This window comes from Kitasatospora sp. NPDC048296 (assembly GCF_043201815.1).
Classification (GTDB): domain Bacteria; phylum Actinomycetota; class Actinomycetes; order Streptomycetales; family Streptomycetaceae; genus Kitasatospora.
Genome location: NZ_JBICZB010000063.1, coordinates 1 through 40,458, shown reverse-complemented (window position 1 = coordinate 40,458; position 40,458 = coordinate 1). Strand labels below are relative to the sequence as shown.

The 40,458-nt window shown below is 73.4% G+C and carries 32 protein-coding genes, 2 pseudogenes and 1 riboswitch (1 of these 35 only partly in view); of the genes and pseudogenes, 14 read left to right on the top strand and 20 right to left on the bottom strand.

The features are described 5' to 3' along the window. On the top strand, nt 1-767 hold the 3' portion of the coding sequence (locus tag ACGF12_RS29370; protein ID WP_393036455.1) for an IS200/IS605 family accessory protein TnpB-related protein. Its footprint begins 1,000 nt before the window's first position; the window shows 767 of its 1,767 coding nt (coding positions 1,001-1,767); its start codon lies off the left edge, out of view; its stop codon occupies nt 765-767. On the opposite strand, the gene ACGF12_RS29365 is transcribed toward ACGF12_RS29370, so the two are convergent. From ACGF12_RS29365 to ACGF12_RS29325, 9 genes are all read right to left on the bottom strand, one after another. Further along, entirely contained in the window at nt 764-946 is a 183-nt protein-coding gene (locus ACGF12_RS29365) for a hypothetical protein (protein WP_393036424.1), read from the bottom strand. The genes ACGF12_RS29370 and ACGF12_RS29365 overlap by 4 nt on opposite strands. A 29-nt stretch (nt 947-975) precedes the next feature. Further along, nucleotides 976-2,397 (bottom strand): nitrate/sulfonate/bicarbonate ABC transporter ATP-binding protein, encoded by a 1,422-nt coding sequence (locus tag ACGF12_RS29360; RefSeq protein WP_393036421.1) that lies wholly within the window; start codon nt 2,395-2,397, stop codon nt 976-978. Nucleotides 2,398-2,408: 11 nt separating this feature from the next. Then, nucleotides 2,409-4,169: an ABC transporter permease gene (locus ACGF12_RS29355; protein ID WP_393036418.1), complete on the bottom strand. Its 1,761-nt coding sequence runs from the start codon at nt 4,167-4,169 to the stop codon at nt 2,409-2,411. A gap of 82 nt (nt 4,170-4,251) precedes the next feature. Next, the gene (locus ACGF12_RS29350; RefSeq protein ID WP_393036416.1) at nt 4,252-4,620 is read right to left on the bottom strand and encodes a glyoxalase; all 369 of its coding nucleotides are present in this window, start codon (nt 4,618-4,620) and stop codon (nt 4,252-4,254) included. After that, entirely contained in the window at nt 4,617-5,108 is a 492-nt protein-coding gene (locus ACGF12_RS29345; RefSeq protein ID WP_393036413.1) for a hypothetical protein, read from the bottom strand. Before ACGF12_RS29345 ends, ACGF12_RS29350 begins: the two co-directional genes overlap by 4 nt. Before the next feature lie 73 nt (nt 5,109-5,181). Further along, nucleotides 5,182-5,622 carry a winged helix-turn-helix domain-containing protein gene (locus ACGF12_RS29340; protein WP_393036410.1) on the bottom strand — a complete coding sequence of 147 codons (441 nt, stop codon included), beginning with the start codon at nt 5,620-5,622 and terminating at the stop codon, nt 5,182-5,184. Nucleotides 5,623-5,669: 47 nt separating this feature from the next. Next, nucleotides 5,670-5,918: a hypothetical protein gene (locus ACGF12_RS29335; protein ID WP_393036407.1), complete on the bottom strand. Its 249-nt coding sequence runs from the start codon at nt 5,916-5,918 to the stop codon at nt 5,670-5,672. 73 nt (nt 5,919-5,991) lie between these two features. Next, nucleotides 5,992-6,279, bottom strand: a complete 288-nt coding sequence (locus ACGF12_RS29330; RefSeq protein WP_393036405.1) for a hypothetical protein — start codon at nt 6,277-6,279, stop codon at nt 5,992-5,994. A 101-nt stretch (nt 6,280-6,380) separates the two neighbouring features. Beyond that, entirely contained in the window at nt 6,381-8,030 is a 1,650-nt protein-coding gene (locus tag ACGF12_RS29325; RefSeq protein WP_393036402.1) for an NRAMP family divalent metal transporter, read from the bottom strand. Between the two features lie 346 nt (nt 8,031-8,376). After that, nucleotides 8,377-8,554, bottom strand: a riboswitch (M-box (ykoK) riboswitch). Nucleotides 8,555-8,737: 183 nt separating this feature from the next. On the opposite strand from ACGF12_RS29325, the gene ACGF12_RS29320 reads away from it, so the two are divergent. After that, nucleotides 8,738-10,039, top strand: a complete 1,302-nt coding sequence (locus ACGF12_RS29320) for a YhgE/Pip domain-containing protein (RefSeq protein WP_393036399.1) — start codon at nt 8,738-8,740, stop codon at nt 10,037-10,039. On the opposite strand, the gene ACGF12_RS29315 is transcribed toward ACGF12_RS29320, so the two are convergent. The 5 genes and pseudogenes from ACGF12_RS29315 to ACGF12_RS29295 all read right to left on the bottom strand — a co-directional run bounded on the left by ACGF12_RS29315 (nt 10,024) and on the right by ACGF12_RS29295 (nt 16,281). Beyond that, the gene (locus tag ACGF12_RS29315) at nt 10,024-12,354 is read right to left on the bottom strand and encodes an FdhF/YdeP family oxidoreductase (RefSeq protein WP_393036396.1); all 2,331 of its coding nucleotides are present in this window, start codon (nt 12,352-12,354) and stop codon (nt 10,024-10,026) included. The two genes, ACGF12_RS29320 and ACGF12_RS29315, sit on opposite strands and share 16 nt — an antisense overlap. 87 nt (nt 12,355-12,441) lie before the next feature. After that, a complete protein-coding gene (locus ACGF12_RS29310) occupies nt 12,442-13,359 on the bottom strand; it encodes a LysR family transcriptional regulator (RefSeq protein ID WP_393036393.1) in 918 nt (305 codons plus the stop codon). 156 nt (nt 13,360-13,515) lie between these two features. Next, nucleotides 13,516-14,334: pseudogene (fdhD, locus tag ACGF12_RS29305) on the bottom strand (formate dehydrogenase accessory sulfurtransferase FdhD); the annotation flags it as partial. Next, nucleotides 14,322-15,623, bottom strand: a complete 1,302-nt coding sequence (locus ACGF12_RS29300) for an MFS transporter (protein WP_393036390.1) — start codon at nt 15,621-15,623, stop codon at nt 14,322-14,324. The pseudogene fdhD and the gene ACGF12_RS29300, both read right to left, overlap by 13 nt. Nucleotides 15,624-15,813: 190 nt before the next feature. Then, entirely contained in the window at nt 15,814-16,281 is a 468-nt protein-coding gene (locus tag ACGF12_RS29295; protein ID WP_393036387.1) for a GreA/GreB family elongation factor, read from the bottom strand. Nucleotides 16,282-16,579: 298 nt separating this feature from the next. Here ACGF12_RS29295 and ACGF12_RS29290 point away from each other — a divergent pair, with 298 nt between their 5' ends. Beyond that, nucleotides 16,580-18,022 carry a glyceraldehyde-3-phosphate dehydrogenase gene (locus tag ACGF12_RS29290; protein WP_387631437.1) on the top strand — a complete coding sequence of 481 codons (1,443 nt, stop codon included), beginning with the start codon at nt 16,580-16,582 and terminating at the stop codon, nt 18,020-18,022. A gap of 120 nt (nt 18,023-18,142) precedes the next feature. Beyond that, complete coding sequence (locus ACGF12_RS29285; protein ID WP_393036383.1) at nt 18,143-18,631, top strand: hypothetical protein; 489 nt, start codon at nt 18,143-18,145, stop codon at nt 18,629-18,631. On the opposite strand, the gene ACGF12_RS29280 is transcribed toward ACGF12_RS29285, so the two are convergent. Then, entirely contained in the window at nt 18,617-19,528 is a 912-nt protein-coding gene (locus ACGF12_RS29280) for an alpha/beta fold hydrolase (RefSeq protein WP_393036380.1), read from the bottom strand. The two genes, ACGF12_RS29285 and ACGF12_RS29280, sit on opposite strands and share 15 nt — an antisense overlap. A gap of 88 nt (nt 19,529-19,616) precedes the next feature. After that, on the bottom strand, nt 19,617-20,126 hold the full coding sequence (locus ACGF12_RS29275; protein WP_393036378.1) for an RNA polymerase sigma factor: 510 nt from the start codon (nt 20,124-20,126) through the stop codon (nt 19,617-19,619). Nucleotides 20,127-20,816: 690 nt separating this feature from the next. Between ACGF12_RS29275 and ACGF12_RS29270 the strand changes: the two genes are divergently transcribed. The 4 genes from ACGF12_RS29270 (at nt 20,817) to ACGF12_RS29255 (ending at nt 27,428) form a co-directional block, all read left to right on the top strand. Next, a complete protein-coding gene (locus ACGF12_RS29270) occupies nt 20,817-21,365 on the top strand; it encodes a hypothetical protein (protein WP_393036376.1) in 549 nt (182 codons plus the stop codon). A 162-nt stretch (nt 21,366-21,527) separates the two neighbouring features. Then, the gene (locus ACGF12_RS29265; RefSeq protein ID WP_393036373.1) at nt 21,528-22,577 is read left to right on the top strand and encodes a hypothetical protein; all 1,050 of its coding nucleotides are present in this window, start codon (nt 21,528-21,530) and stop codon (nt 22,575-22,577) included. Between the two features lie 76 nt (nt 22,578-22,653). Beyond that, the gene (locus ACGF12_RS29260; protein ID WP_393036370.1) at nt 22,654-24,522 is read left to right on the top strand and encodes an HSP90 family protein; all 1,869 of its coding nucleotides are present in this window, start codon (nt 22,654-22,656) and stop codon (nt 24,520-24,522) included. Further along, the gene (locus tag ACGF12_RS29255) at nt 24,522-27,428 is read left to right on the top strand and encodes a hypothetical protein (protein ID WP_393036367.1); all 2,907 of its coding nucleotides are present in this window, start codon (nt 24,522-24,524) and stop codon (nt 27,426-27,428) included. The genes ACGF12_RS29260 and ACGF12_RS29255 overlap by 1 nt, the downstream gene beginning before the upstream one ends. Before the next feature lie 55 nt (nt 27,429-27,483). On the opposite strand, the gene ACGF12_RS29250 is transcribed toward ACGF12_RS29255, so the two are convergent. Beyond that, nucleotides 27,484-28,692 carry a carbohydrate-binding protein gene (locus ACGF12_RS29250; protein WP_393036452.1) on the bottom strand — a complete coding sequence of 403 codons (1,209 nt, stop codon included), beginning with the start codon at nt 28,690-28,692 and terminating at the stop codon, nt 27,484-27,486. A 533-nt stretch (nt 28,693-29,225) separates the two neighbouring features. Next, nucleotides 29,226-30,122: a LysR family transcriptional regulator gene (locus ACGF12_RS29245; protein WP_393036364.1), complete on the bottom strand. Its 897-nt coding sequence runs from the start codon at nt 30,120-30,122 to the stop codon at nt 29,226-29,228. Nucleotides 30,123-30,229: 107 nt separating this feature from the next. On the opposite strand from ACGF12_RS29245, the gene ACGF12_RS29240 reads away from it, so the two are divergent. After that, a complete protein-coding gene (locus ACGF12_RS29240; RefSeq protein ID WP_393036360.1) occupies nt 30,230-31,150 on the top strand; it encodes a DMT family transporter in 921 nt (306 codons plus the stop codon). Between the two features lie 26 nt (nt 31,151-31,176). Here the strand turns inward: ACGF12_RS29240 and ACGF12_RS29235 are convergent, their stop codons facing one another. Next, nucleotides 31,177-32,433: an RNA-guided endonuclease InsQ/TnpB family protein gene (locus tag ACGF12_RS29235; protein ID WP_393036357.1), complete on the bottom strand. Its 1,257-nt coding sequence runs from the start codon at nt 32,431-32,433 to the stop codon at nt 31,177-31,179. 161 nt (nt 32,434-32,594) lie between these two features. On the opposite strand from ACGF12_RS29235, the pseudogene ACGF12_RS29230 reads away from it, so the two are divergent. Next, a pseudogene (locus ACGF12_RS29230) lies at nt 32,595-32,882 on the top strand (sensor domain-containing protein); the annotation flags it as partial. Nucleotides 32,883-33,137: 255 nt separating this feature from the next. On the opposite strand, the gene ACGF12_RS29225 reads toward ACGF12_RS29230, so the two are convergent. Beyond that, on the bottom strand, nt 33,138-34,298 hold the full coding sequence (locus ACGF12_RS29225; protein WP_393036354.1) for a glycosyltransferase family 4 protein: 1,161 nt from the start codon (nt 34,296-34,298) through the stop codon (nt 33,138-33,140). A 402-nt stretch (nt 34,299-34,700) separates the two neighbouring features. On the opposite strand from ACGF12_RS29225, the gene ACGF12_RS29220 reads away from it, so the two are divergent. The 4 genes from ACGF12_RS29220 (at nt 34,701) to ACGF12_RS29205 (ending at nt 39,880) form a co-directional block, all read left to right on the top strand. Further along, the gene (locus tag ACGF12_RS29220) at nt 34,701-35,642 is read left to right on the top strand and encodes a GNAT family N-acetyltransferase (RefSeq protein ID WP_393036449.1); all 942 of its coding nucleotides are present in this window, start codon (nt 34,701-34,703) and stop codon (nt 35,640-35,642) included. Continuing rightward, on the top strand, nt 35,635-36,423 hold the full coding sequence (locus ACGF12_RS29215; RefSeq protein ID WP_393036352.1) for an aminotransferase class IV: 789 nt from the start codon (nt 35,635-35,637) through the stop codon (nt 36,421-36,423). The genes ACGF12_RS29220 and ACGF12_RS29215 overlap by 8 nt, the downstream gene beginning before the upstream one ends. 110 nt (nt 36,424-36,533) lie before the next feature. Further along, on the top strand, nt 36,534-37,331 hold the full coding sequence (locus tag ACGF12_RS29210; RefSeq protein ID WP_393036349.1) for an ABC transporter ATP-binding protein: 798 nt from the start codon (nt 36,534-36,536) through the stop codon (nt 37,329-37,331). After that, entirely contained in the window at nt 37,328-39,880 is a 2,553-nt protein-coding gene (locus ACGF12_RS29205) for an FtsX-like permease family protein (protein WP_393036347.1), read from the top strand. The genes ACGF12_RS29210 and ACGF12_RS29205 overlap by 4 nt, the downstream gene beginning before the upstream one ends. Nucleotides 39,881-40,458 lie beyond the last annotated feature (578 nt).

Genomic DNA, 40,458 nt, shown 5'->3' with positions numbered 1-40,458 from the left:
GGCAGCGCAATGATGTGCCGGTCGGGCCGCTGGAAACCCGGCGGTGCGGCGTGGTGGTCGGCGTGGACATGAACGCCGACCACCTCGCCGCCTGGCGCCTCGACACCCACGGCAACCCCACTGGTCAGCCCCGCCGCTTCGACTACGACCTGTCCGGGACCGCCGATCACCGCGACGCACAGGTCCGGCACGCGATCACCCGCCTGCTCCACTGGGCGAACGACACCGGCGTCAAGGCGATCGCGATCGAGGACCTGGACTTCACCGACTCCAGGACCCGCGAGAAGCACGGCCGCAAACGCCGCTTCCGCCAGCTCGTCAACGGCATGCCCACCGCCAAGCTACGCGCCCGGCTCCTCGCGATGACCGCCGAAGCCGGGATCTCGGTCATCGCGGTCGATCCCGCTTACACCAGCATGTGGGGCGCGCAGCACTGGCAAGCCCCGCTCTCCACACCCCGACGCCCCGCGAGCCGCCACCAGGCGGCGAGCGTGGTGATCGGCAGGCGCGCCCTCGGACACCGGATCAGGCGACGGACGGCACCGCCCCGTGCACACCAGAGCGATGTGCACGGGCATCGGACCGCCCAGGCCCGACCCGGTGACCGGGGGCGTGAGGGAAACCGCCCCCGCGTACCCGGACCACGGACACGATCCGGCGGTGCTGAACGCGGCAGGAACGCGGTGGACCAGAACGCCCAACACCGTTCGGGGCGTTCGGCTGAGCAAGGGTTCTGGCGACAGGACTCACTCCCGCTCAGTCTTTAGGAACGGTAGCGCTCGTTCCTGCGGCCCTCCTCGATCGCCTGCGCCATGAACCGCTCGTTGCCCGGCGTCCCGGAGCCCGCCGCCGACCCCGCCGCCGACCCCGCCGCGGACCCCGGCGCCGCGTACGGCACCAACCCCGCCGCACCGACCGAGCCGAGGAACCCACGCCTGTTCAACATCCCGTGCCCTCTGTCCAGTTGCCGTGCCGTTACGGCAGCATTGTCCCCGGGCAGGCCTCCTCCAGCCGGTACTCCCGCCGGGCCGCGTCGTAACCGAACAGGCCCGCGTAGCGGCCCCAGTCCGTCGCCGTCTCCAGCTGCCGGTCGACCTGCTCGCTGGTGTAGTGGTGGGCGAGCAGATCACGGAAGAAACCGGCCCGGACCGTGGCGCCCGCTTCACCGCGGAGGCTGTTGGTGATCAGCCTGACCAGCGGTACCTCCACCGCCGCCGCGGCGAAGAGGGCGCGGGAGTCCTGGACGTCGGCGTGGGCGAAGGCGGTGCCGTCCTCGGTGAGGAGCAGGTCGTCGCCGTGGATCTCGGCGAAGCCGAGCAGGTCGAGGGCGTCGACCTGGGGGAGCATGTCGTCGATGTCGAGGCCGAGTTCGTCGGCGAGGTCGGCGAGGTCGCAGCGGCCGTCGCGGTGGGCGATCATCTCGGCGAGGCCGGAGAGGCCGTCGACGCTGGCGGTGGGCAGCGGGGTGGTGGCGAGGGTCCGGCGGTCGGGGCGATCCGCGTCGGGGCGGCCCGGGTCGGGGCGGCCGGGCGGGCGGGTCTCCTTGGGGCGGCCGGTCATGATCCGGTAGACCCGGTCGACCAGTTCGTCGAAGGCGGCGCAGTCGCGGTCGCGCGGGCGGTCGAGGTCGACCTCGACGGTTTCGCGGATGGTGCCGTACGGGCGGGAGCCGAGGACGACGACGCGGTCCGCCATCAGGACCGCCTCCTCGATGTTGTGGGTGACCAGGACGACGGCGCGGGTGGGGAACTGGCCGGAGTCCCACAGCTCCATCAGTTCGCCACGCAGGTTCTCGGCGGTGAGCACGTCGAGCGCGGAGAACGGCTCGTCCATCATCAGCACGTCCGGCTCGACCACCAACGCCCGGGCGAAGCCGACCCGTTGGCGCATGCCGCCGGAGAGCTCCTTGGGGTAGGCGGACTCGAAGCCGGCCAGGCCGATCAGGTCGATGGCCTGGTCGGCGGCCCGGGCGCGTTCGCGGGGCGGCACCCCGCGGGCCTCCAGACCGAGTTCGACGTTCTGTCGGACGGTCAGCCAGGGCAGCAGGGCGAAGGTCTGGAAGACCAGCGCGGTGCCGGGGTTGGCGCCGGTGAGCGGGGTGCCGCGGTAGCGGACGGTGCCGGAGCTGGGCGGCAGGAGGCCGGCCAGGCAGCGCAGCAGGGTGGACTTGCCGGAGCCGGAGCGGCCGAGCAGGGCGACGATCTCGCCGGACCGGACGGTGAGGTCGATCCCGGAGAGTACCGGCAGTTCGCCGTCGGCCCCGGCGTAGGCCTTGGTGAGGCCGACGGTCTCCAGCAGGATCCCGTCGTCGACCGGCGTCGCCGGCGGGCCCGGGGAGTGCGGCGGAACCGGGACCACGGGGGCGACGGCGGCGCGACGGAGGAACGGCAAGCGCATCGGACGGAACCTCACTGGAGCGAGTAGCGGCGCTCGGCCAGCCGGTACAGCCGGCGCCAGAGCAGGCGGTTGAGGGCGACGACGTACAGGCTCATCACCGCCACCCCGGCGAGCAGGTGCGGGTGGTCGCCGCGTTCGGTGGCCCGGGCGATGTACGCGCCGAGGCCGGTGGCGGTCAGGGTGGTGCCGCCGAAGGTGACCACCTCGGAGACGATGGCGGCGTTCCACGCCCCGCCGGAGGCGGTGATGCCGCCGGTGACGTACGCCGGGAAGATCCCGGGGATGATCAGCCGCCGCCAGCGCTGCCAGCCGCGCACGCCGAGGTCGTCCATGGCCTCGCGCAGGTCGCTGGGGATGGCCATGGCGCCGGCGATGGCGTTGAACAGGATGTACCACTGGGCGCCGAGGGCCATCAGCAGGATGCCGCCGAGGTCGATCGACAGGCCGGTGCGCAGCAGCAGCCAGACCACCAGCGGGAAGAGGAAGTTGGCCGGGAAGCTGGCGAGGATCTGGACCAGCGGCTGGGCGATCCGGGTCAGCCGGGGCGAGAAGCCGATCCTCACCCCGACCGGCACCCAGACCACGGTGGCCACCGCGACCAGCACGACCACCCGGGCCAGGGTGGCCAGGCCGAGCAGCAGCGGCTCGCCGAAGACACCGAGGCCGGTGCGGTGGGCGAGGTAGCGGCCGAGGTCGACCAGGCCCCAGAGCACGATGCCGCCGGCGACCAGGGCGAAGGTGACGTCCCCGGCCCGCTGCCAGGCCGGGTGGACGGCGAGCGGGCGGTCGTCGGTGCCGAACACCCGCCCGGCCCGGTTCAGCGCCCGTCCGAGGGGGCGCAGCGCCCGGCCGAGCAGGGCGGGCAGGTGGGAGCGGCGCAGCAGGTCGAGGACCGTGGAGCGCTGCACCTCGGTGGCCTCGGACTGCTCGTTGCGGAAGCGCTCGGCCCAGGCGGTGAGCGGCCGCCAGAACAGGAAGTTGACGCCGACGACGAGGACGACCATGGTGGCGATCGCCCAGCCGACGCTGCCGAGGTCCCCGGCGGCGATGGCGGCGCCGGCGTAGGAGCCGACCCCGGGCAGCGCGTACCGCTGGTTGTCGACGGTGATCGCCTCGGAGGCGACCAGGAAGAACCAGCCGCCGCCGAAGCTGAGCATGCCGTTCCAGACCAGGACGATCATCCCCGAGGGCAGTTCCACCTTCCAGAACCGCGTCCACCGGCTGCACCGGAACGACCGCGACAGTTCGTCGAGTTCGCGGGGCAGCGAGACCAGTGAGTGGTAGAAGCCGAAGGTCATGTTCCACGCCTGGGACGTGAAGATGGCGAACACGGCGGCGCACTCCAGGCCCAGCATCGAGCCGGGGAACAGGGCGAGGAAGCCGGTCACCGCGACGGTGAGGAAGGCCAGCACCGGCACCGACTGGAGGATGTCCAGCGCCGGGATCAGCACCCGTTCCAGTCGGCGGCTGCGGGCGGCGGCGTAGGCGTAGCCGAAGGTGAAGACGACCGAGAGGGCGAGCGCGGCGAACATCCGCAGCAGTGAGCGCGCGGCGTAGTACGGCAGGTGGGACGGGTCGGTGGAGACGGTGGCGTCCCGGGCGGTGGCGAATCGCACCGTGGTCCCCTGCCCCACCCGCAGTGCCAGGTAGAGCAGGACCAGCACGGCGGCCGCCACGACCGCGTCCACCCAGACGGTCCGGGCCCGGCGGCGCAACGCCCGGGGCGGCAGCGGGCCCCGGGACAGGCCCGGGGCGGACTTCAGCAAGGACATGACGGACCTCCGGCGCACAAACCCGGGCAGTCTGCTCCCTGCCGACGTCCGTGTGCAAATGGACCGGTGCCGGACCGGCCGGTCAGGCCGCCGCCTCGACGAACTCCAGCAGGTTGCCGACCGGGTCGGTGGTGTAGAAGCGGCGCCGGGGCGGCAGGCTCTCGTCCCAGACCACCTGGGCGCCGAGTTCGGCCAGCCGTCCGGCGAACTCGTCGATCTCGCAGACCGCCATCCCGGGGTGGGCCTTGGTGCTGGGACGGAAGCGCTCCTCGATGCCGAGGTAGAGCCGCACCCGGCCGCCGTCGGCGGCGAACCAGCACCCGCCGCGCCCGGTGAGCGGCTGGGGCTTGGGGATCTCGGCCATCTGCAGGACGTCGCCGTAGAAGGCGCGCAGCAGGGCCTCGCTGCCGGGTGGGGCGGAGAGCTGGACGTGGTCGAGGGCCGTGATCACTGGCGCCTCCTGTCGGACGGTGCGGTCAGGGTGGACGTGGCGTGCTGCCGGGCGGCGGCGACCAGCAGCCGGGCGGTCGGGGTGGGCAGGTCCAGGTGGCGGGCGATCCACTGGGGGTCGTGCCCGTGGGTGGCGAACACCCAGGCGGTGTACAGCCGGTTCAGGCCGGGGGCGCCGGGGCCGAGCAGCAGCGGGCGGACCTGCTCCATCGGGAAGCCCTCCAGCGAGCGGGCGCTGAACCACTGGGTGTCGTCCTCGCCGGCGGCGGCCCGGTCCGCGAGCGGGCGGCCCGCCTGCCGCCGGCTCTGGGCCAGCAGTAGGGCGAGCAGCAGCCCGGCCGTCGCGGCGCCGATGAGCACGCCGGACAGGAAGGGCCGCAGCGGGGCCGGGGCGAGGGCGAGGGCGACGGTCTGGAGGCCGAGCAGGAGGAGGACGCCGCACAGGGCGGTCCCTCTGCCGGTCCGTGCGAACAGGGCGGTTCCGGTCATTGCGGTGTCCTCCTCCGGTGGTGCGGTGGGTACGGCTGCCGGTTCGGGCGGCTTCGAACGACCTCAAGCGGTTTCAGGCGGCGCGGACCAGCCGGGGGTCGTACTTGTAGCCGATCTGCCGGACGGTGGCGATCGCCTCCCGGTGGCCGGGGCCGAGCTTGCGGCGGATCCGGGCTATGTGGGTGGCGATGGTGCGGGTGTCGCCGGTGTCCGGCCGGCCCCAGACCGTCTCCATCAGCTGGCGGCGGGAGTGCACCCGCAGCGGGTTGCCGACCAGGTGCGCGAGCAGTTCGAACTCCAGGTACGGCAGGTCGAGCTGCTGGCCGTCGACGGTGACGGTGCGCTGATCGGGGTCGACCACCAGTCCGGGGTCCGGGCTGATGACGGGACGCGTGGCGGCCGGGACGGCCGGTGCGGTTGGTGCGGGGCGCAGGTGCCGCACTGTGGCCGGGACGGCGGGGGCGGCGGCGTGGTCCGAGAAGATGGCTTCGAGCCTGGGGTAGCGCACGGCCATGGCGGATGCTCCTTCGTCGGGTCGAAACGAGTCGGGGGAGTGGTGGGTCAGAGGCCCGGGTGCCAGGAGGCTTCCAGCCGGACCGTCCCGTCCGGGGCGGTGACGGTCCGCCAGCGGGACCGCATCGGCAACGGGCGGCCGCTCGGCACGGTCGCGGCCGGCCCGGCGACGGCCTGCAGGACGGGGTTGTCCAGCGGGCTCGCTGCCAGGCGTCGGCCCACCGCGGCGAGGGCGGCGCGCAGTCGGCCGGGGTCGGTGGACGGAAGGGCGGGCTGGAACGCGGCAACGATGGACATGGCAGGTCACCTCCGTGACGGGACAATGAAAAAATGAGCAAGTGCGCTGATGTGCGCAGAAATTGATGAAGCTTCAGGCGGCGGTCGCGACGGCGGCCCGGTGATGGGCGGCGGCGTGGGCGAGGCGGTGCGCGGCGGCCGGCGGGAGGTCCGCGAAGGCGGCGAGCCAGTCCGGGCGGTGCCCCTGGCGGGCCAGCAGGTAGGCCAGGTGGACGCGCGGCTCGTACGCGGAGGCCGGGCTGTTGGGCGTGCCCGAACGGGGGCAGGCGCCGGGGTCGTCGAGGCGGTAGGCGCGCTCGACGCCGTCGTGCAGGGCGAGTCGGATGCTCGGGCAGTGGTGGAACAGGGGGTTGGTGCGCATGGCCGTGCTCCCTTCCTTCCCCCGGGCGCGGGGTGGTTGAGGGTTCCGGGGCGGGCCGGGGGCGGCGGCGGTCGTTCGGGGCGCCGCCCCCGGCGTCCGGGTCAGTGGCTCAGGGCGGTCTGGACGATCTTGATGATGACCATGACCATCGCGATCAGCAGGTAGGTGCGCAGGGCGCCCATGCCGATCTTGCGGGCGGTGGACATGACCGGCCGCTCCAGCGTCTCCAGCGGGGGCATCCGCCAGTTCTCCCGGTCCGTGCGGTCGATCGGGTCCTCCTTGGTGCCCCGGCGGCCGAAGGTGAAGAAGTACCCGGCGACGAGTACACCCGCCACACCGCAGCCGGCCATGATCCACAGGAGCGCGTCCGAGCTGATGTCCGGCCAGACCACGGAGGCGGTCAGGATCAGGGACAGCATGACCAGGATGCCGACCACGGCGGAGGTGAAGGCGTTGGTCTTGGGACCGTTGCGCCAGGGGCCGAGCACGGCCTTGTCGTTGCAGAGAAGCAGCAGGAAGACCGTGGCGGAGGGCAGCAGCACGCCGGCCAGCACCTGCACGAACTGGGTCATCAGGCCCTGGGCGTAGTCGGTGGACAGCAGGGTGATCGCGGCGGCCACCACGACCACGCCGGCGTAGATGCCGTAGAAGCCCTTGGCGCCCTTGACCCCGCGGTGCAGCGAGTGCTTGATGCCGAAGACATCGCCGATGGCGTAGGCGGTGGACAGGGACACCGCGAAGGCGCCGATGATCGAGGCGTCCAGCAGCGCGATGGCGAACAGCACGCCCACCAGGTGTCCGGCCTTGTCCTCCAGGCCCTTGGCCACGGCGGCCGCGTCGGTGAACTGGCCGACGCCGTCGGTGCCGTCGAAGGCGGCGGCGCAGAAGCCCATCATGGCGGCGGCGCCGATGATCACGATCGCGATGCCGATCCACAGGTCGGCCTTCTCGTACTTCATGAAACGCGGGGTGATGCGCTTGTCGATGACGTACGACTGCTGGAAGAACAGCTGCCACGGGGCGACGGTGGTGCCGACGATGGAGACGATCAGCAGCATGACGGTCGCGAGCTCGCCCGAACCGCCCGGCATCTGCGGCACCACGAAGTCGTGGGCCATCTGCGAGGTCTTCGGGTGGACCATGAAGTAGATCGGCACCAGCAGCAGCGAGCCGATGCACAGCGTGATGGCGACGCGCTCGAAGCGCTGGAAGGAGCCGGTGAAGGCCGAGGCGATGATGACCGCCGCCGCCAGGATGACCGAGGCGACCTTGGGCAGGCCCAGGTACCCGGCCGCCAGCGTGACGCCGATGAACTCCGTGACCAGCGTGAGGGCGTTGAGCAGGAAGAGGTCGATGACGCTGAATGCGCCCCAGAACTTGCCGAAGCGCTCCAGGATGAGGCGGGCGTGGCCGACGCCGGTGACGGCGCCCAGGCGCAGCACCATCTCCTGGTTGACGTAGAGCACCGGGATCAGCAGGGCCAGCGTCCACAGCAGCTGGGTGCCGTAGTTCTGGCCGGCCTGGCCGTAGGTGGAGAAGGCGCCGGCGTCGTTGTCGCCGACCATCACGATCAGGCCGGGGCCGACGATCGCGAGCAGGGTCTTGAGTCTCGCTGAGAGCCCCTGGCGTGGTGCGTCGTCATCGAGCCTGATGGTGCCGAGCGCACCCTTGATGTCGCCGACGTGGGCGTCGTCCAGTACCGCCGAACGCTGCGGCGGGACCTTCGAGTCGAGTGTGGTGTTGGTGGTCATGACGTTCCTCCCGTGAACCCCTGGCAGGTGGGGTGGTTGGGGGCGCGCAGCAGCAATTCCCCCTGCGTGTGGGCACGGCGCATCGGCGCGCGGCGGTGCGGCCCGTACGGGGACGTACGGGCACGGCGGAGCCGCGTGCGCGGTGCTCAGTGCTGATGCGTCGTCAGATCTACGCGCAGGGAAGGTTGTTACCGCGTGCCGGAGGTGTGCGAGGACAAGCGGGGGCAGGGGCAACTGTGGCCCGGACTACTGCAATCCATGTCTCTCGCCTCCTCCCGGCCGACGCACCCCGTGGTGCGTGTCATCGACGCGGCAAGGAGTTCGCCCGCGTGCGGAAGCGACCGCCGGCTCACCCCAACTCGTCAGAGCTTTGGCACTCCACGGCGTGTCCAACCCCCTTGGGTCGGAAGCCACTTCGGATCAACCCTTAGGTCGGGAAGATCTGTCCTAACCCTGGGCGTCTCTCGACGTCGTCGGATCAGTGGCCTGTGTCCGTGAAGAAGCCTCACCGAACGAGGTGCCTTCTTCAAACCTCCAGAAGCATAGACCGGCCGGAGGGCGATACTTGCGCACTTGGTAGAACCTTTACCTTTGTGGAGGGGCGCCACCCGCCCGGGTGGCGCGGGTTTGACCACCCTGCCGCCACGGAACGACTTCCCGCCGTACCCGCAGCGGCACCAGGCAGTGCCCACGACCCGAGGGGTGGCATGGCGACCACAGGCTCCCAGGGGGCTCCCCGGCAGGCGAGGGCGCTGGCGCTCGCCCGGCGCCCGAAGCTGTGGCTCTTCCCGAGCGTCCTGTGCGGCCTGCTGGCCGTGGTGCTCTCACTGCTCTACATGGGCGGCATCGTCAACCCGAACGGGAACCTGCACCGGCTGCCGATCGCCCTGGTGAACGCCGATCAGGGCGCGCCGCCGCCCGGCCGCCCGGTGAACCTCGGAACCGAGCTGACCCGGGCGGTGGTGGCCGGAACCCCCGACGACACCGTCGACTGGCGGCAGACCGACGACGCCGGCGTCCGCGACCTGCTCGCCTCCGGGAAGGTCTACGGCGCGCTGCTCGTGCCGGAGGACTTCACTGCGACCGTCACCAAGCTGGCCACCGGCGGCGCCACCGAACGGCCCACCCTGACCGTCCTCACCAACCCCGGCCTCGGCAGCCTGGGCGCCTCGATGGCCGCGCAGATCGTCCAGACCGCTGTCCACCAGGCCTCGGTCACGACCGGCAAACAGCTGCTGGCCGCCCTACCGGCCTCGACCGCCCGGGGCCCGGACACCGGCGCCACCGCCCGGCTGCTGCTCGCCGACCCGATCGCCGTCACCACCCAGGTCGGCCACCCGATCGGCGGCCACAGCGGCCTCGGCCTGAGCGCCTTCTACTACGCCCTGCTGGCCGTGCTGACCGGCTTCATCGGCGGCAACATCATCCACAACGGCGTCGACGGCGCGCTCGGCTACAGCGACAGCGAGATCGGCCCCTGGCACACCCGCCGTCCGACCGTCCCGATCAACCGCACCCAGACCCTGCTGCTCAAGATGGTCATGACGGCCGGGATCATGCTGCCCACCACCTCCCTGGTGCTGCTCTGCACGGTCGGCATCCTCGGTATGGACGCCCCGCACCAGGCGATGCTCTGGCTGTTCGGCTACTGCGCGAGCGTGGCCGTCGGCCTCGGGGTGCAGTCGATCAACGCCGCGTTCGGCGGGATCGGGCAGCTGGTGTCCATGTTCGTCTTCATCGCGCTGGCCCTGCCCTCCTCCGGGGCGACCGTCCCGCTCCAGGCCGTGCCCGGGTTCTACCGCTTCCTCGGCATCTTCGAGCCGATGCGCCAGCTGAGCGCGGGCATCCGGGCGATCCTCTACTTCGACGCCCGGGGAGACGCCGGGCTGGCCCGCGGCTGGATCATGATCGCCGTCGGCCTGGTGCTCGCACTGGCCTTCGGCTTCGCGATGACCCGCTACTACGACCGCAAGGGCCTGCACCGCTGGACGCCTCAGCCCTCGGACTGACTCCTCGCCACCGTCACCTTCAGGTGCTTCATGATCGGCTGGTCGCTCTGGGTGCTGTGGTCGCCGATCGCGCACAGCACGTTCAGCTCCGGCATGTACCCGGCCGCGCAGCCGCGCGGGATGTCGTACGGGACCGCCAGGTAGCCGTACACCGATCGGGTGCTGCCGTCCCGGGCGGTGCTGGTGACGTCCACCCGGTCGAACTCGGCGAGGCCGCGCTCGCGCATGTCGTCCTTGTTCATGAAGACCAGCGTGCGCAGGTTCCGCACGCCCCGGTAGCGGTCGTCGTCCGAGTAGATGGTGGTGTTCCACTGGTTGTGCGAGCGCATGGTGCCCAGCGCCAGGGTGCCCGGTCCGGGGACCACGTCCGGCAGGCCGGCGGTGGAGAACTCGGCCTTGCCGGAGGGGGTGAGGAAGACCAGCTCGCGGGCCGGCTGCTTGATCCGGAAGCCCAGCGGCAGCCGTACCCGGCGGTTGAAGTCCTCGAAGCCGTCCAGGACTTCGGCCATGGTGTCGCGGATCCGGTCGTAGTCCTCGATGTACCACTCCCACGGGGTGGGGCTGTCCGGCAGCGCCGCGCGGGCCATCCCGGCCACGATCGCCGGCTCGGAGAGCAGGTGCGGTGAGGCCGGGCGCTTCATGCCGACCGACAGGTGCACCATGCTCATCGAGTCCTCGACCGAGGTGGACTGCACCCCGGCGCGCTGGTGGTCCTTCTCGGTCCGGCCCAGGCACGGCAGGATCAGCGCCCGCCGGCCGTGCACCAGGTGGCTGCGGTTGAGCTTGGTGCTCACCTGGATGGTCAACTCGCAGCGGCCGAGCGCCTCGTAGGTGTAGAGGGTGTCCGGTGCGGCGAGCGCGAAGTTGCCGCCCATGCCGACGAAGACCGTCACCTCGCCGCGCTGCATCGCCTCGATGGTGCCGACGGTGTCCAGGCCGTGGGCGCGCGGCGGCTCGATCCGGCAGACCTCGGCGAGCCGGTCCAGGAACGCGTCGGCCGGCCGGTGATCGATCCCGCAGGTGCGGTTGCCCTGCACGTTGCTGTGCCCGCGCACCGGCGAGGGCCCGGCCCCCTCGCGGCCCAGATTGCCGCGCAGCAGCAGGAGGTTGATGATCTCCCGCGCGGTGTCCACGCCGTGCTCGTGCTGGGTGACGCCCAGGCACCAGGTGAAGATCGAGCGGTCGGCCTCGCGGTAGACCCGGGCCGCCTTGAGGACGGCGGCCCGGCCCAGCCCGCTCTGGCGCTCGATCTCCTCCCACGGCGTGCTCGCGCAGAGGTCGCGGTAGGCCTCGAAGCCGGCCGTGTGGCGGTCGATGAACAGCCGGTCCAGCGCCTTGTCGTCGGTCGCGGACTGCTCCAGGATCGCCTTCGCCATGCCGCGCAGCAGCGCCATGTCGCCGCCGATCCGCGGCTGGAGGTTCAGGGTGCTGGTGCGGGTGGCCTTGTTCAGCGCCATGTCGGTGAAGTCGTGCGGGATGATCGTGCGGGTCGCCGCCGCCTCGATCAGCGGGTTGACGTGCACGATCCGCGCGCCGCGCCGGTACGCCTCGGCAAGGGCGGTGAGCATCCGGGGCGCATTGGAGGCCGCGTTGACGCCCATGATGAACAGTGCGTCGGCGACCTCCCAGTCCTTGAGGTCGACCGTCCCCTTCCCGGTGCCCAGCGCCGCCTCCAGGGCCCGTCCGCTGGCCTCGTGGCACATGTTGGAGCAGTCGGGCAGGTTGTTGGTGCCCAGCTCGCGGGCCATCAGCTGGTAGAGGAAGGTCGCCTCGTTGCCGAGCCGGCCGGAGGTGTAGAAGGCGGCCCGGTTCGGGTCGTCCAGCCCGCGCAGGGTGCTGCCGACCAGCTCGAAGGCGTCCTTCCAACTGATCGGGACGTAGTGGTCGGTGTCCGGGTCGTAGACCATCGGCTCGGTGAGGCGGCCCTGGTCCTCCAGTGCGAAGTCGCTCCACCCGGACAGCTCGGTCACCGAGTGGGACGCGAAGAACTCCCGGCCGACCCGCTTGCGGGTCATCTCCCAGGTGACGTGCTTGATGCCGTTCTCGCAGATGTCCAGGTGCAGGCCCTTGGTGTCGTCCGGCCAGGCGCATCCGGGGCAGTCGAAGCCGGTGTTCTCGTGGTTCATCCGCATGACCGCCCGCGGCCCGTCGACGTACGCGCCCTCGCGCAGCAGGAAGCGGGTGACGCTCTTCGCCGCGCCCCAGCCGGCGGCCGGGTGGTGGTACGGCGCGAACTGCGGCGGGCCGGCGGGGGAGGGGCCCACGGGCTCCTGCTCCTGCGGGCCGGCGTTGACGGCGTCGTCGGAGGTGGTCACGGTGCTCGCCTTCCGTCGCACGGGGTCGGACACCCGGGCGTTGGGGTCGAGGCTATGTCGGTCGACCGGGCCCCGCGCGTCGAGCCGCTACGCCCCCGGCAGGCTGCCCAGGACGGCGGCGACATCCGTCCGCCGGGCCACCTCCAGCAGGACGCGGGCCATCACCGAACCCGGCTCCCGGGCGGCGAGCACCAACCCGATCGGCGCGCTGTGCACCGGCTCCACCAGCGGAACGGCCTGCATCCCCGGCGGGACACCGAACACGTGCAGCCAGGCGTACGGCACCACGCTGGCCCAGTGGCCGGTGCGCACGTGCGCGAACAGCGAGGCCACCGAGTCGGTCTCCACCCGGGGCGTCGGCTCCAGCCCGAGGCCCGTGAACACCTCGTCCAGCACCCGGCGGCCCTGCATGCCCGGGTGCAGCAGGCACAGCGGCAGCCGGGAGGCCTCCGCCCAGGTGGCGCGCGGATGCCGGGCCGGCCCGTCCGCCAGGCTGGTCAGCAGGACGTACCGCTCCTCGTACAGCGGCAGGGCGCGCAGGTCCGCGGAGCCAGGCCCGGGCAGGTAGGTGATGCCCGCGTCGATCTCGAAGTTCCGTACCTGGCGCAGCAGTTCCTCGGAGCGCAGGTCGGTGGACAGCTCCACGGCCACCAGCGGGTGGGCGGCGCAGAGCGGCCCGGTGAGCAGCGAGACGGCGCCCGAGGCGGTCGGCGCGGCGCCGATCCGCAGCCGTCCGCTCAGCCCGGTGCGCAGCGCGTCCACCTCGTCCCGCAGGGCGTCCCGGTCGGCCAGGATGCGCTGCGCCCACAGCACGATCCGTTCGCCCTCGGGGGTGAGGCCCTCGTACGCCCGGCCGCGCCGCACCAGCAGCACCTTCAGCTCGTCCTCCAGCTTGCGGACGGCCTCGGACAGGGCCGGCTGGGAGACGTGGCAGGCCTGGGCGGCACGGGCGAAGTGGCGCTCGCGGGCGAGGGCGACCAGGTACTCGAGCTGGCGGAAGAGCATCTACTCGGCCACCGGGACGGGGTCGGTGCGGCCGGTACCGCTGTGCGCGGGGCCGAGGCGGGCAGGGTCGAGTCGAACCAGGTCGACGGGGGCAGGGTCGACGGGGGCAGGGTCGAGGCGGGCCGGGTCGGGTCGGTCGGTGTCGGGTCGGTCGGTGTCGATGCGGTCCGCGCGGGTGTAGACGTTCATCGAGTCGCCACGCAGGAAGCCGACCAGGGTCAGCCCGCTCTCCTCGGCCAGGTCCACCGCCAGCGAGGAGGGCGCGGAGACGGCGGCGAGCATCGGGACGCCCGCCATCACGGCCTTCTGCACCAGCTCGAAGGAGGCCCGGCCGCTGACCATCAGCACCGTGCCGCGCGCCGGGAGCAGGCCCTCGCGCAGGGCGTGGCCGACCACCTTGTCCACCGCGTTGTGCCGGCCCACGTCCTCGCGCAGGCAGAGCAGCCGCCCCTCGGCGTCGAACAGGCCGGCCGCGTGCAGGCCGCCGGTGCTGTCGAAGACCTTCTGGGCGGCCCGCAGCCGCTCGGGCAGTGCCGACAGCAGCGCTGGGGTCACGCGCAGCCCGTCCTCGGCGACGCTCCACGGCGCGGTGGTGCGCACCGCGTCCAGGCTGGCCTTGCCGCACAGGCCGCAGGAGGAGGTGGTGTAGAAGTTGCGCTCCAGCGAGGCGTCCGGGGCGGGCACGCCGTGGGCGAGCACGACGTCCACCACGTTGTAGGTGTTGCCGCCGTCGGCGGTGGCCCCCGCGCAGTAGCGGATCCCGGTCAGGTGGTCGGCGGCGTGCAGCACGCCCTCGCCGACCAGGAAACCGGCCGCCAGGTCGAAGTCGCTGCCCGGGGTGCGCATGGTCACCGTCAGCGGGCGCCCGCCGACCCGGATCTCCATCGGCTCCTCGGCGGCCAGGGTGTCGGGGCGGTGCGAGGGCACGCCCTGGCGCAGTCGCAGCACCCTGCGCGGTACGGTCACTCGGCCCATCGTCGTCGGCTCCTCGGTGGTGTCGGTCCGGACTGTACGGATGCATCCTCGCTCTTTCCGCGGCCCGCGGGGGCCGGGTGGCGGTGCTCCGGTCCGGGCAGGTGGCGGCGGCTGTGCGCGGCGGTCACCGCCAGGCAGAGCAGGCCCACGGCCGCCATGCCCGCCAGCAGCGCCGGATAGGAGGCGTGGCCGGAGGTCCCGGCGAGCAGCAGCGGGGTGAGGAAGCCGCTGGAGGTGGTGCTCTGGTAGAGCGAGGCGGAGGTCGGGCCGCCGGGGCGCGCGGTCCTTCCCGGGGTGAGCCGTTCCACCTCGTGCAGCCCCGCGCCGAGCGTCAGCCCGTACCCGGTACCGAGCACCACGGCGGCGGCCACCACCAGGCCCACCGAGTCGTGGGCGGCGGCGAGCGCGCCGAGCAGCAGCCCGGCGATCACGGTGGCCATCGCGGTGAGGGTGGCCCGGGCGCTGTCCGCGTCGTCCAGCCGGGCGGCGAAGGGCTGGGCGACCACGCCCGCGGTCAGGGTCAGCGCCGCGACCAGGCCGCTGAACAGAGGCGCGTAGCCGGGCACCCGGTCGGCGACCAGCGGCGGCAGGACCACGTACGCCACGGTGGCGGCGCCGAGGACGGCGGGGCTCGCGGGGAGCACGACGTAGCGGAACCGGGGGTGGCGGACGGCCGCCGTGTGGTGCTGGGGCGCGCAGCGGCCGGGGGCGGTCTCCGGGAGCCGGCGGGTGGCCCGCAGCACCAGCAGACAGCCCAGCGCGTGCGCCAGGCCCGGCAGCGCCATCGGTCCGGGCAGCCACTCGGCGATCACCCCGGAGACCAGCGCGCCCGCCGCGAAGCCCGTGCCGGTGGCGTACATCGCGCGACGGGCCCCGTCCTCGGGCGGGACCTCGGGCCCGGAGAGCTCCCGCAGCCAGGTCGTCCCGGCCAGGAACACCAGCCCGGCCGCGAAGCCGGTGCCCAGCCGGGCCGCGTACACCGACGGCTCGTCCCCCAGCGCCAGCAGGACGCTGGCGGCGGCGGACAGGCCCAGCGCGCCGCGCACCGTCTGCCGCCGGCCGTACCGGTCGGCGGCGGGGCCGCCCAGCAGCAGGCCGGGCACCAGGCCGAGCAGGTAGACCGAGAACATCGCCGCCAACGACAGCGCCGACCAGTCGGTGCGCGCCCGGTACACGGTGGCGAGGGCGGTGAACTGGTTCGCACCCCAGGCGGCGACGGCCACGGCGGCGGCCGCCGGGAGCCAGTGGCGGGTGGGGTGCGGCGCGGGCATGTCGTTGCTGCTGCCCATGCTCCGTACTGCCCCTTTTCCGACTTTCCGGTCATTCCCGGACTCCGCCGGTCCAGTGTGTGGTCCGTCGTCGAGAGGCGTCAAAGACGCAGTTCCTGTGAGCCGATAAGCCACGCCTATCAGCGGCGGATCGCACCGGCACCTCGGCTCGCGGACGCCTTCGGCCGCGCGACCGGCAACCCCGCCCGGGCTACGCCGCGTTGCCGACCGCCAGCACGACCGCGCTCGCCGCGCCGCCCGGCGTCTCGTAGCTCACCGTCTCCCCGGCGTGGCGGCCCAGCAGCGCCTTCCCGAGCGGGCTGTCGTACGTCACGAGGGTCAACTCCCGCTCCTCGGCCAGCTCCGAGATCTCGACGGTCTCCTCCTGGCCGTCCTCGAACCGCACCTTGACGGTCGAGCCCACCCCGATCACGTCCGTGGACGGCGCCCCGGCCACCTCGGCCTCCCGCAGCCGCCCCTCCAACTCGGCGATCCGCCGGTCCAGTCGGGTCACGTCGGAGGCCCGCTGCAGTTCGTCCGCCGCATCCGCGGGATCACCCACCGGATCGTCCCCCCGCAGCGTCGCGGCCACCTCCCCCCGCTCCGCCCGCAGCTGCGCCAACTCCTCCTGCACTGCACGCAGGCCCTCGGCACTGATCGGTTCCGGCCCACCGCTCATGGCAAGCTCCCGGGTCTGTCACGGAACACTCGAACATCGGCCGCCTCCCATTACCCCACCTCACCGCACCCCCGGCAAATCCTCGGCCGGGGCGGGCCGCGCGAGCGGGAGTCGCCCGGCCAACTCCCCGGCGGCAGGGGGGAGCTGGGGGTGGCGGTGATCACCTTCGGCGGTGGGGGCGTGGGGGAAAGCGCAGGTGGGAGGGGGGTGTGAGGTGGTCGGAGGAGGGACCGGCCGCTGGGGCGGGAGCGGGCGAAGCTACCATGAAGGCAATACCCTCAGCTCGAAAGATGGACTTGTGACTGTCAACGACGACGTGTTCACGGACTGGAAGAACCGCGAGGAGATCGCGGAGTCGATGATCCCGATCATCGGGCGACTGCACCGGGAGAAGGACGTCACCGTCCTGCTCCACAGCCGGTCCCTGGTGAACAAGTCGGTGGTCAGCATCCTCAAGACGCACCGCTTCGCCCGGCAGATCGCCGGCGAGGAGCTCTCGGTCACCGAGACCATGCCGTTCCTGCAGGCGCTGACCACCCTGGACCTCGGCCCCTCGCAGATCGACCTCGGGATGCTCGCCTCGACCTACCGGGCGGACGACCGCGGCCTGTCGGTGGAGGAGTTCACCGCCCAGGCCGTCGCCGGTGCCACCGGTGAGAACAAGCTGGAGCGCCGGTCCGCGCAGGACGTCGTGCTGTACGGGTTCGGCCGCATCGGCCGCCTGGTCGCCCGCCTGCTGATCGAGAAGGCCTCCGGCAACGGCCTGCGCCTGAAGGCCATCGTCGTGCGCAACGGCGGCGGCGACGACCTGGTCAAGCGCGCCTCGCTGCTGCGCCGGGACTCGATCCACGGCCAGTTCCAGGGCACGATCACCGTCGACGAGGCGAACAACAAGATCGTCGTCAACGGCAACGAGATCACGGTGATCTACTCCAACGACCCGAGCGAGGTCGACTACACGGAGTATGGGATCAAGGACGCGATCCTGATCGACAACACCGGCAAGTGGCGTGACCGCGAGGGCCTGTCCAAGCACCTGCGCCCCGGCATCGCCAAGGTCGTGCTGACCGCCCCGGGCAAGGGTGACGTGCCGAACATCGTGCACGGCGTCAACCACGACATGATCAAGCCGGACGAGCAGATCATCTCCTGCGCCTCCTGCACCACCAACGCCATCGTCCCGCCGCTGAAGGCGATGGAGGACGAGTACGGCGTGGTCCGCGGCCACGTGGAGACCGTCCACTCGTTCACCAACGACCAGAACCTGCTGGACAACTACCACAAGGCCGACCGCCGTGGCCGCTCGGCGCCGCTGAACATGGTGATCACCGAGACCGGTGCCGCCTCGGCCGTCGCCAAGGCCCTGCCGGACCTCAAGGCGAAGATCACCGGCAGCTCGATCCGCGTGCCGGTGCCGGACGTGTCCATCGCGATCCTGAACCTGCAGCTGAAGCGTGAGACCAACCGCGAGGAGGTCCTCGACTACCTGCGGGAGATCTCGCTGACCTCGCCGCTGAAGCGCCAGATCGACTTCACCGACTCGCCCGACGCGGTCTCCAGCGACTTCATCGGCTCGCGCCACGCCTCGATCGTGGACGCCGGCGCGACCAAGGTCGAGGGCGACAATGCGATCCTGTACCTGTGGTACGACAACGAGTTCGGTTACTCGTGCCAGGTCGTGCGGGTCGTGCAGTACATCTCGGGTGTCGAGTACCCGACCTTCCCGGCTCCGGCGGTCTGATCCACCGGTTGGGATGTTGTCGGTTGGTTTCGACGGGGCGGTGACCGGTTGGTCGCCGCCCCGTCGGCGTTCCCGGGCCGGTACCTTGCTGGGGTGTCGGGCGACGGGAAGGGCGGGGCGATGGCGGATGAGTGGCCCACGGTCGAGTTGGACCCGGTGCGGCGGCTGCGGGTGATGGCGGCGGCCGGGGCCGGGCGTCCGCTGTACGCCGAACGGTGCCTCGCGGCGGGCTTCGACCAGGTGTGGCGGGTCGCGAGCGACCTGTCCGGTGAACTGCCCGGTCTGATCAGCGGGTTGCGCTCCTTCGAGGTCGGGCCCGCAAAAGCGGGAGAACGACTGGAGGGGCTCGCGGTGAGCGTCGTCGGTCACCGCGAGCGGTTCGAGATCGTGCTGCGCAGCGGCTGGTGCCTGATGCAGAGCCGGGTGCTGCTGGGCGGGATGGCGGCCGTACCGGACGGGGACGGGACCCGCTTCGCCCTGCTCGCCAGCCTGCGGGTGCCGGGTGCCGGGCCGGTGCAGCAGCTCCTCGGTGGGCTCACCGAGCGGCGCGGTGAGGTGCTGCTGGACCGGCTGGAGCGGCGGATCGTCGAGCGGTCACGGACGGAATAGCTTGCGCACGGCGTCGGCCACCTCCTCGGGCGCCTCGTGCGGGAGGAAGTGGCCGCAGCCGGGCAGGACTTCGGCGTGCAGGTCGTCGGCGGGGGCGCCGGCCGGGGAGAGCAGGGAGGGGCGGATCACCGGGTCCTGCTCGCCGCCGAGCAGCACGGTGGGGACGGTCAGTCGGCGCTTGTTGAACCGGCCGGACGCCAGACGCGGGATGTCCCGGACGACGAAGGCCCAGTGCAGGAGCTCGGCGGCGCGGGCTGCTGCGGGGGTGCTGCCGGTGCTCACGTACTCGGCCAACTCTTCGGCGGGCCAGGGGTGTTGGGCGGTGGTGGCGCGCCGCAGCAGGTGGGCGAGCAGGGTGGAGCGGTGGCGGATGATGCGGCGGCCGATGCCCGGGTACTCCAGCAGGGCGGTGTACCAGAAGCGCCAGGCGGTGCCGAGCAGGGCGCGTTGGCGCGGCCAGGGGTGGGTCATGTTGAGCGCGAGGAAGCCGGTGAACCGCTCCGGCGCGCGCAGGGCCAGCTCGAAGCCGGTCCAGGCACCCCAGTCGTGGCCGACCAGGCCCACCCGGTCCGTTCCCAGCCGGTCGAGGGCGGCGAGGGTCAGGCGGGCGCGGTCGTCGGTGGTGTAGCCGTGGCGGGGCGCCTCGGACCGGCCGAAGCCGGGCAGATCCAGGCAGAGCAGCCGGAACTCGCCGCTGAGCAGGGGGATCACACGGTGCCAGGCGTACCAGTGTTGGGGGAAGCCGTGCAGGAGCAGCAGCGGGGTGCCGCCTTCGTCGCCGGCCTCGGCGAGGTGGAGGCGGACGCCGTCGGCGTCGAGGTGGCGGTGGCGTACGCCGGGCAGGTGGGGCAGGTGGGGCAGGTGGGGCAGGTCGGGTAGCGGGTGGGGGGTGGTCATCGGGGTCTCCCTCCTTGGGGGTGGTCTCAGGAGAGGAGAGGGCTCGGGAGGGCGTTGCAATCCCCGGGGTCGGCGGGCTTTTTCGGGATCAGCGGTGTTCGGCGCCCCAGGCGGTGCGGAAGCCGTGGCGGGCGCGGAAGAGTCGCGAACGAACCGTCCCGAGGGGGAGGTCGAGGATCTCGGAGACGGATCTCTCGTCCAAGCCCTCGATGTGTCGGAGTGTCAGGATGGCGCGGTGGCCGGGTGGTAGGCGTTCCAGGACGTCCTGGATGTCGGCGGCCAACTCCGGGTCGTGGTCGTCGGGTTGGTCGGTGGGGGCTTCGGGGCGGGGGGACCGGCGGGTGGCGAGGCGGACGGCCTCGCGGGCCGCGATCGTCCGGGCCCAGCCGAACAGGGCCTCGGGTGCCTTGAGTTGGCGAAGGCTGCGGACGATCGCGATCATCGCCTCCTGGGCGGCGTCGGGGGCGTCCTGGAGGGCGATCGGGGCGCAGACCCGGCCGACGTACGGCATCAGCAGGGAGAGGAGCTCGTCGAGGGCGAGGGCGTCGCCTTGCTGTGCTGCCCGGACGAGAGTGGTGAGGTTTTCGTGGTGCTGCATCTCGCCCCCCGTCGGCGCTTTGGGACCAGCCTGGACGGTACCGGATGGGGGGTGTCTTTTGTGGGGGGTGGGCTCTCGGGAGGGTGGGTGCGGGGCGGTTCCGGGGGGGGCCGCTCCGGGGGCTGGATGATTTTCAGACTGCCGACTCTGTTGGTGGGGGTTGGCCGCCGTTGGCAGTCTGAAAATCACCCGTCACGCCCCTCTCCAACCCACCCCCTCCACCGCCCCTCCCGCAGCGCGTCCCTCTCGCCTGGTCGGGTGTGTGTGGGGGGTGGGTTGGTGCGGGCGCGCGGGCCTCGCCCTGCGCGCCCGCGTGGTGGGGCGGGCGAAGCGGTTCGTGTGCGCGGGACCCGGGGTGGGTGGGGTGGGAGGTGGTCGCTATCTTGAGGGGTCACGGACAGCCGTAAGGGAGCGGGCATGGGGATGGGTGGTCGGCGGGTGGCCGTCGGGGTGGCGGTCGGGGTGCTGATGGGCGGGCTGGCCGGGTGTTCGTCCGGTGGGCCGGAGAGCGCCAAGGGGGCCTCGGGAGCGGCGAGTTCGGCGGGCTCTGCGGTGACTGGTGCGGCGTCGGCCTCCGCCCCGGCGCCGTCGGCGTCCGGGGCCGGGGCGGGAGCTGCAACGGGGGCCGCGACGTCGGCGCCCGGTGCTGCAACGGCCGGGGGCGCCGCCGGAGCAGGGAGTGGGGCGCCGGTGCCGCCGCCCGTCGCGGCGACGCCCGGGGCGGACCTGGAGGGGGTGCTGCTGGACGACAAGGTGGTCGGGCAGGTGCTGCCGGACGGCAAGGCGATGGCCGGGTGGGACGAGGAGAAGCGCAAGGTCGACACCGCCGACCACGCCACCACCTGTACGGCGTCCACCCCCTGTGCGGGCAAGCCGCTCAGTGGGTCGGTGCGGTTCTCCTCGGGGGATCTGGTCACCCGCTTCCTGGTGGACACCCTGCCCAGCCGGGACGCGGCCAAGGACCGGTTGAAGGAGACCTACGCCTCCTATCCCGTCGGGCCGTTCCACAAGGTCGACACCCCGGTGCTGGGCAGTGAGAGCCAGGCCTTCGTCGGGCCGCTGTCCGCAGGTGACGGCGTCAGCATCGTGGTCCGCTCGGGCACCGTGGTGGCGAGCGTGACCACGGAGGGCGGTCCGGTGGACGTGGCCGCCGCCCGGCGGTTCGCGGTGATGCTGGTCAAGCGGATCGAGCAGGCGCAGTGGGGAAAGGCACCGGACGCCGGGCTCGGCCTGACCTGACCTGACCTGACCTGACCTGGCCGGCCGTGCGGTCCGGGCGCCCCCGCCCCCGGTGGCCCTGGGCTGGGGAAACGGGTGTCGGAGACCCGTGATATGTACTCATCTGGGTGGCCACTGTGCGGCCATACGAAAGATGCCGATGAAGTTCGAGGGGGGCCACACATGCCGCTGTTCCGACGCCGCTCAGGCGGGGAGGGCGCGCAGGACCGGGCCGGTCGGCGCGGGTTCGGGTTCGGCAGACGGGCCGCGGAGGCGCCCGCGGCCGCCCGGGCGGCCGAGCCGCGGCTCGACCCGACGTTCGGTGACGAGTCCGTCCGTCCGGTGCTCGGGCAGGCCGCCGCCGGCGACTGGGCGGCGCTGCGCCCCGCGCTGGCCGCCGCGGCCGGGGCGGAGACGGGCGCGGCCGACCTGACCTGGCTGGCCGGCGCGATCGCCGACGTGTCCGGGGTCGAGCAGTGGACGGCCCGCGCGATAGCCGACGCGCCGGACGACGCGCTGCCGCTGCTGCTGTCCGGCGCCCGGCACGTCACCTGGGCCTGGGAGGCGCGGACCGGCGCCCGGGCCAAGCATGTCACCGAGGAGCAGTGGAAGCTGTTCCACGAGCGGCTGGACCTCGCCGAGGAGCAGCTGCTGGAGGCCGCCGAGCGGGAGCCGTCCTGGCTCGCCCCCTGGTACTTCCTGCAGATCAGCGCCCGTGGTGCCTCGCTCGGCCCGGAGGTCGCCACCTGCCGTTTCGAGGCCGCCGTCCGTCGCTTGCCCGGGCACCCCGGCTCGCACCGCCAGCGGCTCCAGCAGCTGAGCGCCAAGTGGGGCGGCTCGCACGACGAGATGCACGAGTTCGCCCGTTCCGCGATGCTGGGCGCCCCGGAGGGCAGTCAGCTCGGTGAGCTGGTCGCGCTCGCCCACCTGGAGCGCTGGCTGGACCTCCCGGACGGCGAGGACCACGCGTACCTGTCCAGCCCCACCGTGCTGGCCGACCTGCAGGAGGCCGCGTTCCGGTCCGTCCTGCACCCGGAGTTCGTCCCGGTCCGGGGCTGGCAGGCGAGCTTCAACACCTTCGCGATGGCCTTCTCGCTCGCCGACCAGCGCAAGACCGCGCGGCTGCTGTTCGACGCGCTGGACGGCTTCGTCACCGAGTCGCCCTGGCACTACCTGTCCGGCGATCCGGTCAAGGTCTACCGCGCCCACCGCGACCGCTGCGCCGCGTACTGAGGCCGAGCCGCGCGCCGCTGACGCCACGCCGCGTCCCCCGAACCCTTCACCCTCCTCGCGATCGAAAGAGCCTCCGGTGTCCCCATCCGACAACCCGACGAGTGCGCACACCTTCCAGGTGGACCTGCGCGGCCTGGTGGACCTGCTCTCCCACCACCTCTACTCCAGCCCGCGGGTCTACCTGCGCGAGCTGCTGCAGAACGCGGTGGACGCGATCTCCGCCCGCCGTGCGCTCGACCCCGAGGCGCCGGCGGCGATCACCGTCCGCGCCGACGACGAGCTGTCCGTCACCGATACCGGCATCGGCCTGACCGAGAAGGACGTCCACACCTTCCTCGCCACCATCGGCCGCAGCTCCAAGCGCGACGCCGACGGCAGCCTGGACGGCGCCGGGCTGGCCAAGGCCCGCGGCGACTTCATCGGCCAGTTCGGCATCGGCCTGCTCGCCTGCTTCGTGGTCGCCGACGAGATCACCGTGGTCACCCGCTCCGCCGCCACCCCGGACGCCCCGGTGATCGAGTGGCGCGGCAGCTCCGACGGCAGCTACACCATCCGCACCCTGCCCGCCGAGGCCAAGCCCGAACCGGGCACCACCGTCATCCTCGTGCCGCGCGCCGACGCCGCCGAGTGGACCCGCTCCGGCCAGGTGCTCTCCCTCGCCCGGGACTTCGGCAGCCTGCTGCGCCACGACGTCACCGTCATCGACGCGAACGGCACCGAGCACCGGGTCAACCGCACCCCGCCGTGGGCCGAGCGGCACGGCTCCCCGCTGGCCCGGCGCGACGCGCTCGCCGAGTACTGCCGCGCCACCTTCGACTTCACCCCGCTCGACACCATCGAGCTGGACCTCCCGCTGGTCGGCCTGCGCGGCGTCGCGTACGTGCTGCCCGACGCCGCCCCGCCCTCGCGCCGCAACGGCCACCGGGTGCACCTCAAGGGCATGCTGCTCTCCGACCAGGCCGACGAACTGCTGCCGGAGTGGGCCTTCTTCGTCCGCTGCGTGGTGGACACCGACGGGCTGCGCCCCACCGCCTCGCGCGAGGGCCTGTACGCCGACGAGACGCTGGCCGCAGTCCGCGAGGCGCTCGGCGCCCGGATCCGCGACTGGCTCACCGGCCTGTCCGCCAGCGACCCGGCGCTGCTGCACCGCTTCCTCTCCGTGCACCACCTGGCAGTCAAGGAACTCGCGCGCTACGACGACGAGTTGCTGCGGATGATGCTGCCCTGGCTGCCGTTCGAGACCACCGACGGCAACGTCACCCTGGACGAGTTCGCCCGCAGCCACCCGGTGGTGCTGGTGACCCGTACGGTCGAGGAGTTCCGCCAGGTCGCCCCGATCGCCGGCGCGGCCGGCCTCGGTGTGGTCAACGGCGGCTACACCTACGACCGCGACCTGGTGCACCGGCTGCCCGAGATCCGCCCCGGCGTCTCGGTCGCCGACCTCGACCCGGGCACCGTCACCGCGCACCTGGACACCGTCGACCCGGCGGCCGAACTGGCCGCGGGCGTCTTCCTGGCGATCGCCCGCGAGGTGGTCGGCCGGTTCGACTGCGACGTCGCCCTGCGCAGCTTCCACCCAACCAACGCGCCCGCCCTGCTGCTCGACAACCGGGAGGCCCGGCACGAGCGCACCCGCGCCCAACTCGCTGACGAATCCGATGGGTTGTGGGCGGACATCCTGGGCTCGCTGCGCGCCGAGGTGCCCCGCGCCCAGCTGGTGCTGAACCACCTCAACCCGCTGGTGCGCCGCGCCGCCACCGTCACCAACCGGGAGCTGGCCGTCACCGCCGTCGAGGCGCTGTACGGGCAGGCCGTGCTGATGACCCGCCGCCCGCTCAAGGCCAGCGAGTCCGCGCTGCTGAACCGCTCGTTCATCAGCCTGCTCGACCACGCCATGCTCGGCCACGAGGCGGCCGCCGCCGGCACCGACGAGAAGGAGGCGTGATGCTGGACACCCCCGACGCGGTGATGGCCGCGCTGCGCGAGAACGACGCCCGACCCTACGGCCGCACCCGCACCGTCACCGCCGAGGAACTCGTCGACGCCGCCGAGCAGTTCGAGGACGCCGGGGTCCGCTCGATGGCCCTGCTCGAACTCATGGAGGCCTACGAGTACGACGGCGAGCGCAGCAAGAGCCCGGTGGTCTTCGCCCGGGTGCTCAAGCTGTGGGACCAGGACCCGGACGGCTTCGGCGAGTGGGCCCGGCACCAGGTGTTCTGGCGCTTCAAGTGGGTCGCCGCCGCGCTCATGGACACCCCGGACGTCCCGCTGGCCGCGATCCGGCGCTGGCACACCGAACTGCGCGACCGCTACCGCGCGGCCGGCTACGACCTCCAGCCGTACTACGCCCAGCGCTACCACCTGGCCGCGCAGACCGGTGTCGCCGTCCAGGACGCCTACGAGCTGTGGACGGCCCGCCCGCGCACCGAGCTGAGCGACTGTCACGCCTGCGAGACGCGCGCCCGCGCCCGGCACTTCATCGAGGCCGGGGACGACGCCCGCGGGCTGGAGATCCTGGCCCCGGTGCTGGACGGCCGCAGCACCTGCGAGCAGGAGCCCTACTTCAGCCAGGCGACCGCCCTGCTGCCGCTGCTGCGCCGCGGCCGGCTGGACGAGGCGCGCTCCGCGCACCTGACCGGCTACCGCTACGCCCGCGGCAAGGCCTCGATGCTGCACGCCGTCGGCCTGCACATCGAGTTCTGCGCGCTGTCCGGCAACGAGCCGCGCGGTCTGGAACTGCTCGCCGAGAACCGCGACCTGTTCGCGGTGGCCGGCGAGCCCGCCGCCCGGCTGGAGTTCCTCACCGGCCTCGAGGTGCTGGTCGCCGGGCTGGCCGCGGCCGGCCACGGCGAACTCGCGGTCAGCGGCCCGGCCGGCACCTCCTGGACGGTCGACACCCTGCTCGCCCACCTGCGCGGCGAGGCCGACGCGCTGGCCGCCCGCTTCGACGCCCGCAACGGCACCGACGCGGTGAGCGCCGCGCGGCGCGCCCGGCTGGCCGTCGAACCGCTGCTGGCCGAACCGCTGGCGCTCGGGGTGCGCGCCGCGGCGGCCCCCGAGCTGTCCACGGCCCAGGCCGCCGCCCCGGCGCCGCGCCGGACCGTCGAGGCGGAGCCGGAGGACTTCACCGCCCTGGTGCTGCGGGCCCGCGAACTGGAGGTGGTCGGCCACCCCGACGCCGACCGGCTCTGGAAGCGGATCGCCGAGCGCGCCGGCGCCGACGGTTTCGTCCACCCCGGAGGTGCCGAACTCGGCGGCCCCGAGCGGCTGGCTGCCGAACTCGCCGAGCAGCACGCCCACGAGGCGCTGCAGCGCGACCAGCACGCCGAGGGCGCGGCGGGCCTGCTGGCCGCGGCCGAGCTGTACGAGCGGGCCGGGCTGCCCGGCGCGGCGCTGATGGTCCGCACCCGTACGCTGATCGTCGAACTCGGCGACGTCGAGGGCGCGGTGGCGGACTGGACGGCGCTGGACGCCGCGCTGGCCCGGGCCGAGGAGCAGCGGGCGGCGGGCACGCTGGCCGACGACGACTACCTGATCATCCTGCAGTCGCGCGCCTACGCCGCCCACCACGACCTGGTCGAGGCGCTGCCCGAGCCCTCCGCGCAGACCGTCGCGCGCTTCGAGGCCGCCGTCGGCGCCTACCGGCAGAGCGCCCTCTCCCTCGGCTCCGCCCGGCGGGCGGCGACCTCCCGGCAGTACACCGCCGACGCCGCCGCCCGGCAGGGCCGGCTGACCGAGGCGGCCGCCGAACTGCGCGAGGTGCTGGCGCAGTTGGACGCCGCCGAACTGCCCTGGCACACCCCGCGGGTGCTCGGCCTGCTCGGTCAGGTGCTGCTGCAGGACGGCGAACCCGCTCAGGCCGCCGAGGTGTTCCACCGGGCGCTGGCCGAGGCGGTGCGCTGGGGCGACGACTCCTACCCGTTCGCGCCGACGTACATGATGCTCGGCCACGCGAGCATGCAGGTGGAGGACCTCGGCGGCGCCGTCCGGGCGCTCTCGGAGGCCGCCGCGCGCTACGACCGCCAGGGCGAGACTGCCGTCGAGGAGGCCGCCCAGGTGCGGCTGCAGCTGGCCGACGTGCTGCGCGGCACCGGCCGTTCGGCCGACGCGGTGGCCGTCCTGGAGTCGGTGCTGGACGCCGCGGGCGCCGGGCTGGACGAGCGGATGCTCGCCCAGGCCCGCCTCGACCTCGCCCGGGGCCTGGTCGAGCTGGACGAGTACCGGGACGCCGCCGAGGAGTACCTGCGCCTGGCCGACCTGGTCGCCGACTGGGAGGACCAGCAGACCCACACGATGGTCGCCTGCGAGGCCACCCTCGCCCTCGCCCAGGCGGACCGCTGGGACGCCGCCGAGGCGGCTCTCGGGCGCGTCCGAGAGGCGCACGGCAAGGCCCCGCAGGTCGACCAACTGGCGGCGACCCTGCGGGAGTTGGCCCGGCTCACGATGCGCGACAAGGGCGCCGAGGGGCTGGGCGCGGCGCTCGCCCTGCTCGCCGAGGCGGACGCGATCGGTGAGGCCGCCGAGCGCACCGGCGAGGAGTACAGCGGCTGGTACCTGCGCGGCGGTTCGCACTACGAGCGGGGGCGCTGTCTGGCCGTCGCCGACCGGCACGAGGAGGCCCTCGCCGAGGTCGAGCGGGCGATCGCGGTCTACGAGCGGGGCGGCGAGCGGGCCGAGTCGCCCCGCGCGGAGTCCGTCCGGCTGGCCGCGCTGATCGAGGGCGGCGACCTCGGCCGTCCCCAGGCGGCGGTGGCCCGGCTGACCACCGGGATCGCCCGCTGCGAGGCCGCCGGACTGCGGGAGGCGGCGCAGATCCTGGGCGAGCTGCGGGAGCGGTTCACCGCCAACTGACGCGGGAGCGGCGGGCGTTGTGCGCGCCCGCCGCTCCTCTGCTCGGGTGTTCTCGTCAGCAGGGGCCGTCGTCGGCCCAGACGCCCCACTGACCGCTGGCACTGGGCACCTCGTTCAGCGTCCACCACTTGGCGTGGTAGTCGTGCCCGTTGTACGAGACCTTGGCACCCGCCGTGTAGGTGGTGCTCGCACTCCACGCCGGGGCCGTGCAGGTGCCCGGACCGGTCGGCGGGGTGGACGGGGGCGTGGTCGGGGGCGTGGTCGGCGGGGTGGTGGGCGGGGTCGCCCCGGCGAACTTCACGGTGTACTTGGTGAAGTCCCAGTCGCTCTGCGCCACGCTGGAGCAGGAGCCGGACAGTCCCGGGTCCACCGGGCCGGTGCACTGGCGGTCCCGGTTCACCGACCAGAAGGTGTACCGGGCCAGGCCGTGCGCGGTGGCGAAGTCCAGCACGGTCTGGAAGTCCGCCTGGTGGAAGTACTCGGCGGCGTCGGTGCGGCCGTTCATCATCGACACGCCCTCGTGGGCGTACGCGGTGGCCTCGTTCCAGCCGAAGGTGGTCTGCAGGATCTGGTTGAACTTCACCAGCGCGTCGGTCTGCGCGGCGGCGCCGTTGAAGCCGCCGTCGAACGGCATGATCGAGTAGTTGTTCGGCGTGAAGCCCTGGGACTTGGCCTCGCCCAGCATCTGGGTGCCGAACCAGCCGGTGCCCGCGTTGGTCCCGGCGGTGGTGATCGAGATGTACAGCCCCGGGTTGTTCTGCTGGAGGATGCGGGCCGCGCCGATCTCGTTGTGGATCGCGGCCGTGTTCTCGTACTCCGGCTCCTCCAGGTCGAAGTCGATCGCCTTGAGGTTGTACTTGGCGACCACCTGCTGGTACCCGGCGGCGGTCGCCTCGGGGGTGCCGCAGACCTGACCCAGCTTGGTGCCGCCGTACCCGCCGACCGACACCGAGACGTCCCCGCCCTTGCCGCGGACGGTCTGGATGACCGCCGGCATGGTGGTGTCGCCGTCGATCGGGGACGTGCCGCCCCAGGCCGGCGAACAGCTGTTGCCCTGGGCGAGGATGAAGGCCAGCTGGAAGGCCTTCTGTCCGGTCGCGTCCATCACGGCGGCGGCGTCCGGCGGGCTGTTGTCCTCGGGCATCAGGTACGGCGCCGAGGCGTACCAGTTGCTGCCCAGGCCGGTGCCGCTGTCGGCGGTGGAGGCCGAGGCCGGGCCGGTGCCGGCCAGCGCGGCGACACCCCCGGCGACCAGCCCGAGCATCCCGGCCACGGCGAGCGCGGCCCGGGACCTGCGCGTTGCCGGTGCGGTGCGCCGCTGCGGGGGAATGTGCGAGGGAAGCTGCGAGGGAAGAGCGCGTTCCATCGGAGGCCTTTCCAGTGAACGGCGGTGGGGGAATGCAGGCCTGGTCGCGCCGGGCGTGGGGGTGGCGTGACGGCCGAACGGACCGTCGGCGGCGGGTGGTTGCCGATGGTTCCCACTGGTATAGACCTATTGGCGAAGGGTGGTCAACCCCAAAACGGTCAAGCCGATCGCCGCCGCCGGGCCGGCCTCAGGCCCTGGAGTTGACGGGTGGCCAAGGAGAACACGGACAGCGTGGACGGGCGGGTGCACGCCGGCGCCATCGTCCAGGCGCACACCATCGGGCAGCTGCACCTGACCCAGCCCGCGCCGCCAGCCGTCCCCTGCCACCTGCCGCCCGGCCTGCCGCCCTTCGCCGACCGCCGTGGTGAGCGCCAGCACGTCCTCGCCGGGCGACCCGTCAGCGGGCGGCGGTCTGCCGGGACGTCCTCCCCTCAGGCCGAGGCCGCCACTCCCACGCCTACCCCCGCACCCATCCCCGCGAGCAGCCCGCTGACCGCCGGGGACCAGGGACGGCCGGTCGGCCCGGTGAGCGTCAGCGTCCGGTGCACGGCGGGCCGGATCGGCACCAGCACGCAGTCCGGCGGCAGCATGGTCAACGCCAGCGCCGGCATCACCGAGACCCCGACGCCCGCGTGCACCATGCCGATCAGCGTGTTGAGGTCGCGGATCCGGTGCCGGGGCGTGAAGCGGGTGCCGGCCCGCCGGTAGGCCTCGCGGATGTGGCGCTCGCAGCCGCCCTCGGAGAGCAGGAAGTCGTCGTCCTCCAGTTCGGCCACGTGGACGGTCTCCTGCCCGGCGAGCGGATGGTCCCGGCGCAGCAGCGCGTGCATCGAGTCGGCGCCGAGCGCGACCGCCCCGGGCGGCAGCGGGCCGGCGTCCACCAGCACGGCGGCGTCCACCGTGCCGGCCTCCAGCCAGGTGGGCAGCTCGGCGTCCTCGCCCTCGAAGAGCCGTACGGTGACCTGCGGGTACGCCGCCTTCCAGTCCCGCAGCAGCCCGGGCAGCAGCGCCTGGCAGACGGTGGTCGGCGCGGCCAGCCGCACGGTGCCGGTCGGGCCGCCGGAGTGCCGGGTGGCGATGGTGCGGACCGCGGCGGCGGAGGCGACGGCGGTCCGGGCGTGCGGCAGGATCTGCTCGCCGAGCGGGGTGGGCAGGCACGGGCTGCCGCGCCGCAGCACGGGGGAGCCGAGCGAGCGCTCCAGTGCGGCGACGGCGTGCGAGACGGCGGACTGGCTGATGCCCAGTTCGTCGGCGGCCGCGCCGAAGCCGCCGGTGTCGGCGACCGCGACCAGTGCCCTGAGCTGGGCCAGGTTGACCTCCGAGGCCATGAGACTTCCTCATCGTTCCGGCATCGCCACTTGTTGGACTCATGGTCCGCCGTCGGGCCACCCTCTGTCCAGAACACAACGGGAGGACGGACGGGGAGGTGGTCGGGGTGCGGCGCTGGTTGCCGGGCTTCGTGGCACTGTCGGCGATCTGGGGCGCGAGCTTCGCCCTGATCAAGGTGGCGGTCGACGCGGGGGTGCCGCCGGCGTGGGTGGCGCTGTGGCGCAGCCTGCTCGGCGCCCTCACGCTGTGGGCGGTCCTGCTGCTGCGCGGCGAGCGGGCCCCGCGCGACCGGGCGCTGTGGGGGCACTCGGCGGTGGTCGCGGTGCTGCTCAACACCGTGCCGTTCACCCTGTTCTCCTTCGGCGAGACCAGGGTCAGCTCGGTGCTGGCCGGGGTGATGAACGCGACCACCCCGCTGTTCACCATGCTGTTCGCGGTGCTCACCGTCCCCGAGGAGCGCCGCCCGGGCGCCCGCCGGCTCTCCGGCCTCGCGCTCGGCTTCGTCGGCGTGCTCACCGTGCTCGGGGTGTGGCGCGGCCTCGGCTCCGGCGCGACGGTCGGCGCCCTCGCCTGCCTGTCGGCCGCCTGCTGCTACGGCGCGGGCTTCGCCTACCTGCGCCGCTTCCTGTCCGGCCGCCCGGAGTCGGTGACCGCCCTGTCCGCGCTCCAGATCGGCTGCGCCGCGGTCGAGTTGGCGCTGGTCGCCCCGCTCGCCGCGGGCGCCCCGCACTGGCCGGGCGGCTCGGCTGCCGCCGCCCTGCTGGTGCTCGGCGCGCTCGGTACGGGCCTGGCGTACCTGCTCAACCTGGGCCTGGTCCGCGCGGCGGGCACCACCGTCGCCTCCGCCGTCACCTACGTCATGCCGCTGTGGTCCACCACCCTCGGCGCCGCCTTCCTGGCCGAGCCGGTCGGCTGGAACGCCCTGGCCGGCGGCGCCCTGGTGATCGCCGCGGTCGCCCTGGCCCGGCCGCGCAGGGCGCCCGTCGCCGTTCCTCTGCCCCCGAAGGACCGTCAGCCGGTTGGTTAGAGTGGTCCGTTGACGTCCTCCCCCGGCTAAAGCCGGGGGATTCCGGCCGCGCCTGTGGCGCGGGGCTTGCGCCCCGCGCGGCTGGCGTTCCGGTGGGTTCCTGTTTCAACGGGCTGTGCCTGGCGTGGGATTGCCACGCCGGGTCTTACCGGCCCTCCGCAGGCGTTTAGCCTGTCCGCCCGTCCGGCGGCCAGGATGTTACGGGAGGCGTTGAGATCACGATCATGCACCGTGCCGCACGCGCCGCATGTCCACTCGCGTACGGCGAGGGGCTTGGGGCCGTCCAGGACGCCGCAGGCAGAGCAGACCTGAGACGTCGGCTCGTACCGGCCGACGACACCGACGTGCCGACCGTAGCGTGCGGCTTTTTCTTCGAGCAGGCGCCGGAAGGTGGCCCACCCGGCGTCGTGCACGGACTTGGCCAGGCGGCTTCGGGCGAGGCCGCGCACGTTCAGATCCTCCAGGTACACCGCTTGGGTTTCGCGAATGATCCTGGTGGTCTGCTTGTGCAGCCAGTCCATGCGGGTGTCGGCCACCTTGGCGTGCGCCTTGGCGACCTTGCGCCGGGCCTTGGCCCGATTCTTGCTCCCCTTGGCTTTGCGGGACAGCTGGCGCTGTGCGGCCTTCAACCGCTTCTCCGCCTTCCGCAGGAAACGCGGGTTGTCGATCACCGTGCCGTCCGAGCACACGGCGTAGGCGGTCAGCCCGAGATCGACACCGATCTCGGTGTCCGTCTCGGGCACCAGCTCGGGTTCGACGTCCACGACGAAGGACACGTGGTAGCGGCCGGCCGGATCGAGTATGACCGTCGCGGACGACGGGTCGGCCGGCAGCGCACGGGACCACTTCACCCGTATGTCGCCGATCTTCGCCAGGTTCAGCTTCCCGTTGCTCCGCACGCGGAACCCGTTACGGGTGAACCTGAGCGACTGCCGACTGTCTCTCTTCGACTTGAACCGGGGCAGACCGACGGGGCGGCCGGCCCGCTTTCCGGAGACGGAGTCGAAGAAGTTTCGGTAGGCCGTGTCCAGATCTCGAAGGGACTGGATCAGCGGGTCCACCCCCACCGAGGCGAGCCACGAACGCTCGGCGGTCTTCTTCGCCCCGGTGATCACGAGCTTCTGGAGATCGGTGCTCTTGGGGTACGGCTGCCCGACCATCCGGGCTTCCTTCCGTACCGCCAAGGCGTCGTTGTACACCACCCGCGCGCACCCGAACGTCCGGGCCAGCGCCGCGCGCTGACCCGCCGTCGGGTAGAGGCGATAGGAGTACCGCAGATGCACGAGATCAACCTACCGAGGCCCACTGACAACGGCCTCCGTCCAAACCCCCGAAGATCACTGCGCCGCTTCGCGGCTCCGAGCCAAGGACCCTCTCCCACCCTCCGGGCGGGGGGACCCCCATCTCCCCCGGCTGAAGCCGGGGGCATCCTGGGAGGAATCAGGTGAACGAGGACCCGCAACCGGTGGCCGTCCGGGCCGCGCTGCGGGCCCGTCCGTTGCGCTTCCCGTTCACCCGCTGGGTGCCGCGCTGCTGGGCGCACCTGCTCTGCGGCGCGTTGCTCGGGCCGCCGCTGCTGGTCGTCCTCGCGGTGCTGCTGGTGCTCGGCGCCGCCCTGTCGGTGGTCGGGCTCGGGCTGCCGCTGCTGCTCGCCCTGGCACTGGCGGGCATCCCGGCCGGGTCCCTGGCGCGGTGGCGGCTGGGGCTGGTCGAACCCGTCCCGGTGCCGGACCCGCACCGCCGGCTGCCCGGGGCCGGGCGCCGCGCCCGGATCCGCCGCCGTCGCCGAGCGACCGGCGGGTGCTGGCGGTGCTGGCACACCTGCGGGGCGAGTAGGACGGCGGCCGGTGGGTGCTCGCGGTGCCGGCGCACCCCCGGCGCGATCCGGGTGACCATCCGGGGCGTCCGCGGGCAGACCGGCCGCGTGGATGACCACCGCGGACACGGGCCGGCCGGTCGGCCGACCCTGGTGACGGCCCGGGGTGGCTCACCGCGCTTCGGCCATGGGCGAGTCGGCGTCCGCGATCCGGTCCGGCAGGGCCACCTCCGGGTCCAGCAGCCGCGCCAGGTGCCGGGCCGAGGCGTCCCAGGACCAGTGCTCCGCCGCCCAGCGCCGCCCGGCCGCGCCCATCCGTTCGCGCTCGGCCCGCGAGGCGAGCAGGAAGCGGGTGAGGGCGGCGGCGACCGCTGCCGGGTTCCGGCCGTCGACGACGGTGCCGGTGACGCCGTCGAGGACGGTGTCGGGGGCGCCGCCGGAGCGGCCGGCCACCACGGGCAGGCCGGCGGCCGCCGCCTCCAGGTAGACGATCCCGAGGCCCTCGGCCTCCAGGCCCATCCGGCGGGTGCGGCACGGCATGGCGAACACGTCGGCCGCGGCGTAGTGGGCGGCGGTGGCGGCATGGTCGAGGCCGCCGGTGAACTCGACGCTGCCCGGCTCGGTGAGGCGGTGGGCCATCGCCCGCAACCGGGACTCGTCCGGTCCCTGGCCGACCAGCAGGAGGGTGGTGCCCGGGACGGCCCGGCGGATCGCGGGCAGCGCGCGGATCAGCACGTCCTGGCCCTTGCGCGGGACCAGCCGGGCGACGCAGAGGATCACCGGGTGCGCCGTCGGAACGCCGGTGCCCGGACGGAACACGGCCGGGTCCACGCCCGGCACCAGTCGGCTCAGCCGGGCGCCCGGCCCGAGGGCGGGGGCGATCCGGTCACGGGTGTACTCGCCGAGGAAGGTGACCGTGTCCACGCTGCGCCCGATCCGGCGCAGCACCCGGCGGGCGCCCGGGGTGCGGGCCCACCAGATCTCGTGGCCGTGGGTGGTGGCGACGGTGCGCAGCAGGCCGGGCGCCCGGCGCAGCAGGCCGGGCGTCATCGCGGCGAGCGGCGCGGCGGCGCCGAACCAGACCCGGTCGCAGCCGTGCGCTCGGGCTGTCTCGGCGGCGCGGCGGGTCGCCCGGGGCGTGGGCAGCAGGGTGCGGGCGGGGTCGCGGACCACCGGGTAGGGGAGTGCGGCGTCGTGGCGCTCGGCGCCCGGTTCGGCGGAGGTGTAGACGACCACTCCGCCGGGGAGGCGGTCGGCCATCGCCTGGACGAAGGTCTCGATGCCGCCCTGGCGGGGCGGGAAGTCGTTGGTGACGACGAGCGTGCTGCCCATGGCAGGCCTCTCATGACGGAATCAGAACGGGAATCGGAACGGGAATCGGAACGGGAATCAGAAGCGGACTCAGAACGGCGATCGGCAGGGAAATCGGCGGGGGCAGGCGAAGCGGAAGCGGACGTGAGCAGGATGAGGAGGACCCCCCTCCATTGCATCGGCGCAGGTCAGCTGGGTCATCAGGGTCAGGTGGAGTCCCATGGTCGGGTTTCCCCCACCACCCGGCACCGCCCCGGACGGCTCCACCCACCGCCACGGACGGACCGGGTCCCGCGGCCGGCTCGGCCCGTTGCCGAGTCCGGCAGCGCGAAAACCCCCGGGACGAGGCCCGGTGACCGCGGTCTGACGGTCGGTGTTCGGCGGATTACGTTTCGTACCCGGCGGCCCGCTATCGTGGCGCGGGTGAGGTCGTGGGATGCCGCGGTGGAGCGGGCGCAGGGGCGGTTGGCGGCGGGGAAGCGGCTGCGGGCGGCGGTGGAAGGGGAGGAACGGCGGTTCGCGCTGTGGGACTTGGCTTCCCTGGTGGAGGGCGAGCTGGGAGAGGTGGTGGACCCGGACGGGCTGACGCCGCAGGCCGAGCGGGCCTGGCGGGAGCGGCTGGGGGAGAGCGGGCGGGAGTGGCCCGGCGGGGAGCTGTACCGGCGGCGGTACTGGATCCGGGATGACCGGGCCGAGGTCGTCGGCACCGTCGCGGTGGACAACTGGACCAAGGGGCCGAGCCAACTCGCCGTCAGTTCCCTCTACGTCGGGCCCGGGGCCCGCGGTCGCGGGCTGGCCGCCGGCGCGCTGGACGAGGTGTACGCGGCGGCCACCGCCGAGGGGTTGCCGGGGTTCCGCCTGGAGGCGCACTGGACCTGGCAGTCGGCGGTCCGGTACTACCTGCGCCGGGGCCTGTGGGTGGTGGGCTGGAAGCGGTCGCTGTCGCTCGCCCGGATGCCCCAACTGCCGTTGCACCGGGTGCGCGAGGAGGACGGGCGGCTGCTCCTGCTGGTCGCCGACCGGCAGCGCGGCTGGGTGCCGATACTGGCGGCCGGGCGGGAGGGGCGCTGGCTGCGGCTGGACGAGACCGCCGACTACCGGGGCTGCGACGGCTGGGTGCACGAGTACGCGCGGTCGACGCTGGCGCTGTACCTGGCGCTCGCCGGGTGGCCGATGGTGCGCGGGCCGCAGTGGTGGGCGGAGGCGTGGCGCTGGTCTGACGCGGGGGAGCCGGAGGGGCTGGCCTTCAAGATCGAGCAGTTCGAGCAGGCCGCCCGGGGGACGGGCCGTCGGGTGGTGAGCCCGTACCGTCCGGTTCCGGCGCCGGAGGCGACCGCACAGCTGGCAGACTCGGGGGATGGCTGACATCGAGATCGACGGCGCGCCCGCGGACCCGGCACGGCTCGCCGCCCTGGGGCTGCTCAACTACGGGCACTTCACCACCATGCGCGCCGAGGCGGGCCGGGTCCGTGGTCTGACGCTGCACCTGGACCGGCTGGTCCGGGACTGCCGGACGCTGTTCGGCACCGAGCTGGACCGGGCGGCGGTCCGGGAGCGGATCCGCGCGGTGCTGCCCGCCGACGGCGGACCGGTGATCGTCCGGGTCACCGGGTACGACCCCGCTCTCGGCCTGGAACGCCCCGCCGCGCCCGCCGCGCCCGCCCTGCTGGTGACCACCCGCCCGGCCGCGACGGCCGAGCCCGGCCCGCTGCGGGTGCGGACGACGGTGTACCGGCGGGAGCTGCCCGAGGTGAAGCACGTCGGCCTGTTCGGTCTGGTCCACCACCGCCGACTGGCCCAACTCGCCGGATACGACGACGCGTTGCTCACCGATGAGGACGGCGGGGTGACCGAGGGAACCACCTGGAACGTCGGCTTCCTGGCCGGGGACCGCCTGGTCTGGCCCGAGGGCCCCAGCCTGCCCGGCGTCACCGAGGCGCTGCTGGCCGGTGCGTACGGCGGCCCGCAGTCCCGCGAGCCCGTCCACGCCACCCGGCTGGACGAGTTCGACGCGGCCTTCGCCGCCAACGCGGGCGCGGGCGTGCGCCCGCTCGCCGCCGTGGACGGCACCGCCTTCGACCCCGCCCACCCCGTGCTCGCCGAACTGCGCGCCGCCTACCGGGGGATCGTCGCCGAGGCAGTGTAGGGATAACCCCACCCCCGGTCCGCCAGCGGACTCCATGGCCCGGGTGGACCTGGCTTCCTAGCGTGGAACCCGTCGACGTCCAGCGACGATTCCCGAAGGAAGGCCCCGCCATGGCACGCCGTCACGACCGCCCGCCCGCCGAGCCGTACTCCGCCGCGCACGCCGGCCCCGCGATCGAACTGCGCGGGGTGCGCCGCAGCTACGGCCGCGGTGACGGGGCCGTGCACGCCCTGCGCGGGATCGACCTGGTGCTCGACCGCGGCAGCTTCACCGCCGTGATGGGGCCCTCCGGATCCGGCAAGTCCACCTTCCTGCAGTGCGCGGCGGGCCTGGACCGCCCGGACGCGGGGCAGGTCCGGCTCGGCGGCGAGGAGCTCACCGGGCTGAGCGAGAACCGGCTGACCAAGCTGCGCCGCCGCCGGATCGGCTTCGTCTTCCAGTCCTTCAACCTGCTGCCCTCACTGACCGTCGAACAGAACGTGATGCTCCCGCAGCGCCTCGCCGGCGAACGCCAGGACCGCGCCCGGGCAAGGGAGTTGCTGGCACAGGTGGGGATCGGTGAGCACGCCCGGCGGCGGCCCGGGCAGTTGTCCGGCGGGCAGCAGCAGCGGGTCGCGATCGCCCGGGCCCTGATCACCCGCCCGGACGTGGTGTTCGCCGACGAGCCGACCGGCGCGCTGGACACCCGGACCGCGCACGAGGTGCTCGGGCTGCTGCGCCGGGCGGTGGACGACCTGGGCGCAACCGTGGTGATGGTGACCCACGATCCGGTGGCGGCCTCCTTCGCCGACCGGGTGCTGTTCCTGGTCGGCGGCGCGATCGCGGACGACCTGCCGCACCCCGGTCCGCAGACCGTCGCGGACCGGATGGTCGCGCTCACCGCCCGCCCGGTGGGAGCGGCGGTATGACGAACGGGCTCGCCCGCGCCTCGGTGCGCTTCCGCCCCGCGTCCTTCGCGGGCACCGTCATCGCCCTGCTGCTGGGCGCCGCCGTGGTGGTGGCCTGCGGCACGCTGATGCAGACCGGTCTGACGGCGAGCCTCAAGCCGGTCCGTTACGCGGCCGCGCCCGTGGTGGTGGCGGCGGACCAGGCGGTGAAGATCAGGATCAAGGTCGGCAAGGACACCGAGACGGTGGAGCAGGCCACCCCGGAGCGGGCCCGGACGGACGCCGCGGTGGCGGGCCGGATCGCCGCCCTGCCCGGCGTCGCGGCGGCCCGCCCGGACACCGCCTTCCCGCTGCCCGCCACGGCCGCCGCGCCCGGTGCCCCTGCCGTCCCCGCGGTCCCCGCGCTCACCGGCCGCGGCTACGCCGCCCTCGGCATCGCCGGACCGCAGGACACCCTGGTCGAGGGCCGCGCGCCCGGCGCCGACGAGGTGGTGCTGGACACCGACACCGCGCGCGCGGCCCGCCTCGCGCCCGGCGCGAACCTCACCCTGGCCGCCCCCGGCGGCACCGCGAGCTACCGCGTCTCCGGCCTCGCCGCCGCCCAGGCCACGGGCCCCACCGCCTGGTTCGCCGACACCACCGCCGACCGCCTCTCCGGACACCCGGGCCGGATCGACGCCGTCGCCGTCCAGCCCCGCGCGGGCGTCACCGCCGCCGCCCTGGCCGCCCAGGTCCGCCAGGCGATCGGCGCCGATGAAGAGGTGCTCACCGGCGACGAGCGCGCCACCGTCGAACAGCCGACCCTCGGCGAGGCCCGCACCCTGCTCGGCGAGATCGGCGGCGCCTTCGGCAGCTACGCCACCATGACCGCGGTCTTCGTGGTGATGAGCACCGTCGCCCTCGCCACCGGCCAGCGCGCCCGCGAGTTCGCCCTGCTGCGTGCCGTCGGCGCCACCCCGCGCCAGATCCGCCGCACCATCGCCACCGAGGCGATGCTGGTCGCACCGGTCGCCGGGGCGCTCGGCATCCTGCCCGGACTCGCCCTCGCCCACTGGTGGTTCGACCAGTTGGTCGACCGCGGCGCCGTTCCCGCCGGGATCCGCCTCGACGTCGGCCCGCTGCCGATGCTGGCTGCCGTCGCGACGTGCACCCTCGCCGCGCTCACCGCCGGCTTCCTGGCCGCGCGCCGCCCGTCCAGGCTGCGCCCCGGACAGGCGCTCGGCGAAGCCGCCGTCGAGCCGCCCCGCCCCGGCAAGGTGCGCACCGTGCTCGGGCTGCTGACGGCCGCCGGCGGGGTGGCGACCGCCGTCGTCGCCGCCGCGCTGGACGGCGCCGGGGCCGCCCAGACTGCGCAGGGCGTGGTGATGTGCTTCATGCTGGCCGTCGCCCTGCTCGGCCCGCACCTGGCCAGGATCGCCGCGGCCGTGCTGGGCGCCCCGCTTCGGGCCTGCGGCGCGAGCGGCTCGCTGGCCGCCGACAACTCCCGCGCCAACGCCCGCCGACTGGCTTCCGCGATGACCCCGATCGTGCTGGTCACCGCCTTCTGCGGGACCCTGCTGGTGATCCAGAGCACCCTGAGCCACGCCACGGGCGAGAACGTTCGCGCCGGCATCACCGCCGACCACGTGCTTGCCGCAGCCGGCCCCGGCCTGCCCGCCGGCACCGCCGAGCGGGCCGCCGAGGTGCCCGGGGTGGACGCCGCGGTCGGCGTGCTGCGCACCGCCGTCGTCCACCGGCAGAACGGCCGGCTCGGTTCCGCCCCCGCGCTCGGCGTGGACGGCGACCCGGCCCGGCTGCCCAGGGTGCTCGACCTGGGCGTGCGCAGCGGCTCGCTCGCCGACCTGGGCCGATCCGGCGACACCGTCGCCCTGGACGCCACCCTGGCCGACGCCCTGGACGCCAAGGTGGGCGAGCGCGTCCCGCTCTGGCTCGGCGACGGCACCGCCGTCCACCCCGTGCTGGTCGCCGTGTACGACCGCGGGCTCGGCTTCGGCCGGGCGCTGCTGCCCCTGGCGGCGGTCGGCGCTCACGTCACCGCCGGGTACGACAGCCAGGTGCTGGTCGCCGACGCCCCGGGCGCGGACCGTACGGCGGTGGCGAGCGCGCTCGACGGATTCGGCAGGCTGACGGTGAGTGACCGGGCCGGGTTCGTCGCCAAGGCCGACAAGGACATGGAGCTCAACGGCTGGGCCAACACCGTGATGGCCGCCGTGCTCGGCGGGTTCGCCGCCGTCACCGCCGCCAACACCCTGGTGATGATGGTCCTGGACCGGCGCCGCGAGGTCGCCCTGCTGCGGCTGGCCGGCACCACCCGGCGCCAGGTGCGCGGCATGCTGCGCTGGGAGGCGCTACTGGTCGCCGCCGCCGGGCTGACGCTCGGCGGGGCGATCGCCTGGATCACGCTGGTCCCGGTCGCCCGCGGGGTCGCGGGCACCGCTCCGTACGTCCCGGCGACCCTCGTGGTGCCGCTGGCCGCCGGAGCCGTGCTGCTCTGCCTCGGCGCGACCGGGCTGCCCGCCTGGGCGTTGCTGCGGACCAGGCCGACGACAGCGGGCGCGGCGCGGCAGTAGCCGGAACCGTCGGAGGAGGAGAGGGGAGGGGAGGCCTTTGAGTGCCCTGAGGGCTGTCACCAACGCTTCGGCCTCGTCCACGTCGACTGTGAAACGCAGAAGCGCACCCCGACGGCCTCCTGGATTGTCTTGGGCCCTCGGTAAGGGGTAGTGTCTCCCAGTCGCTCGGCAGGGAGCACCGGACACGCATCGGCGCGGACGGTCCCGGGGCGGCCACTCCTTTGAAACACCACTTCCGGTTCGTACCGGTCGTCTACGCGTTCTCGCGGTGCGGCCCGGTGCTTATTCGGTGTGTGCGTTTTATCGGGTTGCGGCCGGATTCGCTTTTCGGAGCGAGGGTCGGCTAGAGTTTGAAACGTCGGACGGGGCGTCAAGCCCCAGAGGACATCAGCGAGTTGGATGAACGAAGCCCCGGAAACGGAGCGGGAAACATCTGATAAGCTGGAAACACGAAAGAACGAAGCGCCCGGAGGGCCCGCTGGGAGGCGGTCCGAAGGAAGCGTCCGTTCCTTGAGAACTCAACAGCGTGCCAAAAGTCAACGCCAGATATGTTGACATCCCCGGCCTCAGGGTTTCCT

What these genes read in the sequence shown, in the direction of transcription:
- ACGF12_RS29365 (WP_393036424.1), bottom strand. Translation starts at nt 946, where the DNA reads ATGTTGAACAGGCGTGGGTTCCTCGGCTCGGTCGGTGCGGCGGGGTTG.
- ACGF12_RS29360 (WP_393036421.1), bottom strand. Translation starts at nt 2,397, where the DNA reads ATGCGCTTGCCGTTCCTCCGTCGCGCCGCCGTCGCCCCCGTGGTCCCG.
- ACGF12_RS29355 (WP_393036418.1), bottom strand. Translation starts at nt 4,169, where the DNA reads ATGTCCTTGCTGAAGTCCGCCCCGGGCCTGTCCCGGGGCCCGCTGCCG.
- ACGF12_RS29345 (WP_393036413.1), bottom strand. Translation starts at nt 5,108, where the DNA reads ATGACCGGAACCGCCCTGTTCGCACGGACCGGCAGAGGGACCGCCCTG.
- ACGF12_RS29340 (WP_393036410.1), bottom strand. Translation starts at nt 5,622, where the DNA reads ATGGCCGTGCGCTACCCCAGGCTCGAAGCCATCTTCTCGGACCACGCC.
- ACGF12_RS29335 (WP_393036407.1), bottom strand. Translation starts at nt 5,918, where the DNA reads ATGTCCATCGTTGCCGCGTTCCAGCCCGCCCTTCCGTCCACCGACCCC.
- ACGF12_RS29330 (WP_393036405.1), bottom strand. Translation starts at nt 6,279, where the DNA reads ATGCGCACCAACCCCCTGTTCCACCACTGCCCGAGCATCCGACTCGCC.
- ACGF12_RS29325 (WP_393036402.1), bottom strand. Translation starts at nt 8,030, where the DNA reads ATGACCACCAACACCACACTCGACTCGAAGGTCCCGCCGCAGCGTTCG.
- ACGF12_RS29320 (WP_393036399.1), top strand. Translation starts at nt 8,738, where the DNA reads ATGGCGACCACAGGCTCCCAGGGGGCTCCCCGGCAGGCGAGGGCGCTG.
- ACGF12_RS29310 (WP_393036393.1), bottom strand. Translation starts at nt 13,359, where the DNA reads ATGCTCTTCCGCCAGCTCGAGTACCTGGTCGCCCTCGCCCGCGAGCGC.
- ACGF12_RS29300 (WP_393036390.1), bottom strand. Translation starts at nt 15,623, where the DNA reads ATGGGCAGCAGCAACGACATGCCCGCGCCGCACCCCACCCGCCACTGG.
- ACGF12_RS29295 (WP_393036387.1), bottom strand. Translation starts at nt 16,281, where the DNA reads ATGAGCGGTGGGCCGGAACCGATCAGTGCCGAGGGCCTGCGTGCAGTG.
- ACGF12_RS29285 (WP_393036383.1), top strand. Translation starts at nt 18,143, where the DNA reads ATGGCGGATGAGTGGCCCACGGTCGAGTTGGACCCGGTGCGGCGGCTG.
- ACGF12_RS29280 (WP_393036380.1), bottom strand. Translation starts at nt 19,528, where the DNA reads ATGACCACCCCCCACCCGCTACCCGACCTGCCCCACCTGCCCCACCTG.
- ACGF12_RS29275 (WP_393036378.1), bottom strand. Translation starts at nt 20,126, where the DNA reads ATGCAGCACCACGAAAACCTCACCACTCTCGTCCGGGCAGCACAGCAA.
- ACGF12_RS29265 (WP_393036373.1), top strand. Translation starts at nt 21,528, where the DNA reads ATGCCGCTGTTCCGACGCCGCTCAGGCGGGGAGGGCGCGCAGGACCGG.
- ACGF12_RS29255 (WP_393036367.1), top strand. Translation starts at nt 24,522, where the DNA reads ATGCTGGACACCCCCGACGCGGTGATGGCCGCGCTGCGCGAGAACGAC.
- ACGF12_RS29250 (WP_393036452.1), bottom strand. Translation starts at nt 28,692, where the DNA reads ATGCTCGGGCTGGTCGCCGGGGGTGTCGCCGCGCTGGCCGGCACCGGC.
- ACGF12_RS29245 (WP_393036364.1), bottom strand. Translation starts at nt 30,122, where the DNA reads ATGGCCTCGGAGGTCAACCTGGCCCAGCTCAGGGCACTGGTCGCGGTC.
- ACGF12_RS29225 (WP_393036354.1), bottom strand. Translation starts at nt 34,298, where the DNA reads ATGGGCAGCACGCTCGTCGTCACCAACGACTTCCCGCCCCGCCAGGGC.
- ACGF12_RS29215 (WP_393036352.1), top strand. Translation starts at nt 35,635, where the DNA reads ATGGCTGACATCGAGATCGACGGCGCGCCCGCGGACCCGGCACGGCTC.
- ACGF12_RS29210 (WP_393036349.1), top strand. Translation starts at nt 36,534, where the DNA reads ATGGCACGCCGTCACGACCGCCCGCCCGCCGAGCCGTACTCCGCCGCG.
- ACGF12_RS29205 (WP_393036347.1), top strand. Translation starts at nt 37,328, where the DNA reads ATGACGAACGGGCTCGCCCGCGCCTCGGTGCGCTTCCGCCCCGCGTCC.